Genomic DNA, 56809 nt, shown 5'->3' with positions numbered 1-56809 from the left:
CACCAACCACACCCTGTTGCCCGAGGCCCTGGAAACCTGGCCGGTGGGCTTGATGGAACGCATGCTGCCGCGGCACATGCAGATCATCTATCTGATCAACGCCCAGCACATCGACTCGTTGCGGGCCAAGGGCATGCACGATTTCGACGTGCTGCGGGCGGTGTCGCTGATCGAGGAAGACAACGGTCGCCGGGTGCGCATGGGCAACCTGGCGTTCCTCGGCTCCCACAGCGTCAATGGCGTGTCCGGCCTGCACACCCAGCTGATGCGCAGCACGGTGTTCTCCGAGCTGCACAAGCTGTACCCGGAGCGGATCAACAACAAGACCAACGGCATCACCTTCCGCCGCTGGCTGTATCAGGCCAACCCGCAACTGACCGAAATGCTGGTGGACGTCCTGGGCCCCGAGCTGCTGGACAATCCCGAGGCGCTGCTACTGGGGCTGGAACCCTTCGCCGAGAAAGCCGCCTTTCGCAAGCAGTTCGCCGAACAGCGGCTGCACAGCAAGCGTGCTTTGGCGGCGATCATCCATGAGCGCCTGGGCATCGCGGTCAACCCGGCAGCGCTGTTCGATGTGCAGGTCAAGCGTATTCACGAGTACAAGCGCCAGTTGCTCAACCTGCTGCATACCGTGGCGCTGTACCAGGCGATCCGCGCCGAGCCGGAAACCGATTGGGTGCCCCGGGTGAAGATCTTTGCCGGCAAGGCGGCCGCCAGTTATCACCAGGCCAAGCTGATCATCAAACTGACCAACGACATCGCCCGTACGGTGAACAGCGACCCGACTGTACGTGGCTTGCTCAAAGTGGTGTTCCTGCCCAACTACAACGTCAGCCTGGCGGAAAGCATTATTCCCGCCGCCGACCTGTCGGAGCAGATCTCCACCGCCGGCTTCGAGGCTTCGGGCACCAGCAACATGAAGTTCGGCCTCAACGGTGCCCTGACCATCGGCACCCTGGATGGTGCCAACGTCGAAATGTGCGAGCAGGTGGGCGCCGAACACATGTTCATCTTCGGTCTCAGCGCCCAGCAGGTGGAGGCGCGCAAGCGCAATGGCGAATTCAGCGCGGTGCCGGATATCGCCGCCTCCCATCGGCTCAGCGATGTGCTGCAGGCGATTCGTGGCGGGGTGTTCTCCCCGGATGATCCGTCGCGTTACACCGGGCTGATCGATTCGCTGATCGACTACGACCGGTTCCTGGTCTGCGCCGATTTCGATGCCTACTGGAGTGCCCAGGCTCGGGTCGAGGAGCGTTGGCACGACGCCAAGGAATGGTGGCGTTCGGCGGTGCTCAACACGGCGCGCATGGGCTGGTTTTCCTCGGACCGGACCATCCGTGAATACGCCACGCAGATCTGGAAGGCGCTGGAGTGAGGCGTTTGGGAGAATTCTCAAACTGTGCATAAGGCCCAACGTTTGTTGGGTCGGGTCGATATACTGAGCGCCGATTTTATCTCCCGGATGGTGTCTTTCGGGCCACGCTCGGCTTCCAATCGGGGACAGACCTTCGCTGGCAAGCCGGCGCCTACAATCTCCGTAGGGGCCGGCTTGCCGGCGAACGCGTCAACACAGCTGTACCTGTCCTTTAGTGGACCGCTTAGGGATATCGACACATGCAATGGATGTTCATGCTGTTGGGGTTGGTGCTGGGGTGGATCGTTGATGAGTCCATCAGTGATGCCCTGATCGGTGCCCTGCTGGGCCTGGCTGTCGGCCTGGCCATTCGCTTCGGCGCCCTGCATCGCCAGGTTGTCGACCAGCACCGCGAGCTGGAACAGGCGAAAAAGGCCCTGGCCACCCTGGGCCAGCGTCTTGCGCTGCTGGAAAGCAACGCTAGCCCCGCCGCCGAACCTGCGGCCGAACCCCTGGTCAATGCCCCGCTTGCCGAGGCTCGCGCAGGCACGAGCGCCGCGGCGGAACGCGAAGACCTGCCTGAATTCATTCTTGATGAAGTCCAGCCTGTGGAGCCGGCTGCTCCCGAGCTGGTCTGGGAACTGCCCGCTGCGGTGCGTCCTGCCGCGGCAATCCAAGCCAGCCAGCCGCTGCCGGAGTCGGTCTGGCAACCCGGGCCCCAGGTGTCGTCCCGGGAGCCACAGCCAGCTGCAGCCCCTGTGGACCTGCAACCGAACCTGATCGAGCGCGCCATCAGCGGTGCACGCAACTGGCTGTTTGGCGGCAACACCGTGCTGCGGGTCGGCGTGGTGCTGTTGTTCCTCGGCCTGGCCTTCCTCCTGCGCTATGCCACCGAAGGCATGGTGGTGCCCATTGAATTGCGTTATGCCGGAGTGGCGGCCAGCTCCCTGGGCCTCTTGGGGCTGGGTTGGTGGCTGCGGCGACGCAACAGCAACTACGCGCTGATGCTCCAGGGCACCGGCATCGCCGTGCTCTACCTGACGGTGTTCGCGGCCATGCGCCTGCATCCGTTGCTCGACCCTTCTGCGGCTTTGGGCCTGCTGGTGGCCGTGACCGTGTTTTCGGCGATCCTGGCCATTACCCAGGATGCCCTGGGTCTGGCTGCGGCCGCCGCCCTGGGCGGTTTTGCCGCGCCCATCCTGACGTCCACCGGCGCCGGCAGCCATGTGGCGCTGTTCAGCTACTTCGCCCTGCTCAACGCCGGCATCCTCGGCATTGCCTGGTTCAAGGCCTGGCGCCTGCTGAACCTGATCGGCTTTGTCGGCACCTTCGGCATCGGTTTCGCCTGGGGCCTGCGCTCCTATGCCCCGGAGCTGCTGTGGAGTACCGAGCCGTTCCTGATCCTGTTCTTCCTCATGTACCTGGCCATTGGCCTGCTGTTTACCCGGCGCAAGCTGCTGGAAATGACCGATGCTCCGGCGGACGCCGATCGTCAGGCGCTGCTGCACTGGTCCGCACGCAAGGGTGACTACGTCGATGGCAGCCTGCTCTTCGGCCCGCCGTTGGTGGCTTTCGGTTTGCAACTGGCGCTGGTCCGGCATCTGGAGTTCGCGGCGTCTTTCAGTGCCCTGACTCTGGGCTTGATCTACATGGTCCTGGCGCGGGTGCTGATGGGCGGTCGCGCCCTGTTGCTGGGGGAAACCTGCCTGGCCCTGGGGGTGATTTTCGCCAGCCTGGCCATTCCGTTGGGTCTGGATGCGCGCTGGACGTCCGCGGCCTGGGCCGTGGAGGGCGCGGGGATCTTCTGGCTCGGCCTGCGTCAGCAGCGGCCATTGGCCCGGGCCTTCGCCTTGCTGTTGCAGGTGGGCTCGGCCCTGGCTTTCCTCAGCGAATTGAGTCCCGGGAACACCAGCCTGCTGACCGGTGCGCCTTTGGGGGCATTGCTGCTCGGTGGCGCGTTGCTGTTCAGCTTCGACCAACTGCGACGGGCCGATAAGTCCTTGCCTTCGACCTGGGAGCAGGGCATTGCGCCGCTCTTGGGGGTGCTTGGGCTGGGTTTCCTGTATCTGCTGGCGCCGTTGTTCTTCTTCACCCAGGGCACGGCCATCAGTTGGGCCCTGGCCGGGCTGGCGACCTTGTGGGTCGGCCTGCGCCTGCAATCGCGGGCCTTCCTGTTCACGGCATTCGGCATCCAGTTGCTCGGGGGCGCCTTGTTCCTGATGCGCCTGCAAGGGGCGGACGGCGATGCCAGCGCGGTCTTCAGTGCCGGCTGGAGCGGCCTGATGAGCGCCTCGCTGATTGGGCTGGCGCTGATTGGCGGCATGCTCCTGGCCGCCCGCAATGACATGGTGCGCAACGACCCGCGCTTGTTGCGGGGGCTGTCGGTGGTGCTGCTGGCGGGCTTGATGATGATCAACCTGGCGGTGCTGTTTGTGCTGCCTTGGCGTACCGCCAGTGGGGTCTGGGCCGCCAGCGGGCTGTTGATCATCTGGCTCAGCCTGTACTTGCAGCAGCGGGCCAGTTTTGTCTTTGGCCTGGTGCTCCAGGTGATTGGTGGCAGCACCTTCCTGCTGGCCGGTTCGGACTGGTATTTCGTGGCGGTGGCGGACGCTGCGCGGCCCCTGGCCAATGGCGATTTCTGGACGCCGATGGTCCTGGCCCTGGCGGCGCTGGTAGGGGCCTGGCGCTTGCAGCGGGGCCATCATGGCTCGGCGTTCGATGCCTTGAGCCTGGGGCGCCTGTCTGACCTGTTGTTGGCCTGGGGTGCTTGCTGGTGGGCCTTTACCTGGCTCAAGGAGGTACTGCGCTTCGCCCCGGCCCATTGGCAGGCGAGCCTGTTGCTGCTGATCACCGCCGCCAGCGTGCTGCTCTGCGCGCTGCTGGCGGTGCGCCTGCAGTGGAAGTCCCTGGGGCTGGTGTGCAGCCTGCTGATACCGGTGGGCGCCCTGGTGCTGCTGGCGGCTTGGGCACCGCGTTATCACCCGGCGGCGGATCTGGGCTGGCTGGCCTGGACCCTGCTGTTCGCCGTGCACTTCTTCAGTCTGCGGCGCCTGGCGGCATGGCTGCCGACGCGGGTCCTGAGCATCGCCCATGTGCTGGGTTGCTGGCTGCTGCTGGGGGTGTTGGCGCTGGAACTGCGCTACGCCTTGCTGCTGTTGTCCGAGCAGTACAACGCTTGGCGCTGGCTGGGCTGGGCGATCCTGCCGAGCCTGTACCTGGTGGCCATGGCCACGCCGCGCCATTGGCCGTGGCCGGTTGCCGCGCATTCCAGGGAGTACCGCCTGTATGCCGCGCTGCCCCTGGCGGTGTTGATGCTGGGCTGGTTCTGGCTGGCCAATACCTTCAGCGACGGCCGAGCCGAGCCGTTGCCTTACTTGCCGCTGCTCAATCCCCTGGAGCTGGGGCTGCTGTTTGCCCTGTTCGGGGTCTATGTGTGGTCCCGCAGTGCGGTGCAGGTGCTGGCGCTTCGGAGCGATTACGCCGAGCGCGGCGCCCAGTTGGTGGCGGGGGTTTCCCTGTTCGCCTTCTTCACCGTGCTGGTCATGCGCGCGGCTCACCATTGGAGCGGTGTGCCGTTCCAGGCGGATGCGTTGCTTGAGTCGATGATGGTCCAGGCCGGGCTGTCCATCGTCTGGACCCTGATTGCCCTGGGCTTGATGATTGGCGGGCATGTGCGCCATCGCCGCGAAGTCTGGCTGATCGGCGCGGCGTTGATCGCGGTGGTGGTGGCCAAGCTGTTCCTGGTGGAGTTGAGCAACCGTGGCGGGCTGGCGCGGATCGTCTCTTTCATCGGGGTTGGTGTGTTGTTGCTGGTGGTGGGGTATTTCGCCCCCTTGCCGCCCAAGCGGGTCGAGGCCGAGCCTGAAGCCGGCAAGCCCTTGAATGAAGGAGTGTCGTCTTGAGTCAGAAGTTGAACCTGGGCTGGTGGGGGGCTGCGGGCCTGTGTGTGGCACTGTCCGCCGTGGCCCAGGACAAGCCCGGGGACTTCAAGTCCCAGGTGCCCTTGACCCTGAGCGGCGAAGGCCCCTGGTACCGCCTGGAGCTGCCGCTCGCCGTGCAGCTCCAGGCCAGCCAGACCGATCTGCGGGATGTTCGCGTGTTCAACGCCGCCGGCGAGCCCCAGGCCTATGCCGTGGCCCGTCAGCAGGCGCAGACTCGCGAGCAGCGCAGCCTTGCTGATGTGAAGTGGTTCCCGCTGTACAACTCGGCGCAAGCTGGCGACAGCATCCCCAGTGTGCGGGTGCAGTCCAACACCAATGGCACGCTGGTGGAAGTGCAGCCGGCCACTGAGTTGGAGGCGGGTGAAGAAGTCCTGCGAGGCTGGTTGCTGGATGCCAGCGCCATCAAGGCGCCGCTGCAACAACTGGTGCTGGACTGGACCAGTGAGCGCGACGGTTTCCAGCGTTTCAGCATCGAGGCCAGTGACGATCTGCAGCACTGGCAATCCTGGGGAGAAGGCCAGGTGGCACGGCTGTCGTTTGCCGACGAGCGGGTCGAGCAGCATGAGGTGGCTTTGCCCGGGCAGTCGGCACGTTACCTGCGCTTGCTGTGGAACACCCCGCAGGCGGCGCCGGTGCTCACTTCCGCGCAGTTGCAGAGCAGTACCACCAGCAGCCTGCCGTCGCCGCTGGTGTGGTCGCAACCGCTGGGCGGCACGGCCGCCAAGGCCGGTGAGTACAGTTGGCAGTTGCCCAAGGGGCTGAATGTCGAGCGCGTGCGGGTCGAGCTCAAACAGGCCAATAGCCTGGCGCCCGCAACATTGTACGGACGCCGTGAGAGCAGCCTGCCCTGGCAGCCCCTGAGCAATGGCCTGCTGTACCGCCTGACCCAGAATGGCCAGGACGTGCAGCAGAACGAACTGCAATTGCCGGGGCAGACCGTGCAGCAGCTCAAATTGACAGTGGATGAGCGTGGCGGCGGCCTGGGCGCCGAGGCGCCGACCCTGCAATTTGCCGTGCGCGGCACGCAACTGGTGTTCCTGGCTCGTGGCGCCGGGCCCTATACCCTGGCACTGGGCAACCCGACCGCAACAGCGGCCAACCTGCCGTTGGCCACCCTGATTCCTGACTACAGTCCGCAGCGTCTCAAGGAGCTGGGCCAGGCCAAGGTCGAAGGCGAGGCGCAATTGACGACGTCCACTGCGGCGTCGCCGGACGTCGCCGTGGCCAGCGGGCCGGACTGGAAAAAAATCGGCCTGTGGGCGGTGCTGCTCCTGGGGGTACTGGCATTGGCCGGCATGGCCCTCAGTCTGCTGCGCAAGCCGGCGGTCAAATCCTGAGCGGTTGCGGGGATGGCAGAGGGCGCTGTGGCCAGTCATGCCTGGGGTTTTGTGGCTACGCTGAAACCGGTGCCTGAACTCTATCTGCCGGTTCCCTGTCTGAGAGGAGGAAATGCGCCCCGACTCGCGTTAAACTGCGCGGGTTTTTAGTCCCCCATTCCTCCGGAGCCTTCCATGTCCCGCGTTACCCTGAGTCGCTATTTGATTGAGCAGACCCGCAGCAACAACACTCCTGCCGATCTGCGCTTCCTGATCGAAGTGGTGGCGCGTGCTTGCAAGGAGATCAGCCACGCTGTGTCCAAAGGCGCCCTGGGTGGTGTTCTGGGCAGCATGGGCACGGAAAACGTGCAGGGCGAAGTGCAGAAGAAGCTCGACGTGATCTCCAACGAGATCCTCCTGGAAGCCAACGAATGGGGCGGTCACCTGGCCGGCATGGCGTCCGAGGAAATGGACAATGCCTACCAGATCCCGGGCAAATACCCGAAAGGCGCCTACCTGCTGGTATTCGACCCGCTGGACGGTTCGTCGAACATCGATATCAACGCGCCTGTTGGCACCATCTTCTCGGTGCTGCGTTGCCCGAATGAGTACCTGAGCCAGAACGAAGCCTTGAACGAAAAGGCCTTCCTGCAGCCGGGCACCCAGCAGGTTGCTGCCGGTTACGCCATCTACGGCCCGCAGACCATGCTGATCCTGACCCTGGGTCATGGCGTCAAGGGCTTCACCCTGGACCGTGAAATGGGCAGCTTCGTGCTGACTCACGAAGACATCAAGATCCCGGAATCCACCCAGGAATTCGCCATCAACATGTCCAACGAGCGTCACTGGGAAGCTCCGGTCAAGCGCTACGTGAGTGAGCTGCTGGCCGGCGACACCGGTCCACTGAAAAAGAACTACAACATGCGCTGGGTCGCGGCCATGGTCGCCGACGTGCACCGTATCCTGACCCGTGGCGGCTTGTTCATGTACCCACGCGACAGCCGCGAGCCGGAGAAGCCGGGCAAACTGCGGCTGATGTACGAAGCCAATCCGATGTCCTTCCTCATCGAACAGGCTGGCGGTTCTTCTACCGACGGTCGCCAGCGCATCCTCGACATTCAGCCTGAAGGCCTGCACCAGCGTGTTGCCGTATTCCTTGGTTCCAAGGAAGAAGTGGCTCGTGTGACGGGCTACCACAAGGAATAAGACATGGCCCAGTCCTGGCAGCCTCTGCTTGATTGGTGGTTCGGTTCAGCCGAAAAGCCGGCAGAGGTGGTCGCTGCCAAGGGCAGGCTGTGGTTTGGCAAACGCGACAGCCAGGACCTCGAAGCGCGCCAGCGCTTTGGTGGTCTGGTGGAGCAGGCACTGGCTGGCGGATTGACCGAGTGGACGCAAAGTCCCCAAGGTTGGCTGGCCCTGGTGCTGTTGCTCGATCAGTTGCCGCGGATGATCTATCGCGATACGCCCAAGGCGTTCTCCGGCGATACCCGTGCCCAGGCACTGGTGGCGCAAGGCATTGCCGCGGACCTCGACCGGCGCTTGCCGGCCATGCAACGCAGCTTCATCTACCTGGTGTTCGAGCATTGCGAGCACCTGGCGGTGCAGAACGAAGGGGTTTCCCGCTTTGCTGCCCTGCACGACGAACAACCGGAGGAAGATCGCCCGGTGTTCGCCGATCAGCTGGACTACGCCGAACGGCACCAGAAAATCATTGCCCGCTTCGGGCGCTTTCCCCATCGCAACGCCATCCTCGGTCGTGAGTCCACTGCCGAGGAGCTGGCTTTCCTGCGCGAGCCTGGTTCGCGTTTCTGACGGCCGGCAAGCATTACTTGCCCGCTCGCAATAGGCGCTTCATCAGCAATGACGGCAGGTCTTTGCGTGTATCGGCAATGATGTGGATAAAGACGGTGTTCTCCCGCACTTCGTAGATCACCCGGTTCATACCGCAAAGTACCTGACGATAGTGGCGCAGATTGAGCTGCTGAATTTCGTAAGGTACCACGCCAGCGTAGGGCGAGGTCGCCAGTTGAGCCACGGTGGATTTCAAGTGCTGGAAGGTGCTGTGCCAGGCTTGGGGAGAGAATCGACTGATCAGGTATTGTCTGAGCTCTTTCAGCTCGCGTTCTGCCGAATGCAGAATGACCACCTTGAATCTCATTGCAGGTCGTCCCGCTCCAGGTCGGCAAACACCTGCTCTGCATCACGGAACTGACCGGCTTCAATCTCCCGGTTGCCCAAGGTCAGAAGTTTCAACATGGCCAGGGTCGCTTCCTGTTCCTCAAAGCTCTGTACATCCATAACCACCAGCTTGGCTTCGCCATTCTGGGTAATAACCAGAGGCTCGCGGCTTTCCGTCAGTTGCTTGACGATCTCGGCGGTGTGGCTTTTCAGGTAACTGATGGGCTTGATCTGGGATGAAAGCTTCATGGGGCGGGCTCGACTGTAAAGGCAGGCCTGAGTTTAGTCTTAATCCAGTTCTGTTGGGGGCGTGCAGACCAGCGACTGTATTGCCGAATGTCCGCAATCGAATGATTTCACCGGCAAGCCGGTTCCTACGAATACTGGTAGGAGCCGGCTTGCCGGCGAAGCTGCTCCTCAGATACGGAAGCTGCCCACCAGGTGCTGCAGGCGCTTGGCCTGTTGTTCCAGGTCGGCGCAGGCGCGCAGGGTGGCTTGCAGGTTTTCCACCCCTTCCTGATTCAGGGTGTTGATTTCGGTGATGTCGACGTTGATCGACTCCACCACCGCGGTCTGCTCCTCGGTGGCGGTGGCCACCGACTGGTTCATGCCGTCGATTTCGCCGATGCGCTGGGTCACGCTGCCCAGGCGTTCGCCGGCCTGGTTGGCGATGCCGACGCTGCTTTCGCTCTCACGCTGACTCTCGGTCATGGTGCCCACCGCTTCACGGGCGCCCACTTGCAGCTCCTCGATCATTTTCTGCACTTGCTGCGCCGAATCCTGGGTGCGGTGGGCGAGGTTACGCACCTCGTCCGCTACCACCGCGAAACCGCGTCCGGCCTCACCGGCGCGAGCCGCTTCGATGGCGGCGTTGAGGGCCAGCAGGTTGGTCTGCTGAGAAATGCTGGTGATGACTTCGAGGATCTGCCCGATGTTCACCGTGTTGCTGTTGAGGGTCTCGATGTTGTCGCAGGAGCTGCTGATCTTTGCCGACAGCTGATGCATGGCGGCGATGGTCTGATCCACCACTTGCTGGCCGTCTTGCGCCAGGCTGCGGGCCTCGCTGGAGTGCTGCGAGGCGAGGGCGGCGTTCTGGGCGATTTCCTGGGCGGCGGCGCCCAGTTGGTTGATGGCCGCGGCCACGCTGCTGGTGCGCGAAGCCTGTTGGTCGGAGTTGAACATCGACGAGTTGGAGGCGGCGACTACGCGCAGGGCCACTTCGTTGACCTGGCCGGTGGCCGAGGACACTTCGCGGATCGAACTGTGGATGCGTTCGACGAAACGGTTGAACGACACCCCCAGGGTGCCGAATTCGTCGTGGCCATGGATCACCAGGCGTTTGGTCAGGTCGCCTTCGCCTTCGGCGATGTCGTGCATGGCCCGGCCCATCATGTGCAGCGGTTGCATCAGGATGCGGATCAGCATGCCCAGCAGGCTGATGATGATCACCACCGCGATCAGCATGGCGATGATCGCCGAGGTGCGAAACTCACTGAGCACGGCGAAGGCGGTGTCCTTGTCCAGGACCAGGGCCACGTACCAGTCGGCCGAGGGCACGCCGTTGACGTGGGTGAAGGAGATGAACTGGGTCTTGCCGTTCAGCTGCACTTCTTTCAGGCCGGGGCTGATGCTCGGGGCACCCGCGGGATAGGCTTCGGCGAGGCTCTTGAGCACCAGTTTGCTGTCGGGGTGGATGAGGATCTTGCCGTCGGCGCTGACGATGAAGGCCTGGCCATGACCGCCGAAGTTCAGCGAGTTGATGATAGCGCTGATGCTCGACAGGTCGATATCGGCGCCGGCCACGCCGATCATCTGGTTCTGATGCTGCACCGGGGTGGCCACGGTGATCACCAGTTTGCCGGATGAAGCGGCAATGTAGGGTTCGGTGACGATGGTCCGTTGCGCGCCGGTGGCCGCCTTGTACCAGCCGCGGGCACGGGGGTCGTAGTCGGCGGCGCGATTGCCGGCCGGGACCGAAAACATCACGCCGTCCTGGCCGCCGAAGTAGCTGAGCTGGAAGTTGCTGGTATAGGCGGGCAGGCCGACGCTGCGTTTCAGGCTCTCGGCGCCGTTGCCGTCCACGGCGATCTGCTGGGCCAGAGACTGCAGGAGCTGGATGCGGCTTTCCAGCCAGGTCTGGATATTGCTGGTGGTCAGGCTGCCCAGTTCCTGCATGGTGGACTCGGTGCTGCTGCGCAGGGCCTCACGCTGTCGGTAGTCATTGAACAGAATAAAACAGGCGAACGCGACGGCCACCACAAGGGCGGCGGCAAGCAGGATCTTGTGGCTGAATTTCATATTGCTGGTCATTAAGTGAACTACCGCGATGGGCTGGTCAACGAGGGGCGTCAATTTGCCACAGTGGAGGGCTTTGCGCTGCAGTTATGTCGACTGGCTATTACTGAAGATGAGGCCTCGTGGAGAAAAACCGACGAACAGCAGGGCAAGGCGAAAAGGTGTTTGATTTACCGGGAAAATGCCCGGAGCACCGGGCAAGAAATACCCGGCCGAGCGGGGAACCAGAAGGGGGTTTTCTCTTCTAAGCTTCTGGTTGGCTGACAGGCCTTCCCCCTTTCGTCCAGGAGTTCACCATGTCCCTGCGTTCTCTCGCTCTGTTGTCGTTCTGCGTGCTGCTGGCTGCGTGCAGCAAGGTCAATCAGGAAAACTATTCCAAGCTCTCGGCGGGCATGCCCAAGGCCGAGGTTGAACAACTCCTGGGCAAGCCGACTGACTGTTCGGGCGCGCTGGGCATGTCCAGCTGCACCTGGGGCGACAAGAACAGCTTTATCAGCGTGCAGTATGCCGGTGACAAGGTTCTGATGTTTTCCGGGCAAGGCCTGAAGTAAAAAACCGGGGCTTCGGGCCCACGGGAGAAAAATAATGATGCGTTTTGTTTTCACTCTTCTGGTCGGCCTGCTCTTGGCCGGCTGCGCCACGTCCCGGGACGATTCGCTGGCGCCCAAGACCGTCAACCACGTCGATCTCAAGCGTTACCAGGGGACCTGGTACGAGCTGGCGCGGTTGCCGATGTATTTCCAGCGTAACTGTGCGCAATCCGAGGCCCGCTACACCCTGTTGCCGGAGGGCAACGTGGCGGTGCTCAACCGCTGCCTGACCCCGGAGTGGAAGTGGGAGGAGGCTCGTGGCACGGCAACGCCTCAGGTGCCGGGCAAGACCGACAAGCTGTGGGTCGAGTTCGATAACTGGTTCTCGCGGCTGCTGCCGGGGGCGACCAAGGGCGACTACTGGGTGCTGTATGTCAGCGATGACTACAAGACCGCGATTGTCGGCAATCCCAACCGCCGTTACCTGTGGTTGCTGTCGCGGACCAAGGAGGTCAATGAGACGGTGCGTGAAGAGTTGCTGAGCAAGGCGCGTCAGCAGGGCTACGACACCACGCGACTGATCTGGCGGGTGTCGGACTCGGCCATGGCCAAGACCTCGAAATAGATTCACTCCCTGTAGCAGCCGGCTGGCCGGCGAAGGCGTTCGTGAGAATGCTTTCGCCAGCACGTCGGCTCCTACGAACTTGGGGTCAGTTGAGCAGCTCGCGCAGGACTTGGGTGAAGGCCCGGCTACTGTCTTCTTCGGCGGCGTGACGTCCGTTACGCACCATCCACTGACCACCCACCATCACATCCCGTACCTGGCGGTCGCCGCCGGCAAACAACCAACGGTTGAGAATCCCGTCGCCATCCGCGGTGGCCAGGTAAGGGTCGTTGCCATCCAGCACCAGCCAGTCGGCGCGCTTGCCCACGGCCAATGTACCTATGGGTTGCCCCAGCGCCTGAGCGCCGCCAGCGAGCGCGGCATCGTACAAAGTGCGGCCGACCATGGGCTGGTCCGCGCGGTACAGGCGGTTGCGACGCTGGTCCCGCAGGCGTTGGCCGTACTCCAGCCAGCGCAGTTCTTCCACCACGCTCAAAGACACGTGGCTGTCGGAGCCGATGCCCAGGCGTCCGCCCTGGGCGAGGAAGTCCACCGCCGGGAAGATACCGTCGCCCAGGTTGGCCTCGGTGGTCAGGCACAGGCCGGCAATGGCCCGGCTTTCGGCCATGAGGCTGACTTCTTCCGGATTGGCGTGAGTGGCGTGGACCAGGCACCATCGTTGATCCACCGCGACGTTCTCATGCAACCATTGCAGCGGGCGGCGTCCGCTCCAGGCCAGGCAGTCGTCGACTTCCTTCTGCTGTTCGGCGATGTGGATGTGTACGGGACATTGGCGGTCGCTGGCGGCCAGGACTTCGCTGATCTGCTGTGGCGTGACCGCGCGCAACGAGTGAAAGCACAGGCCCAGCTGCTGGTTGGCCTGTTGCGCCAGCAGGGGCTGCAAGTGCTGTTGCAGTTGGAGGTAGTTTTCCGTGCTGTTGATAAAGCGGCGTTGGCCGTCATTGGGGGCCTGGCCGCCGAATCCCGAATGGCTGTACAGCACGGGCAGCAAGGTCAGGCCGATGCCGCTGCTGGCGGCCGCCTGGCTGATGCGTCGGGACAGCTCGGCGGGGTCGGCGTAGGGCTGGCCGTCGGTGTCGTGATGCACATAGTGGAATTCCGCCACTGAGGTGTAGCCGGCCTTGAGCATCTCGATGTACAGCTGGCGGGCGATGATCTCCAACTGTTCAGGACTGATCTTGCCCACCAGGCGGTACATCAGGTCGCGCCAGGTCCAGAAGCTGTCGTTGGGGTTGCCGGCCACTTCCGCCAGCCCGGCCATGGCTCGCTGGAACGCGTGGGAGTGCAGGTTGGGCATGCCGGGTAGCAGCGGGCCCTTGAGCTGTTCTGCACCTTCTGCACTGGCGTTGGCCTGGATGTGAGTCAGCAGGCCGTCGGCACTGACTTCAAGACGTACATGGTTGGCCCATCCATCAGGCAGCAGCGCGCGTTCGGCGAAGAAGGCGGACATGGTTCAAGCACCCCATCGTGTGTTATTTGTATATACATATACAGACGTTTGCCTGCTCGGTAAACTCCGGCAAGCTAGTCACCTTTTTTGCTCAACAAGGATTTCCCGTGCCGACTCCGCCTGCCAAATCGCCGCTGGCTGCCCATCTGGGCGATAGTCCGGCGCCCTTGTATGCCCGCGTCAAACAGATGATCACCCAGCAGATCGAGAGCGGAAACTGGCCGCCGCATTACCGCGTTCCCTCGGAAAGCGAGCTGGTCAATCAGCTGGGCTTCAGCCGCATGACCATCAACCGCGCACTGCGGGAAATGACCGCTGAGGGCATGCTGGTGCGCATGCAGGGCGTGGGGACCTTCGTCGCCGAACCCAAGAGCCAATCGGCCTTGTTCGAAGTGCACAACATTGCCGACGAGATCGCCTCCCGCGGTCATCGCCACACCTGCCGGGTCGTCACCCTGGGCGAAGAGGCTGCCGGTTCCGAGCGCGCCCTGGCCCTGGACATGCGCGAAGGGCAGCGAGTCTTCCACTCGCTGATCGTGCATTTCGAGAACGACATCCCGGTGCAGATCGAGGATCGCTTCGTCAACGCCCTGGTGGCGCCGGAGTACCTCAAGCAGGACTTCACCCTGCAAACCCCTTACGCCTATCTGTCCCAGGTCGCCCCCCTGACCGAGGGCGAGCATGTGGTGGAGGCGATTCTCGCCGAGCCCGAAGAGTGCGAGCTGCTGCAGATCGAGCGTGGCGAGCCGTGCCTGTTGATTCGGCGTCGCACCTGGTCCGGGCGCCAGCCGGTGACCGCCGCCCGCTTGATCCACCCCGGTTCCCGTCATCGTCTGGAAGGGCGCTTTCATAAATGATCCAGTCCACTCTGTTACGCGCCGCCGACTACCCGCGCATGCCATGGAAAAACGGCGGCGGCAGCACCGAAGAAATCACTCGTGACGCCGGCACTGGCCTGGAAGGTTTTGGCTGGCGCCTGTCGATTGCCGATATCGGCGAATCCGGCGGCTTTTCCAGCTTTGCCGGTTATCAGCGAATCATCACCGTGCTGCAGGGTGCGGGCATGCAACTGACGGTCGATGGCGAAGAGGTACGGCCCTTGCTGCCCCTGGACCCCTTTGCCTTCAGCGGTGCCAGCCAGGTGAATTGCACCCTGCTGGAGGGCGCGATCCGCGATTTCAACCTGATCTATTGCCCTGAGCGTTACGTCGCCCGCTTGCAGTGGTTCGATGGTCAGCAACGCTTCTTCACCCAGGCGCACACCGTGCTGGTGTTCAGTGTCGCCGAGCAGACCTGGGTGGACACGGGCAGCATCCCGGTGCAGGCATTGGGGCGTTATGACTGCCTGCGCCTGGATGACAATGCCGGGGTTATGGAAATCGCCACCGATGGACGCTGCTGCGTCATCGAACTCACCGCCATCTGATCATTGTGGCTGGGTGCAGGCCGGGATACGGCCTGCTACCGGCTTCTATTCGTTCCCTCGCTGCGCCGGAACCCCAGCCCGCACCTAGCGTGCAGAACGGGCGCACATCTCCCTGCAATTGCTGTTTCTCTCGCGCACCAGTTTGTTACCGAACGCCCCAGCACAGCGCAAAACCGGGTTTTGGTAACAGCTTCGCTGCGGCCAAAAAACTCTTCTGGAAAATTCTCGCCCTGTTGAAAGCCTTGTCCAGCAAGGCTTGCGGTTTGCTCTCAAGGTTTTTCAGGTACGTCTCAAGCGAGTTGGCCGCTTGATTGCATATGCTTGTATGTACAAGTAAATATGTGTGCGTAAGAGTCGATGGAATCCTCTTCGCACCTTGGACTCATCGCCGAGGAGTTTTTCCGTGACTGACAGCAAACCCACCCAATTCCGCAACGTCGAAATCCGCGCTGCACGTGGCAACAAGCTGACCGCCAAGAGCTGGCTGACCGAAGCGCCGCTGCGCATGCTGATGAACAACCTCGACCCGGAAGTTGCAGAGAATCCCAAGGAACTGGTGGTCTACGGTGGCATTGGCCGCGCCGCGCGCAACTGGGAGTGTTACGACAAGATCGTCGAAGCCCTGACCCATCTGAATGACGACGAGACCCTGCTGGTGCAGTCCGGCAAACCGGTGGGCGTGTTCAAGACCCACAGCAACGCGCCGCGGGTGCTGATCGCCAACTCCAACCTGGTGCCGCACTGGGCCAGTTGGGAGCACTTCAATGAACTGGACGCCAAGGGCCTGGCCATGTACGGCCAGATGACCGCCGGCAGCTGGATCTACATCGGTAGCCAGGGCATCGTCCAAGGCACTTATGAAACCTTCGTTGAAGCCGGTCGCCAGCATTACGACTCCAACCTCAAGGGCCGCTGGGTCCTGACCGCCGGTCTGGGTGGCATGGGCGGCGCGCAACCGCTGGCCGCGACCCTGGCCGGGGCGTGCTCGCTGAACATCGAGTGTCAGCAGACCAGCATCGACTTCCGCCTCAAGACCCGCTACGTCGACGAGCAGGCCACCGACCTGGACGACGCCCTGGCACGCATCAAGAAGTACACCGCCGAAGGCCGCGCGATCTCCATCGCCCTGTGTGGCAACGCTGCAGAAATCCTGCCGGAACTGGTACGCCGTGGTGTGCGTCCGGACATGGTCACCGACCAGACCAGCGCCCACGACCCGCTCAACGGCTACCTGCCCAAAGGCTGGACCTGGGAGCAGTACCGCGACCGCGCCAAGACCGAGCCGGCTGCCGTGATCAAGGCCGCCAAGCAGTCCATGGCCGAGCACGTCAAAGCCATGCTGGCCTTCCAGAAAATGGGGGTTCCGACCTTCGACTACGGCAACAACATCCGCCAGATGGCCCAGGAAGAGGGCGTGGAAAATGCGTTCGACTTCCCAGGTTTCGTCCCGGCCTACATCCGTCCGCTGTTCTGCCGTGGTGTCGGTCCATTCCGTTGGGCGGCGCTGTCCGGTGATCCGCAGGACATCTACAAGACCGACGCCAAGGTCAAGGAACTGATCCCTGACGATGCCCACCTGCACAACTGGCTGGACATGGCGCGCGAGCGCATCAGCTTCCAGGGCCTGCCGGCGCGGATCTGCTGGGTCGGCCTGGGCCAGCGCGCCAAGCTCGGCCTGGCGTTCAACGAGATGGTGCGCAGCGGCGAGCTGTCGGCGCCGATCGTCATCGGCCGCGACCACCTGGATTCCGGCTCGGTGGCCAGCCCGAACCGTGAAACCGAATCCATGCAGGACGGCTCCGACGCCGTGTCCGACTGGCCGCTGCTCAACGCCCTGTTGAACACTGCCAGTGGTGCGACCTGGGTTTCCCTGCACCACGGTGGCGGTGTCGGCATGGGCTTCTCCCAGCATTCGGGGATGGTCATCGTCTGCGACGGCACCGATGAAGCGGCCGAGCGGATTGCCCGGGTGCTGCACAACGATCCGGCCACCGGGGTCATGCGTCACGCCGACGCCGGCTACCAGATCGCCATCGACTGCGCCAAGGAACAGGGCCTGAACCTGCCGATGATCACCGGTAAGTAACCGCAGCATCGGTTCACCCCACTCTCCCTGTAGGAGCCAGCTTGCTGGCGAAGCAAGCACCACGGTGCATCATCTGCACCGCCTCGCGAGCAAGCTCGCTCCTACAGTGGAAATCGTCTGCAGTGCCCATAGAGGTTTGACGTCCATGGCCTTAGCGAATGATCGTGCAAGCAGCAAGCCGTTGATCGAAAGGCGTTCGATCGACTACATCCCGGAAGCGGAAAGACACGGTCGTCTCTTGAGCCAGTTCACCCTGTGGCTGGGTGCCAACCTGCAGATCACGGCCATCGTCACCGGCGCTCTGGCGGTGGTGTTGGGCGGTGATGTGTTCTGGTCGTTGATCGGGCTGTTGATCGGGCAACTGCTGGGCGGCGCAGTGATGGCGCTGCATGCGGCGCAAGGACCGAAGCTCGGTCTGCCGCAGATGATTTCCAGCCGGGTGCAGTTCGGGGTCTATGGCGCGGCCATCCCGATGGTGCTGGTGTGCCTGATGTACCTGGGTTTCACCGCAACCGGCACGGTGCTTTCCGGGCAGGCGCTGGGCCAGATGTTCGGTGTCAGTGACAGCATCGGCATCCTGATTTTCGCCAGCGTCATTGTGCTGGTCACGGTGCTTGGCTATCGGGTGATTCACTACATCGGCCGGGTTGCCAGCGTGATCGGCGTGATCGCCTTTTTCTACCTGTTCAGCCGGCTGCTGAGCCAGACCGACGTCAGCGCCTTGCTGGCGATTCGGCACTTCAGCTGGAGCAGCTTCCTCCTGGCGGTGTCGTTGGCCGCATCCTGGCAGATCGCTTTCGGGCCTTATGTCGCCGACTATTCGCGCTACCTGCCGAGCAAGACGTCGCCATTGAAGACCTTCCTCGCCGCGGGCGCAGGTTCGGTGATCGGTGCCCAGGTGGCGATGGTACTCGGGGTGTTCGCCGCGGCCCTGTCCAAGGGCCAGTTCGCCGGTCGTGAGGTGGCCTACATTGTCGGCCTGGGCGGCACTGGCGCCATAGCGGCGTTGCTCTATTTCAGCATTGCCTTCGGCAAGGTGACCATCTCGACGCTGAACTCCTACGGCAGCTTCATGTGCATCGCCACCATCATCAGCGGCTTTCGCGGCGAGCTGAAAGTGACGCGCTTGCAGCGGCTGATCTTCGTGTTGCTGATCGTCGGTGCCGCGACCCTGATCGCGCTGCTGGGCCAGCACTCGTTCCTCGGCGCATTCAAGTCTTTCATCCTGTTCCTGCTGGCGTTCTTCACGCCCTGGAGCGCGATCAACCTGGTGGATTTCTACTGCATCACCAAAGAGCGCTATGACATCCCGGCGCTGTCCAATCCGGACGGCCGCTACGGGCGCTGGAATGCCATGGGCATCACTATTTATGTGTTCGGCGTGCTGATCCAGATGCCGTTCATTTCCACCCACTTCTATACCGGCCCCCTGGTGGCGAGTCTGGGCGATACCGATATCTCCTGGATCATCGGCCTGGTGGTGCCCGCGGCGTTGTACTACGTCTGCGCGAAGAAGTGGCATGGCGCGGTGCCCGAGCACCTGATCCTGCCGGTAGAGCAGGACGCGCCCAACGAACAAAAGCTGAGTCAGGCCCGTCGCGCTGCTGCGGTGTGAGTCTTGACGGGACGTGGACAGGGCTGGATGCCTCTTAACTGCCGTAAGCCAACTCATGATTAGGAGCGTCACACAATGAAAATGCATAAGACCCTGCTGACCACGTTGCTGTCCATGGGCTTGCTGGCCGCTTCCGGCGCCCAGGCGGCCGGCTGGTGCGAGTCGGGCAAACCGGTGAAGTTCGCCGGCCTGAATTGGGAAAGCGGCATGTTGCTGACCGACGTCCTGCAGTTCGTCCTGGAGAAGGGCTACGACTGCAAGACCGATAGCCTGCCGGGCAACTCCATCACCATGGAGAACGCCCTGGGCAGCAATGACATCCAGGTCTTCGCCGAAGAGTGGGTGGGCCGCAGCGAGGTGTGGAACAAGGCCGAGAAGGCCGGCAAGGTGGTGGGCGTCGGCGCGCCGGTGGTGGGAGCCGTCGAAGGTTGGTACGTGCCGCGCTATGTGATCGAGGGCGACGCCAAGCGCAAGCTCGAAGCCAAGGCGCCAAACCTGAAAAACATCGCCGACCTGGGCCAGTACGCCAGCGTGTTCAAAGACCCGGAAGAACCGAGCAAGGGCCGCTTCTACAACTGCCCGGCCGGTTGGACCTGTGAGCTGGACAACAGCGAGATGCTCAAGAGCTACGGCCTGGAAAGCAGCTACACCAACTTCCGTCCGGGTACCGGCCCGGCCCTGGATGCGGCGGTGTTGTCGAGCTACAAGCGTGGCGAACCGATTCTCTTCTACTACTGGTCGCCGACCCCGCTCATGGGCCAGGTGGATCTGGTCAAGCTGGAGGAGAAACCCGGCGTCGACAAGAGCGTGAGCATCAAGGTCGGCCTGTCCAAGACCTTCCATGACGAAGCTCCTGAACTGGTGGCGGTACTGGCCAAGGCCAACCTGCCCATCGATCTGCTTAACCAGAATCTGGCGCGCATTACTCGCGAACGCATCGAGTCGCCGAAACTGGCGAAACTCTTCCTCAAGGAACATCCTGAAGTCTGGCACCCATGGGTCAGCGACGACGCTGCCAGGAAAATCGACGCGGCCTTGTAGGTCGGGCTTTTCCGACGGTTCACAAGAGCCGTCGGAGGCTGGACCACAACCTCCTTTGATCGAGAGTTTCTTATGTTTCCAGAAAGCTTCACCTTTTCCATCGCCGACTGGGTCAACGGCTGGGTCGACTCCCTGGTGACCAATTACGGTGATGTGTTCCGGCACATTTCCGACACCTTGTTGTGGGCCATCGTCAACCTTGAAGGCCTGCTGCGCATGGCGCCCTGGTGGCTGATGCTGGCGATTGTCGGCGGCATTGCCTGGCACTCCACCCGCAAGCTGCTGACCACGGCGGTGATTGTCGGCCTGCTGTTCCTGGTGGGCGCCGTCGGCCTGTGGGACAAGCTGATGCAGACCCTGGCGCTGATGCTGGTGGCGACCGTGATCTCGGTGCTGATCGGCATTCCCCTGGGGATTCTCTCGGCTCGCAGCAACCGCTTGCGTTCGGTATTGATGCCGCTGCTGGACATCATGCAGACCATGCCCAGCTTCGTGTACCTGATCCCGGTGCTGATGCTGTTCGGCCTGGGCAAGGTGCCGGCGATTTTCGCCACGGTGATCTATGCCGCACCGCCGCTGATTCGTCTCACCGACCTGGGCATCCGCCAGGTGGACGGTGAAGTGATGGAGGCGATCAACGCCTTCGGCGCCAACCGCTGGCAACAGCTGTTCGGCGTGCAACTGCCTCTGGCCCTGCCAAGCATCATGGCGGGGATCAACCAGACCACCATGATGGCCCTGTCGATGGTGGTGATCGCCTCGATGATCGGGGCCCGCGGCCTGGGCGAGGATGTGCTGGTGGGAATCCAGACCCTCAACGTCGGGCGCGGCCTGGAAGCGGGGTTGGCGATCGTGATTCTGGCGGTGGTGATCGACCGCATTACCCAGGCCTACGGTCGTCCACGTCATGAGGTGAGCAAATGAGCAGTGCTGCCGTGAGCAAGATCGAAGTCAGGAACGTCTTCAAGATATTCGGCAACCGCCCCTCTGATGCCCTGGCGATGATCCGCCAGGGCCAGAGCAAGGATCAGGTACTGGCCCAGACCGGCTGCGTGGTGGGGGTCAATGATCTGTCCCTGAGCATCGGCACCGGTGAGATCTTCGTCATCATGGGCCTGTCCGGTTCCGGCAAGTCGACCCTGGTGCGCCACTTCAACCGTCTGATCGATCCCACCAGCGGGGCGATCCTGGTGGATGGCGAAGACATCCTGCAATACGACATGGAAGCCCTGCGCCAATTTCGCCGGCACAAGATCAGCATGGTGTTCCAGAGCTTCGGCCTGCTGCCCCACCGCAATGTTCAGGACAACGTCGCCTACGGCCTCAAGGTGCGTGGCGAGAGCAAGTCGCTGTGCGCCGAGCGGGCCCTGCACTGGATCAACACCGTGGGCCTCAAGGGTTACGAGAAGAAGTACCCGCACCAGCTGTCCGGCGGCATGCGCCAACGGGTCGGCCTGGCCCGGGCCCTGGCCGCGGACACCGACATCATCCTCATGGATGAAGCCTTCAGCGCCCTGGACCCGTTGATCCGCGCCGAGATGCAGGACCAGCTGCTGGAGCTGCAGAAGACCCTGCACAAGACCATCGTCTTTATCACCCATGACCTGGACGAGGCGGTACGCATCGGCAACCGCATCGCGATCCTCAAGGACGGCCGCCTGATCCAGGTGGGTACGCCGAAGGAGATCCTGCATTCGCCGGCGGATGAGTACGTCGATCGTTTCGTCCAGCGCCGCGCCGCCACCGTGTAGGAGCCGGCTTGCCGGCCAAAGGTCCGGCAAAGCGGCAGACAACCCAAGGTTTGCAAGAAGAGGTCCCCCGATGTCCCAGGCTGAAAAAATCGTTATCGCCGACGCCCCTCTGGGTTGGCAGGATGTTGTCGCTGTCGCCCGTCATGGCGCGCAGCTGGCGCTTTCGGCCCAGGCCTGGGCGCGTATCGACAATGCCCAGGCCATCGTCCGCCAGGTGGTGGACAGTGGCGAACGGGCCTATGGCATCAGCACGGGCCTTGGCGCCTTGTGCAACGTGGTGCTGGCCGGTGAGCAACTCAGCCAGCTGTCGCGCAACACCTTGCTCAGCCATGCCTGCGGTGTCGGGCCGGCGCTGGCCGATGAGCAGACCCGGGCGATCCTCTGTGCCGCCATCATCAACTACAGCCACGGCAAATCCGGCATCCACCGGCAAGTGGTCGAGGCGCTGCTGACCCTGCTCAATCGCGGTATCACTCCACAGGTGCCGTCCCAGGGGTCGGTGGGTTATCTGACCCATATGGCCCACATTGGCATCGCCTTGCTTGGCGTCGGTCAGGTCAGCTATCGCGGTCGTGTTGTCAGCGCCGAACAGGCCCTGGCCGAAGAGGGGCTGCAGCCGGTGCAACTGGGGGCCAAGGATGGCCTGTGCCTGGTCAACGGCACGCCGTGCATGACGGGCTTGAGTTGCCTGGCCCTGGCCGATGCCAGTCGCCTGTTGCAGTGGGCCGACGTGATCGGCGCCATGAGCTTCGAAGCCCAGCGCGGCCAGATCGACGCCTTCGATGCCCAGATCATTGCCCTCAAGGCGCACCCCGGCATGCAGGTGGTGGGCAGCAACCTGCGGGCCTTGCTCGATGGCAGTGAAGTCATCGCCGCTAGCCGCGGCATCCGCACCCAGGACGCCTTGAGTATCCGCTCCATTCCCCAGGTACATGGTGCAGCCCGGGATCAGTTGGCCCATGCGGTCAAACAGGTGGAAACCGAGCTCAATGGCGCGACCGACAACCCGTTGCTGCTGGGCACCCCGGATCACTATCGGGTGGTGTCCCAGGCCAACCCCCACGGGCAATCGGTGGCGCTGGCGGCGGATCTGCTGGCCATCGCCATGGCCGAGATCGGCTCCATTGCCGAACGTCGCCTGGACCGCTTGATCAACCCCCATGTCAGCGGCTTGCCGGCGTTCCTGGTGAGCGAGCCCGGGGTCAACTCCGGAATGATGATCGTGCAATACGTAGCGGCTTCGCTGTGTGCCCAGAACCGTCAATTGGCCCAGCCGGCGGTGCTGGACAACTACGTGACTTCGGGCCTGCAGGAGGACCACCTGAGCCTGGGCACCAATGCCGCCCTGAAGCTGCATCAGGTGCTGGAGAACTGTACCCAGATCCTGGCCATCGAGTACCTGCTGGCGGCCCAGGCCTTCGAGTTTCTCAAGGAGCAGCGTTTCGGCACTGGCACCGGTATCGCCTGGTGCCTGCTGCGCGAGCGGGTCCCGGCCTATGACCAGGACCGCTGGCTAGCGCCGGACATTGCCAGCGCTGCGGCCCTGCTCAAGGACCCGGAGCTGCTGCACAAACGCTTTTCCAAGGTGCAATGAACCGTTTTTTCCATCACCAGCGTGCCAAGGCGTCACTCGTGCAAAACCGCGAATGACGACGGATAACGGAAGCTTCCGGAGCGACTGGTAGTTATTACAAAACTCTCAAAAGGAGCATGAATGTGACTGCGCTAAACCTGATTCCCGGCCAACTGACCCTGGCCCAACTGCGGGCCATCTATCAGCAGCCGCTGACCCTGACCCTGGATGACAGCGCCTCGGCGCAGATCGACGCCAGCGTCGCTTGTGTCGAGCAGATTCTCGCCGAGAACCGCACCGCCTACGGGATCAACACCGGTTTTGGCCTGCTGGCTTCGACCCGCATCGCCAGCGCCGATCTGGAAAACCTCCAGCGCTCCCTGGTGCTGTCCCATGCCGCTGGCGTGGGCGAGCCCATCAGCGACGATCTGGTGCGCCTGATCATGGTGCTCAAGGTCAACAGCCTGAGCCGCGGTTTCTCCGGCATCCGCCGTCAGGTGATCGATGCCCTGATCGCCCTGATCAACGCCGAGGTCTATCCGCATATCCCGCTCAAGGGCTCGGTGGGCGCTTCCGGCGACCTGGCGCCTTTGGCCCACATGTCCCTGGTGCTGCTGGGTGAGGGCAAGGCGCGCTACAAGGGCCAGTGGCTGGAAGCGACCGCGGCCCTGGAAGTCGCCGGCCTCAAGCCGCTGACCCTGGCCGCCAAGGAAGGCCTGGCGCTGCTTAATGGCACCCAAGTGTCCACCGCGTTCGCCCTGCGCGGGCTGTTCGAAGGTGAAGACCTGTTTGCCGGTGCTCTGGTGTGCGGCGGCCTGACGGTGGAAGCGGTGCTGGGTTCGCGCTCGCCGTTCGACCCACGGATTCACGCCGCTCGCGGTCAGCGCGGGCAGATCGACACCGCTGCGGCTTATCGCGCCTTGCTGGGGGACAGCACCGAGGTGTCCGCCTCGCACCAGAACTGCGACAAGGTCCAGGACCCGTACTCCCTGCGTTGCCAGCCGCAAGTGATGGGCGCCTGCTTGACTCAGTTCCGCCAGGCCGCCGAAGTGCTGGTGGTCGAAGCCAACGCGGTGTCCGATAACCCACTGGTGTTCGCTGCCGAAGGCGATGTGATTTCCGGTGGCAACTTCCACGCCGAACCCGTGGCCATGGCGGCCGACAACATGGCCCTGGCCATCGCCGAGATCGCGTCCCTGAGCGAGCGCCGTATCTCGCTGATGATGGACAAGCACATGTCCCAGCTGCCGCCGTTCCTGGTGGCCAATGGCGGGGTCAACTCCGGCTTCATGATTGCCCAGGTGACCGCTGCGGCCCTGGCCAGTGAGAACAAGGCCCTGGCCCACCCGCACTCGGTGGACAGCATTCCCACTTCCGCCAACCAGGAAGACCACGTTTCCATGGCGCCGGCCGCCGGCAAGCGCCTGTGGGAAATGGCCGAGAACACCCGCGGTGTGCTGGCCGTGGAATGGCTGGCGGCCTGTCAGGGCCTGGACCTGCGCGAAGGCCTGAAAACCTCGCCGACCCTGGAAAAAGCCCGCGCCACCCTGCGCGAGAAAGTGGCGTATTACGAGAAGGACCGTTTCTTTGCACCGGATATCAACGCGGCCAGCGAGTTGTTGGCTTCGCGGTGCCTGAATGGGCTGCTGCCAGCCCAGTTGTTGCCGAGCCTGTAATGCACGCCGGGCCGCCAGATCACTCCGCGCTCGGCCGAGAGCGGTGGCCCGATTGGGTTCGCTTCACCTGCAAGACGGGCGCGGAGCGTCCGCTTCTGCCGCCTCGCGCTCCGGCGCGGGGCGCACTTGTCCGATAACAATAAAAGGGACGATGACATGCAATCGCAAGAAACAGGATTACGTCGGGGGCTGACGGCCCGCCACATTCGCTTCATGGCCCTGGGGTCGGCCATTGGCACCGGATTGTTCTACGGCTCGGCCTCCGCCATCCAGATGGCCGGCCCGGCGGTGCTGCTGGCCTACCTGATTGGTGGTGCAGCGGTGTTCATGGTGATGCGCGCCCTGGGGGAGATGGCCGTGCACAACCCGGTGTCCGGCTCCTTCGGGCAGTACGCCAGCCAGTACCTGGGGCCCTTGCCGGGCTTTATCCTGGGCTGGACTTACGCGTTCGAGATGCTGATCGTCTGTCTGGCGGACGTCACCGCCTTTGGCATCTATATGGGCTTCTGGTTTCCCGAGGTGGCGCGCTGGATCTGGGTGCTGGGCATCGTCCTGCTCATCGGCGGGTTGAACCTGTGCAGCGTCAAGGTTTTCGGCGAGATGGAGTTCTGGCTGTCGCTGCTCAAGGTCGGGGCGATTATCGCCATGATCCTCGGTGGTTTCGGCATCATGCTGTTCGGTATCGGCAGCGCGGCCACCGAGCAGGCCACCGGCGCCAGCAACCTCTGGGCCCATGGCGGTTTCATGCCCAATGGCATCAGCGGGGTGATCGCTTCCTTTGCGGTGGTGATGTTCGCCTTTGGCGGCATCGAGATCATCGGTGTCACCGCCGGCGAGGCCAAGGACCCGCAGCGGGTCATCCCCAAGGCGATCAACGCGGTGCCGCTGCGCATCCTGCTGTTCTATGTGCTGACCCTGTTCGTGCTGATGTCGATTTTCCCCTGGCCGCAGATTGGCACCCAGGGCAGCCCCTTCGTGCAGATCTTTGACAGCCTGGGCATCAGCTCGGCGGCCACCATCCTTAATATCGTGGTGATTTCGGCGGCGGTGTCGGCGATCAACAGCGATATCTTTGGTGCCGGGCGCATGATGTACGGCTTGGCCCAGCAAGGGCAGGCGCCCAAGGGCTTTGCCCAGATTTCCAAGGCCGGCGTGCCGTGGATGACCGTGGTGGTGATGGCCGTGACGCTGTTGGGTGGGGTGGTGCTGAACTACCTGATCCCGGAAAACATCTTCCTGCTGATCGCTTCCCTGGCCACCTTCGCCACGGTCTGGGTGTGGCTGATGATTCTGCTGACCCATGTGGCCATGCGCCGCTCCATGACCGCCGAGCAAGTGGCCCGGTTGCAGTTCAAGGTGCCGTTCTGGCCTTGGGCGCCGGCAGCGGCGATTGCCTTCATGCTGTTCATCTTCGGCGTGCTGGGCTATTTCCCGAAAACTCAAGCGGCGCTGATGGTGGGCGTGGTGTGGATCATTCTGCTGGTGGTGGCCTATATGCTGTGGGTCAAGCCGGCGGCGGGGCAGGCTCAGCAGATCCGCGTCGATTCTTCTTTACCTACTGATCATTAACGGAGGCCTTGGATGAGAACTCTTTGGCAACACTGCAACGTCGCCAGCATGGCCCAGGGCACTTACTCGATCATCGAGGACGCGGCCATCGTGACGTCAGGGGCGCACATCGAGTGGATCGGCCGGCGCCAGCAGGCGCCGGTCGCCGATGACCACCAGGTCCAGGACCTGGCGGGCGCCTGGGTGACCCCGGGCCTGATCGATTGCCACACCCATACGGTGTTCGGAGGCAACCGCAGTGGCGAGTTCGAGCAGCGCCTGCAGGGCGTGAGCTATGCCGAGATCGCCGCCGCCGGTGGCGGTATCGCCAGCACCGTGCGGGCGACCCGCGCGGCCACTGAAGAGGAGCTGTTCGTCAGCGCCCGCAAGCGTCTGCTGAACCTGTTGCGCGACGGTGTCACCAGCGTCGAAATCAAGTCCGGCTACGGCCTGGACCTGGCCAGCGAGCGCAAGATGCTGCGGGTGATCCGCCGTCTTGGCGAGGAGTTGCCGGTCAGTGTGCGCAGCACCTGCCTGGCGGCTCACGCTCTGCCGCCGGAATATGCCGAGCGCAGCGACGACTACATCGAGCATATCTGCAGCGAGATGCTCCCGGCCCTGGCGGCCGAAGGGCTGGTGGATGCGGTGGATGCCTTCTGTGAGTACCTGGCGTTCTCCCCGGCGCAGGTGGAGCGGGTATTCATTGCCGCGCAACAGCTCGGCCTGCCGGTGAAACTGCACGCCGAGCAGTTGTCGTCCCTGCACGGGTCAAGCCTGGCGGCGCGCTACCGGGCGCTGTCTGCCGATCACCTGGAGTTCATGACCGAGGACGATGCCATGGCCATGGCGGCTTCGGGAACCGTGGCAGTGCTGTTGCCGGGGGCTTTCTATTTCCTCCGGGAAACCCAGTTGCCGCCGATGGAAGCCCTGCGCAAGCACGGGGTGAAGATTGCCGTGGCCAGCGACCTCAATCCCGGGACTTCGCCGGCGTTGTCGCTGCGCCTGATGCTGAACATGGCCTGCACCTGTTTGCGGTTGACGCCGGAAGAGGCGTTGGCCGGGGTCACCCTGCACGCGGCCCAGGCCCTGGGCATGGAGCAGACCCATGGTTCACTGGAGGTGGGTAAGGTGGCGGACTTTGTCGCCTGGCAGATCGATCGTCCCGCCGACCTGGCTTACTGGCTGGGCGGCGACCTGGAAAAACGCGTCGTGCGACACGGCGTTGAAGTGACTGTTTAGGAGACAGGTTGTGGATAAGGTTCTGACATTCAAACAAGGCCGGGTGCCCCTGCTGATCAGCATGCCCCACGCCGGTACGCGCTTGACCCCGGCAGTGATGGCCGGGCTGGTTCCACAGGCGCAAAGCCTGCCGGACACCGACTGGCATATTCCGCGGCTGTATCAGTTCGCCGAGGAGCTGGGAGCCAGCACCTTGGCGGCCGAATACTCGCGTTTCGTCATCGACCTGAACCGGCCGTCCGATGACAAGCCGCTGTACGTCGGTGCTACCACCGGCTTGTACCCGGCGACGCTGTTCGATGGCGAGCCGTTGTTCGTTGAAGGGCAGGCGCCGTCCAAAGAAGAGCGGCAACAGTACCTGGAGCAGGTCTGGGGGCCCTATCACCGCACCCTGCAGGAGGAGCTGGCGCGGCTCAAGGCCGAGTTCGGCTATGCCTTGCTGTTCGATGCCCACTCCATTCGTTCGCTGATCCCTCATCTGTTCGAGGGCAAGCTGCCGGACTTCAACCTCGGCACCTTCAACGGCGCCAGCTGCGATCCGCAACTGGCCGGCCGCCTGGAGAGCATCTGCGCCGCCCACGGCGATTACACCCATGTGCTCAATGGTCGTTTCAAGGGCGGTCATATCACCCGGCATTACGGCAACCCGGCCGAGCACATTCATGCGGTGCAACTGGAACTGGCGCAGAGCACCTATATGGAGGAGTTCGAGCCATTCCGCTATCGCGAGGACCTGGCGGCCCCGACCCAGGTGGTGCTCAAGGCATTGCTGCAGGGGCTGCTGGCCTGGGGGCAGGAGCGTTACCGCTGACATTGCTTGCGCCTGCAAGCTGGCTCCTATCGCGGATGCACGCCTTTATGTAGGGGCGAGCTTGCTCGCCAAGCGCCCTGAGCAACTCGTTGCAATCCCTTGAACAACCCTGTTTTCTTCAAGGACATGCTGATTGCGTAATTCGGGTTTATGATGCCAAACGGCAGCATAAATGAAGTCCCCAGCAGGGATGAACCCGACCTCCACGGAGCGCGTAATGCAGACTTTGTACCCGCAGATCAAACCCTATGCCCGGCACGATCTGGCCGTCGACAAGCCCCATGTGCTGTATGTCGACGAAAGTGGTTCACCGGAAGGTTTGCCGGTGGTGTTCATTCACGGTGGCCCGGGGGCGGGCTGTGATGGGGCGAGTCGCTGCTATTTCGACCCGAACCTGTACCGCATCGTCACCTTCGACCAGCGCGGTTGCGGGCGTTCCACCCCCCACGCGAGCCTGGAGAACAACACCACCTGGGACCTGGTGGCGGACCTGGAGCGGATTCGCCAGCACCTGGGCATCGACAAATGGGTGCTGTTCGGCGGCTCCTGGGGTTCGACCCTGGCCCTGGCCTATGCCCAGGCCCACCCGGATCGGGTGCTGGGCCTGATCGTGCGGGGCGTCTTCCTGGCCCGTCCCCAGGAAATCCAGTGGTACTACCAGTGCGGCGCCAGCCGCCTGTTTCCGGATTACTGGCAGGACTACGTGGCACCGATTCCCCTGGAGGAGCGTCATGACCTGGTCAGCGCCTTCCACAAGCGCCTGACCGGCAATGACCAGATCGCCCAGATGCATGCCGCCAAGGCCTGGTCGGGTTGGGAAGGGCGCACCGCGACCCTGCGTCCGAACCCGCTGGTGGTGGATCGCTTCTCCGAGCCACAGCGGGCGCTGTCGATTGCCCGGATCGAATGCCATTACTTCATCAACAACGCGTTCCTCGAACCGGACCAGTTGATCCGCGACATGGGCAAGATTGCCCATCTGCCCGGAGTCATCATCCACGGTCGCTACGACGTGATCTGCCCCCTGGACAACGCCTGGGAGCTGCATCAGGCCTGGCCCAACAGCGAGCTGCAGGTGATACGCGACGCCGGTCACGCCGCCTCGGAACCGGGCATTACCGACGCTCTGGTACGCGCCACTGATCAGATGGCGCGCCGCCTGCTTGACCTGCCGCCCGAAGAAGCATGAAGGGCCTGTTGCAGCGCGTGCGCGGCGCGCGGGTGGAAGTGGCCGGGGAAATAGTCGGTGCGGTGGACCAGGGCTTGCTGGTGCTGGTGGCGGTAGAGCCCGAGGACACTCGGGCCAGCGCCGACAAACTCCTGCACAAGCTGCTTAACTATCGGGTGTTCAGCGATGCTGAGGGCAAGATGAACCTGTCCCTGGCGGATGTGCAGGGCGGGCTGCTGCTGGTGTCGCAGTTCACCTTGGCGGCAGACACCAAGAGCGGGTTGCGCCCAAGCTTTTCCACGGCTGCACCACCGGCCCTTGGCGAAGAGCTTTTTGATTACCTGATAGCGAAGGCGCAACAGTTGCATGGCAAAGTGGCATCAGGGCGTTTTGGCGCGGACATGCAGGTGCATCTGGTCAACGATGGCCCGGTTACCTTCCTGTTACAGACCTGAAAACGCCTGAAACAGCTTTTTCCGCCGATTTGAGCCGGAAACTGCTGTTTTTCACGATAAATACTTTGTTACCCCTGATGCGTTGTAACGCGGGCTACTAGATAATCGCGCGCTACGGGGATCAGCGTTCGTTGGTCCATTTTGACTTTAGTAGAGACTTGTCCACGGCCGTTTGGGGAATCATTTAGCCCCATCGGAGTCGGAACAATGCTCGCCAACCTGGCATATAGATAGCTGGCCGTTGGTTCTTTGATCTGTTTTCGGCGAGGGTTGCTCGTGATTGTTAGTCCCTGTAATGCACCAAACTTGTTTGCCAAACGGTTACGAAACGCACTGGTGACGGGCTCTGCGCTGGTCTGCCTGTTCGGCGCCGGTCAACTCATGGCATTCAACCTGGATGATGTGTCGGCCAAGGCCAAAGACTTGGCCGGGCAGAAGTATGAGGCCCCGCGCAGTAACCTGCCGAACGAGTTCCGTGAGATGAAGTTCGCGGACTACCAGAAAATCCGCTTCCTCAGCGAAAAAGCCGAATGGGCCAATCAGAAGACCCCGTTCAAGCTGTCGTTCTATCACCAGGGCATGCACTTCGACACGCCGGTGAAGATCAACGAGATCAGCGCCAACACTGTTTCCGAGATCAAGTACGACCCGAGTCGCTTCGATTTCGGCGACGTCAAGTTTGATCCCAAGGCCACCGAAAAGCTCGGCTATGCCGGTTTCCGTGTGCTGTACCCGATCAACAAGGCTGACAAGCAAGACGAAATCATGACCATGCTGGGCGCGAGCTACTTCCGCGTCATTGGCAAAGGCCACACTTATGGCCTGTCCGCTCGTGGTCTGGCGATCGACACCGCCCTGCCGTCCGGCGAAGAGTTTCCGCGTTTCAGCGAGTTCTGGATCCAGCAGCCCAAGCCAACCGACAAGCACCTGGTGATCTACGCCCTGCTGGACTCGCCACGGGCCACTGGCGCCTACCGCCTGACCCTGCGTCCGGGCGCCGACACCGTCGTCGACGTCAAGGCTCGGGTGTTCCTGCGTGACAAGGTGGGCAAGCTGGGCCTGGCCCCGCTGACCAGCATGTACCTGTTCGGCGCCAACCAGCCGTCGAAAGTCCTCAACTACCGCCGCGAGCTGCACGATTCCAGCGGCCTGTCGATCCATGCCGGCAACGGCGAGTGGATCTGGCGTCCTCTGAACAACCCGAAACACTTGGCCGTGAGCAACTTCTCGGTAGAGAACCCGCGTGGTTTCGGCCTGCTGCAGCGTGGCCGTGACTTCAGCCACTACGAAGACCTCGACGACCGCTACGACAAGCGCCCAAGCGCCTGGATCGAGCCCAAGGGCGACTGGGGCAAAGGCACCGTCGACCTGGTAGAGATCCCGACTGCGGACGAAACCAACGACAACATCGTGGCCTTCTGGAGCCCGGAAAAGCAGCCTGAACCGGGCCAGCCGCTGGACTTCGCCTACCGTATGCACTGGACCATCGACGAAGCCGCCCTGCATTCGCCTGACAGCGCCTGGGTGCAGCAGACCCTGCGCTCCACCGGTGACGTCAAGCAATCCAACCTGATTCGTCAACCCGATGGCAGCGTTGCCTACCTGGTGGACTTCCAGGGCCCATCCCTGGCGGCATTGCCGGAAAACGCCGAAGTGCGCAGCCAGGTCAGTGTTGGCGACAACGCCGAGCTGGTGGAAAACAGCGTTCGCTACAACCCGGAAACCAAAGGCTGGCGCCTGACTCTGCGGATGAAGATCAAGGATGCGAGCAAGGCCACCGAGATGCGGGCCGCGCTGGTGCGCAACATCCCGGTAGCCGAGCCGGCCAAGGCCTCGACGCCAAACTCCAACTCCTCCGTTGCCAAGGCCGACAAGATCGCCGCCAAGCAACAGGAGAAGAAGGAGAAGGAAGCCGCTGCGGCAGCGGCCAAGCAGGCTGACGCCAAGCCGGCCAAAGACGCCAAGAATGCCAAGGACCACAAAGACGCCAAGCAGCCTGCTGCCGAGGCGGCCCCAGCCACACCGGAACCGGTTAAAACTGAACAAGTCCTGACCGAGACCTGGAGCTATCAGTTGCCTGCCGATGAGTAACTCTCAACTACAGCCAGAGACTCTTGCCGAGTACCTGGCGCACTTGCCGATGTCGGATGCGCAGCGCGCGGAGCTCGCGGGCTGCCAGTCCTTCAGCGAACTGCACCAACGTCTGTCGTCAACGACCTTCGACGCTCCAACCGATGCCGCCCAGGTATCGGTGGGCCAGCGTCTGTCCCTGAGCACCGCCGCGGAACTCGAAGAAGCGGAGATGCTTGCGGTCGACGCCGAAGGTCGGGTCTGCCTCAAGGCCACGCCGCCGATCCGCCGCACCAAGGTGGTACCGGAGCCGTGGCGCACCAATATCCTGGTGCGCGGCTGGCGGCGCCTGACCGGGCGCACCAACCCGCCGGCGCCGAAGAAGGATGAGCGTGTGCTGCCGGCTGCCCGCTGGCGCACCGTGGGTTCGATCCGCCGCTACATCCTGCTGGTGCTGATGCTCGGCCAGACCATCGTCGCCGGCTGGTACATGAAAGGCATCATGCCGTATCAGGGCTGGTCCTTCGTCGACCTGGAAGAGGTGATGCACCAGCCGCTGATGCAGACCGCGCAGCAAGTGCTGCCCTATGCTCTGCAGACCAGCATCCTGATCCTCTTCGGCATCCTGTTCTGCTGGGTGTCGGCGGGTTTCTGGACTGCGTTGATGGGCTTCCTGGAGCTGTTGACCGGTCACGACAAGTACCGCATTTCCGGGGCCAGCGCCGGCAACGAGCCGATTCCCAAGGACGCGCGTACCGCACTGGTGATGCCGATCTGCAACGAAGACGTGCCGCGGGTGTTTGCCGGCCTGCGCGCCACCTTCGAGTCGGTGGCGGCTACTGGCGATCTGGATCGCTTCGACTTCTTCGTCTTGAGCGACAGCAACGACAGTGATATCTGCGTCGCCGAGCAGCAGGCCTGGCTGGATGTCTGCCGGGAAGCCAAGGGCTTCGGCAAGATCTTCTATCGCCGCCGCCGTCGTCGCGTGAAGCGCAAGAGCGGCAACCTCGACGACTTCTGCCGTCGCTGGGGCGGCGACTACAAGTACATGGTGGTGCTCGACGCCGACAGCGTGATGAGCGGCGAATGCCTGACCAGCCTGGTGCGCCTGATGGAAGCCACGCCGGACGCGGGGATCATCCAGACCGCGCCACGGGCCTCGGGCATGGACACGCTGTATGCGCGCATGCAGCAGTTCGCCACCCGGGTCTACGGCCCGCTGTTCACTGCCGGCCTGCACTTCTGGCAGTTGGGCGAGTCGCACTACTGGGGCCACAACGCGATCATCCGCATGAAGCCGTTCATCGAGCACTGCGCCCTGGCACCATTGCCCGGTAAAGGTGCCTTCGCCGGTGCGATCCTGTCCCACGATTTCGTTGAAGCCGCGCTGATGCGCCGTGCCGGCTGGGGCGTGTGGATTGCCTACGATCTGCCTGGCAGTTACGAAGAGCTGCCGCCGAACTTGCTGGACGAACTCAAGCGTGACCGGCGCTGGTGCCACGGCAACCTGATGAACTTCCGCCTGTTCCTGGTCAAGGGCATGCACCCGGTGCACCGCGCGGTGTTCCTCACCGGGGTGATGTCCTACCTGTCGGCGCCGTTGTGGTTCTTCTTCCTGGTGCTGTCCACGGCTCTGCTGGCGGTCAATACCCTGATGGAGCCGCAGTACTTCCTTGAACCGCGGCAGCTGTATCCGCTGTGGCCGCAGTGGCACCCGGACAAAGCCATCGCGCTGTTCTCCACGACTATCGTGCTGCTGTTCTTGCCCAAGCTGTTGAGCATCATCCTGATCTGGGCCAAGGGTGCGAAAGAGTTCGGCGGCAAGTTCAAGGTGACCCTGTCGATGCTTCTGGAGATGCTGTTCTCCATGCTGCTGGCGCCGGTGCGGATGATTTTCCACACCCGTTTCGTCCTGGCCGCGTTCCTCGGTTGGGCCGCGACCTGGAACTCGCCACAACGTGACGACGACTCCACGCCATGGAGCGAAGCCGTGCGCCGCCACGGTCCGCAGACCCTGCTGGGCTTCTGCTGGGCCTTGCTGGTGATCTGGCTGAACCCCAGCTTCCTCTGGTGGCTGGTGCCGATTGTCGGTTCGCTGATGCTGTCGATCCCGGTGTCGGTGATCTCCAGTCGTGTCGGTCTGGGCCTGAAGTCCCGTGACGAGAGTCTGTTCCTGATTCCCGAGGAATACGCTCCGCCCCAGGCGCTGCTGGCCACCGATCAGTACACCCACGAGAACCGCTGGCATGCGCTCAACGACGGCTTTATCCGCGCCGTTGTCGACCCGCAGCAGAACGCTCTGGCCTGTGCCCTGGCCACCTCCCGTCACACCCAGGCCGAGCCGATCGAGTGGCTGCGCCAGGAGCGGGTGCGCCATGCCCTGAAAGTCGGCCCGGCGGCCTTGAACAACAGCGAGCGCCTGGCGCTGTTGAGCGATCCGGTGGCCCTGGGACGCTTGCACCAGCAAGTCTGGAGCGAGGGCCACAGCGATTGGCTGGATGCCTGGCGCCAGTCGGTGGATGCTGATCCCCATGCGCCGCTGCTGCCGTTGCAGCCGCTGATGGCGGCGCCGCAACCGGCCTGAAGCCAACGCCCTTGAGCCTCCACTCAAGGGCGTTTTGCTTTGCGTGGCCAATAGCCCCGTATCCCCCCTTTGTAACAACAAAAATCCTTGTGCAAACGGCCGAGTGCGTTAGCATCGCTCCCGCAAATTTCTGTGCGTGATCGACAATGGCTTGATATCCGAAGATTTTCATTCCAGGCCCGCCGCGTGCAGACACCACAATAAAATGGCTTCAGGGGACTTGAGATGAAGAAGTATCTTTCGCTGCTGCTGGCAGGCGCCGCCGCCATGCTGGCGGTCACTACCGCCCAGGCTGGCGCCATCGATGACGCGGTCAAGCGCGGTACGCTGAAGGTCGGCATGGACCCGACCTACATGCCGTTCGAGATGACCAACAAGCGTGGCGAAATCATCGGCTTCGAAGTCGACCTGCTCAAGGCCATGGCCAAGTCCATGGGAGTCAAGCTGGAGTTGGTTTCCACTGGCTACGACGGCATTATCCCGGCCCTGCTCACCGACAAGTTCGACATGATCGGCAGCGGCATGACCCTGACCCAGGAACGCAACCTGCGCCTGAACTTCAGCGAGCCCTTCATCGTGGTCGGCCAGACCCTGCTGATCCGCAAAGACCTGGAAGGCACCATCAAGTCCTACAAGGACCTGAACAGCGCCGACTACCGCATCACCTCCAAGCTGGGCACCACTGGGGAAATGGTCGCCAAGAAGCTGATCGCCAAGGCCAAGTACCACGGCTACGACAACGAGCAGGAAGCGGTGCTGGACGTGGTCAACGGCAAGGCCGACGCCTTTATCTACGACGCCCCGTACAACGTGGTGGCGGTGAACAAGGTGGGCAACGGCAAGCTGACGTTCCTCGACAAGCCGTTCACCTACGAGCCTCTGGCCTTTGGCCTGAAGAAGGGTGACTACGACAGCATCAACTTCATCAACAACTTCCTGCACCAGATCCGCGAAGACGGCACCTACGATCGCATCCATGACAAGTGGTTCAAGAGCACCGAGTGGCTCAAGGACATGGAGTAACGCTGCTTGGGCGGTGCGGGTCGTTTCAGTGACCGCGCACCGTTCTCCTTCGCCGGCCAGCCGGCTCCTACGGGGGCATGTGTAGGCGCCGGCTGGCCGGCGAAAGCGTCTGATTTCGCAATACCCACTCCGGAACCTGCACAGCAATGAAACAGAAAAAAGCCCAATGGCCCTGGCACGTATTGACCGTGCTGGTGCTGATCGGCCTGGCCGGCGCCCTCTACTACGCCACCTCGCTGATGTCCTACGAATGGCGCTGGAATCGTGTCCCCCAATACTTCGTTTACCAGGCCGAAGAATCCCAGCGGGCGGCGGAGATCTCCACCGTCGCTGAGGTTGTGCGCCAGGGCGGCAAGGCTCAAGTCACCCTGCGCGGTGACTCGGGTGCCGAGCAGCATCTGAGTGTCGACGAAGGCAGCCTGCAGGTGGCTAGCGGCGATGACGTGGCCGAAGGCGACGTGATTGGCGTGACCCGGCATTGGGCGGCGGGCCCCCTGTTGTGGGGCTTGTGGACCACCTTGTGGCTGTCGGTGGTGTCTGGCGTATTGGGCCTGCTCATCGGCCTTGGCACCGGCCTGTGCCGGCTGTCCAGCAACCCGACCCTGCGCGACCTGTCGACGATTTATGTCGAGCTGGTGCGGGGGACGCCGCTGCTGGTGCAGATCTTCATTTTCTATTTCTTCATCGGCACGGTGCTCAACCTGTCCCGGGAGTTCGCCGGGATCGCCGCGCTGTCGCTGTTTACCGGGGCTTATGTGGCGGAAATCGTCCGTGCCGGGGTGCAGTCCATCACCCGCGGGCAGAACGAAGCGGCCCGCTCCCTGGGGCTCAGCGCCGGCCAGTCGATGCGTCACGTGGTACTGCCTCAGGCGTTCAAGCGAGTGCTGCCGCCCCTGGCCGGGCAGTTCATCAGCCTGGTCAAGGACACTTCGCTGGTGTCGGTGATCGCCATTACCGAGTTGCTCAAGAGCGGCCGGGAAGTCATTACCACCTCGTTCTCGCCGTTCGAGATCCTGTTCTGTGTGGCGGGCCTGTATTTGTTGATCAACCTGCCGCTGTCGAAGATGGCCAGTCGGCTTGAGCGGAGGCTCGCGCAAAGTGATTGAAGTCCGCGATCTGGTAAAAGTCTTCGACACCCGCGGCCAGGTGGTGCGTGCGGTGGATAACGTCACCACCCAGGTGGCCAAGGGCGAAGTGCTGGTGGTGATCGGTCCGTCGGGCTCCGGCAAGTCGACCTTCCTGCGTTGCCTCAATGGCCTGGAAGAGTTCGACTCGGGTTCGGTGAGCATCGACGGCTTGCAACTGGCCGATCCCAAGACCGATGTGAACGCCTATCGCCGGGAAGTCGGCATGGTGTTCCAGCATTTCAACCTGTTCCCCCACATGACCGTGCTGGAAAACCTCTGCCTGGCGCAGAAGGTGGTGCGCAAGCGGGGCAAGCAGGAGCGCGAGGCCAAGGCCCTGGCGTTGCTGGAGAAAGTCGGTATCGCACAGAAGGCCCACGAGTTTCCTTCGCGGCTTTCCGGCGGCCAGCAGCAGCGGGTGGCGATTGCCCGGGCCCTGGCAATGGAGCCCAAGGTCATGCTGTTCGATGAGCCGACCTCGGCCCTGGACCCGGAAATGGTCGGCGAGGTGCTGGATGTGATGAAGACCCTGGCCCTGGAAGGCATGACCATGGTTTGCGTCACTCACGAGATGGGTTTTGCCCGGGAAGTGGCGGATCGGGTGCTGTTTTTCGATCACGGCAAGCTGCTGGAAGATGCGGCGCCGGAGGTGTTCTTCGCTGCGCCGAAAGACCCTCGGGCCCAGGCTTTCCTGCGTCAGGTGTTGTGAGGCTTTCGCCGGCAAACCGGTTCCTACATCCCCTGTAGGAGCCGGCTTGCCGGCGAAGCGGTTCAGACCCTGAAACGCCCCACCAGGCTTTGCAGGTGAATTCCCAACCGCGCCAGCTCGGCGCTGGAGGCCGCGGTTTCTTCGCTGGCCGATGAAGTCTGTTCAGACACATCACGCACATTCAACACGCTGCGGTTGATCTCTTCCGCTACCGCGCTCTGCTGCTCGGCTGCCGCGGCGATCTGCTGGTTCATCGCCTGGATGGCCGACACGGTGCGGGTGATGTTCTCCAGCGACCCCCCGGCCCGGCGGGTCAGTTCAACGCTGCTGTCGGTGAGACTGCGGCTGGTGTCCAGGGTGCTGGCCACTTGCTGGGTGCCGCTTTGCAGGCCGACGATCAGCTCGGCAATCTCTTCGGTGGATTGCTGGGTGCGCTGGGCAAGACTGCGCACTTCGTCGGCAACCACGGCGAAACCACGTCCGGCTTCACCGGCCCGGGCCGCTTCGATGGCGGCGTTGAGGGCCAGCAGGTTGGTCTGCTGGGCCACCGACTTGATGACATCCAGTACGCTGCCGATCTTGTCACTTTCCTGCTTGAGGTGGCCCATGGCTTCGGTGGAGTGGCCTACCTCGCTGGCCAGGCGCTCGATCTGGGCAATGGCCTCGTTCACCACGCGATCACCCTCGCGGGCCTGCTGATCGGCGGCTACAGCGGCCTCTGAGGCCTCTTCGGCATTGCGCGCGACTTCCTGCACCGTGGCGGCCATTTCGTTCATGGCCGTGGCCACCTGATCGGTTTCCACCTTCTGGCTGTTGACCCCGGCGCTGGTCTGCTCGGTGACGGCCGATAACTGTTCGGCGGCGCTGGCGATCTGGGTCACGCCGTCGCTGATGCCACCGATCAGTTCCCGCAAGCCGAGGGTCATGCGTTGCATGGCTTTCTGCAGTTGGCCAAGTTCATCGTGGCGATCCACTGCCAGGTTCTGGCTGAGATCGCCGGCCGCCACACGTTCGGCGGCCTTGAGGGTCTGTTGCAGCGGCTGGATGATCTGTCGAGTGATGGCCCACGAGGCAATCAGGCCAAACACCAACGCCAGTACCGTGGCAATCAGCAGGGTGCTCTTGGCCTGGCTGGCATCGCTGTCACGCTTGGCGGTCTGTACGCTGGTCAATTGGTTGCTCAGTGTCATCAGCCGGTCGCCCTGGGCAGCCATGCGCAGGAGGGCCGCGGCACTGGCCTCTTCGGCGTCGCTGAAGTTGCTGACGGCCGCTCGGTAGGCTTTAAGCGAGTCACTGGCCTGCTGCAGGTTGGCGATGTGCTGCTCCGGCAGGCGGGTCGGCAGGCTGGAGAGGTTGTTCAGCGCGTTATCGATGGCATCCAGAGCCGGCTGTTTGGCTGCCGGCTTGGCGCTATAGGTGTAGCCACGCACCTGGAAGCGTGCCTGCTGGATCAGTTTGGAGAGGTCGATGACGCTGTTGAACTGAGCCACGCTGTCGCCTTGCAGCAGCGACTTCTCGACCTCGGTCACACGGGCCACGGCATTGTCGGCACTGGCGCCGAGCTGGGCCCGGGCGGCCTCGCGGCTGGTAGTGGCGCGGGTCATGTCGGCAAAGGCTTTCTGGTACTCGGCCACGGCGCTCAGTTGCTGGTCCAGCATGGCAATGCTTTCAGGTTGCTGCAGTTGCTCACGGGCAGCCCGCAGACCTTCGTCGAGTTGTTTGAGTATGTCGTTGACGGCGGCCGGGCCTTGGTCGCCATGGTGCATCTCGTAGTTGAGACGGGCGATGCGCAGGTCTTTGGTCATGCCATAGAGCGTGGAGATGTTGCCCAGTTTGTCGCCACGGTCGATCACTCGGCCCAGGCCAGTCCAGCCAGTGGCGGTGATCAACAGGGTCAGAAGCAGTACCAGGCCGAAGCCGATACCGAGTTTGCGGCTGACGCTTACATTTCCCAGGTTCCTGGCTAGCCAACGGTACATGCTGCGAACTCCCTTTTAGCAAGATGGGCTTAACCATAGGCTATCGGCGGGAGCGGTGGATTCTGTAGGTAGATGGCTAATTGATATTGCGGGTGAAAGCTCCGGCTGGCACGGAGCCTTTGCTCAAAACAGGCGTGAGAGGAGTGCTGTGACGGCGGTTTCGACCCGCAGGATGCGTTCACCCAGTTGCACCGGTTGCAGGCCGGCCTTGGCCAACAGATCGATCTCGTAGGGGATCCAGCCACCTTCGGGGCCGATGGCCAGGGTGACCGGTTCATCCAGGCCGCGGGGGCAGGGCGGGTACTGGCCGGGGTGTCCCACCAGGCCCAGGGTGCCTGCGCTGAGGGTCGGCAGGCGATCCTCGACGAAAGGCTTGAAGCGTTTTTCGATGACCACTTCAGGTAGCACGCTGTCGCGAGCCTGCTCCAGGCCGAGAATCAGCTGTTCACGAATGGCACCGGGTTCCAGGAACGGGGTTTGCCAGAAGCTCTTTTCCACCCGGTAGCTGTTGACCAGCACCAGCCGTGGCACGCCCATGGCGGCGACGGTCTGCAGCACTCGACGAAGCATCTTCGGGCGTGGCAGGGCCAGCACCATGGTCAGCGGCAGCTTGGCCGGGGGTGGCTGGTCCAGGGTGATTTGCAGCTCGGCTTCGGTGGCTTCCAGGCGCAGCACCTGGGCTGAACCCATCAGCCCGCCGATACGCCCGACCCGCAGGCTGTCGCCTACCGCTACCCGATGCACTTCCTGCATATGGGTCAGGCGCCGGTCGCGCAGCACCACCAGGTCGGCCGCGATGAAGTCGGCCTCTTCCAGAAGCAGCAGATTCACGCTTGGGTCGCTGGCGGCTGGTCGTTGTGATCGTCAGCCGGGGCATCGTCCGGGTGGTCGCCGCGCTTGCTGATCAGCCCGCCAAACAGCACGCCAACTTCGAACAGCAGCCACATGGGCACGGCCAGCAGGGTCTGGGAGAAGATATCCGGCGGGGTGAGAATCATGCCCACCACAAAGCAGCCAATGATCACGTAAGGCCGGATCTTCCTCAGGTAGGCCACGTTGACCACGCCGATCCACACCAGCAGCACCACCGCTACCGGGATTTCGAAAGCCACGCCGAAGGCGAAGAACAGGGTCATGACGAAATCGAGGTAGCTGGTGATGTCGGTCATCATCTCCACGCCGGCCGGAGTGGCGGCAGCGAAGAACTTGAAGATCAGCGGAAACACCAGGAAGTAGGCGAAGGCCATGCCGATGTAGAACAGCAGGATGCTCGACACCAACAGCGGTACGGCGATGCGCTTCTCATGCTTGTACAGCCCGGGGGCGATAAAGCCCCAGATCTGATGCAGGATCACCGGGATCGCCAGGAACAGCGAGACCATCATGGTCAGTTTCAGCGGGGTGAGAAACGGCGAGGCGACGTCGGTGGCGATCATCGTCGCACCCACCGGCAGGTACTGGCGCAGTGGCGTGGAGACGATGGTGTAGATCTGCTGGGTGAAGGCGAACAACCCGGCGAAGATGATGAAGATTGCCGCTACGCAGCGCAGCAGGCGGGTACGCAGCTCGGTGAGGTGCGACACCAGCGGCATGTGTTGGTCGTTCTCTGGGATATCGCTCATGGGGCTCGCGGCGGCAAAGTGGGGTCGTGGGGGGCCGTGGTGGCGGGTGTCGCCACCGGGGCCGCAGGCTCGGCAATCGGAGTCGTTGGCAGCGGCGCTTCGGTCACAGGGGCCGTTCCAGCTACCGGCGCAGAGCTTGGCGAGTGAATCGTCTGCTCGGCAATCGGTTCGACCGGAGTCGGTTGCTGCTGGGTCGGGGCGAGGATCTTCCGCGCTTCCTGCTCCAGGGACAGAATGTGCTCGTTGTGCAGTTGCCGGCGGATTTCGTCGGCCCCGATTTCACGTTCAACTTCCTGTTTTATCGCGTTGAAGCTGCGCTTCAGGCGCCCGACCCACAGGCCGGCGGTACGCGCCGCGCCAGGCAGGCGCTCGGGGCCGAGCACCAGCAGGGCCACCAGGCCCACCAGCAGCAGTTCAGAGAAGCTGATACCAAACATTAGTCAGTGCTCACGAGTCTTTGCGGGTCGGCTCTTCGACTTTTTGTGCCTGCACATCGATGGTGTGCGGCTGGTTCAGCGGAGCGCTTTGTTGTGGTTGAACCGGTGGCACGGGCTGTGCCGCTGGCGGTACTACGGGCTCGGCGGGCTTTTCGTCGTCGTTCATGGCCTTGCGAAAGCCCTTGATCGATTCGCCGACGTCGGTGCCCAGGTTCTTGAGCTTCTTGGTGCCAAATACCAGTACCACGACCACCAGGATGACGACCCAGTGTTTCCAGTCAAAAATGCCCATGCTGCGTTTCCTCTTAGAAAGTTGTTCAGGCGGACGGACGCGAGGCTTTCTCGGCGTGTCCAGACAGACCGAAGCGGCGATCCAGTTCATCGAGCACGGCCTGGGGGTGCTGACCCAACTGCGCCAGCATGACCAGGGTATGGAACCACAGGTCTGCGGTTTCATAGATCACATCGCTGCAGTCACCGCTGATGGCGGCGTCCTTGGCGGCGATGATGGTTTCCACCGATTCTTCACCGACTTTTTCCAGAATCTTGTTCAGCCCCTTGTGATACAGGCTGGCCACATAGGAGCTGTCGGCTGCTGCGTCTTTACGCTCTTCCAGCACTTGGGCCAGACGGGTGAGGGTATCGCTCATGTCAGTGTCCTGCAGAATAAATCGCGTGCGGGTCCTTGAGGACCGGTTCGACGGTTTTCCACTCGCCGTCTTCGTAGACGCGGTAGAAACAGCTGTGGCGGCCGGTGTGACAGGCAATGTCGCCGATCTGCTCGACCATCAGGATGATCACGTCAGCGTCGCAGTCCAGGCGCATTTCATGCAGCTTCTGCACGTGCCCGGACTCTTCGCCCTTGCGCCATAGCTTGCCACGGGAACGTGACCAATAGATGGCGCGGTTCTCGGCAGCGGTCAGGCTCAGGGCCTCGCGGTTCATCCAGGCCATCATCAGCACGCGCCCGGTCTTGTGATCCTGGGCGATGGCCGGCACCAGGCCGTCCGCATCCCACTTGATCTGGTCCAGCCAATCTTTCATTTTCGACTCCGACAACCGGGCTCAACCCGCTGGTGACGCCTCGGCGATTTCGACAGTTTGCCAGCAGGTCGCGCCACTGGCTATCGGCGAACGATCAGATACAAACCCACCGCAATCATGATGCCGGCAGGCCAGTGGCCCAGCTCATGCAGCGGACCGCCGGCGGCCAGAACGGCGCCGCCACCCAGATGGGCGGTGCCCAGCAGGCGCAGGAACCAGTCGTCCTTGCGCTTGTGCCAGGGCGCCGGAGGGTTGGCGGCGTGGGGCTGCGACATGCGTTCCAGCAGGTCGCGGGTCATGTTGGCCAGGTGGGGGAGCTGTTCGATCTGGTTGTGGATATTGCCGAACACGGCTTTCGGGCTGACCCGTTCGCGCATCCAGCGCTCGAGGAAAGGTTGCGCGGTGTTCCACAGGTCCAGGTCCGGGTACAGCTGGCGGCCCAGGCCTTCAATGTTGAGCAGGGTCTTCTGCAGCAGCACCAGCTGCGGCTGCACTTCCATGTTGAAGCGCCGGGCGGTCTGGAACAGGCGCATCAGTACCTGGCCAAAGGAAATGTCCTTCAACGGCTTTTCGAAGATCGGCTCGCACACGGTGCGAATCGCCGCCTCGAATTCGTTGAGCTTGGTTTCCGCCGGGACCCAGCCGGAATCAATGTGCAACTGGGCCACGCGGCGGTAGTCACGCTTGAAGAAGGCGAACAGGTTGCGCGCCAGGTAGTCCTGGTCTTCCGGGGTCAGGCTGCCGACGATGCCGCAGTCGATGGCGATGTACTGCGGGCTCCAGGGCTGCACGGTGCTGACGAAGATGTTGCCCGGGTGCATGTCGGCGTGGAAGAAACTGTCGCGGAACACCTGGGTGAAGAAGATCTCCACACCGCGCTCGGCGAGCATCTTCATGTCGGTGCGCTGGTCGGCCAGGGTTGCCAGATCGGTCACCTGAATGCCGTAGATGCGCTCCATCACCAGCACTTTCGGCCGGCACCAGTCCCAGTAGACCTGGGGCACATACAGCAGCGGCGAGCCTTCGAAGTTGCGCTTGAGCTGGCTGGCGTTGGCCGCCTCGCGCAGCAGGTCGAGCTCATCGTAGATGGTTTTCTCGTAGTCGCTGACCACGTCCACCGGGTGCAGCAGGCGCGCGTCGGCCGAAAGCTTTTCCGCGGCGCGGGCGAGAATGAATAGCCACGCCAGGTCCTGGGCGATGATTGGCTTGAGCCCGGGGCGGATCACCTTGACCACCACTTCTTCACCGGTCTTGAGCTTGGCGGCGTGGACCTGGGCCACCGAGGCCGAGGCCAGCGGCTCGATATCGAAGCGGCTGAACACGTCGCTGATCTTTTTGCCCAGTTGCTCTTCGATCAGGGCCACGGATTTCTGCGAATCGAACGGTGGCACCCGGTCCTGCAGCAGCATCAGTTCGTCGGCGATGTCTTCCGGCAGCAGGTCGCGGCGGGTGGAGAGGATCTGCCCGAACTTGATGAAGATCGGCCCCAGGTCCTGCAGCGCCAGGCGCAGCCGGGCACCGCGGCTCAGTTCCAGCGGCTTGCGCGGGAACCAGCGCCAGGGCAGGGCGAAGCGCAGGGCCAGGAGAAACCAGGGCAATGGCAGGGCAAACAGCAGGTCATCGAGGCGGTAACGGATCACGACGCGCTGGATGCGCAACAGACGGCGGACGGCAAGCAGCTTCATGCGTTATCGCTTGGGTCAAGGGAGCGGGAAAGGCGCTCGAAGCGCGCCTCGAGACGTTCCAGGTCGAGTTTGGCCTGATCCAGCTCACGAAAGCGCGCTTCGGCTTCGCGCTGACCCACCAGGGTGCGCGATTCTTCGGCGAGGAATTCGGCGAGGTTCTGATTCAGGCTGGCAAATCCTTGCTGATACCAGCGGGCGCGGCTGCGCACATGGCCACTGAACAGTTGGGTGGCCACGGGGCCCAGCCACCGGGACAGTTCGTATTCCCAGTCCAGCTCCAGGTCCTGGAGGATGGCCGCCAGGTCCAGCAGCACGCCGCTGTCGCCTTCCAGCTCTACTTCGGGGCTGTGCAGGATCGCGGTCTTGTCCTTGCTCAGTGCCAGGCGCATCAGGCTTGAAGCCGGTGCGCGGAGGGTGCAGTCAGGGTCCGCAGCCCACTGGGAGGCCAGCATCAGGCCTTCGTCGCTAGGCAGGATGAACAGCTGCAATGCCGGGTTGCGGCAATCCACTGCGATCACCTTGCCATTGAGGTGCTGCAGGCGCGGCAGGGCCGTACTGTCCAGACGCAACACCCGATTGATGCCGGTCTCGACGCTGGCGAGCAGGCCGCTGAGCAACATCAGGGCTTGATGCCGCGGTGCAGGGCGACGATGCCTGCGGTCATGTTGTGATAGGTCACGCGGTCGAAACCGGCCTCGACCATCATCGACTTCAGGGTTTCCTGGTTGGGGTGCATGCGGATCGATTCGGCCAGGTAGCGATAGCTCTCCGAGTCGTTGGTGATCAGCTTGCCGGCCAGGGGCATGAAGGCGAACGAATAGGCGTCGTAGACCTTGGACATCAGCGCGTTGGTCGGCTTGGAGAACTCCAGCACCAACAGCCGGCCGCCGGGCTTGAGCACTCGCAGCATGGAGCGCAGGGCATCTTCTTTATGGGTGACGTTGCGCAGGCCGAAGGCGATGGTCACGCAGTCGAAATGGTTGTCCGGGAAGGGCAGTTTTTCCGCATCGGCCTGGACGAATTCGACGTTGCCGGCCACACCCAGGTCCAGCAGGCGGTCGCGACCGACCTTGAGCATGGACTCGTTGATGTCGGCCAATACCACTTGGCCAGTAGGGCCTACCAGGTGGGAGAAGCGCTTGGTCAGGTCGCCAGTGCCGCCCGCGATGTCCAGTACGCGATTGCCGGCGCGTACGCCCGACAGCTCGATGGTGAAGCGTTTCCACAAACGGTGCATGCCGCCGGACAGTACGTCATTCATCAGGTCGTACTTGGCCGCTACCGAGTGGAACACTTCTGCGACTTTTTCCGCCTTCTGGCTTTCAGGAACGTTCTTGAAGCCGAAGTGCGTGGTGGGTTCGGCATCGCTGCCTTTGCGCTGATCAGTCATATCGCTGTCACCAAAAGAGAATGCGCGACATTCTAATGCCGGTGGCGGTCTTTGTCTTGGCAAGGCTGAATGTAAGATAGCGATCCGCCGGGACGTTTTGACGCACTCAGGGTCAAGATGCTTCAGGCAAGTCCCGAAACAGCAGGAGTCCTTCAATGGCCCGTATTAGTGTTGAACGTGCCCATGGCCTGGGTAAGCAGGTGGCCCGTGAAAAGGCCGACAAACTGGCGCAGAAACTCGCCGATCAGTATGGCCTGGAGCCGCAATGGGCAGGGGATACCCTGAATCTCAAGCGCTCAGGCGTCAAAGGCGCGGTGCATGTGGGCGAAGAATCGATCCGTATCGATGTGGAACTGGGGCTGTTGATGTCCGCCATGAGCGGCACCATCAAGTCGGAAATCGAAAAGGCCCTGGACAAGGCCCTGACCTGAGTCCACCCGCAGGAGCCGGCTTGTCGGCGCATCGCAGGCACGGCAACGGTGCCAGGCAAAGCGCCTCGCCGGCCAGCAGGCTCCTACATGATTTGATGACATTCGTTAGGGTGCCGATTCTAATTTTTCTCTTTAGGTTGTGCCTCAGGTCCTCTTTCCGAGGGCAGTTCCTCAAACCTTCTGCGCGTGAGGTGCACCATGGCCAAAGTAATTCTGAAGAAAAAAGTTGATGTTCAATCAACTGCTCTGAGCGAAGTCAAATCCTATGCCCGCAAGATCTGGCTGGCAGGCCTGGGTGCCTACGCCAAAGTTGGCCAGGAAGGCAGCGACTACTTCCAGGAGTTGATCAAGGCTGGTCAATCCGTTGAAAAGAAAGGCAAAAAAGTTGTCACTGAACAACTTGAAGCTGCCAACAGTCAGATTGATAGCGTTAAAGGGGATGTCAGCACTCTTAAAGGCAAAGTCGAAGTGCAACTGGATAAAGTCGAGAAGGCTTTTGACACGCGCGTCGCCAGTGCCTTGAATCGTATCGGCATTCCGTCTAAACATGACGTTGAGACACTCTCTGCTAAGCTCGATGAGCTGACGGCGTTGCTCGAACGTGTCGCGCGTAAACATTAAGGAGAACGGGATGGCTGGTAAAAAGAATACTGAAAAAGAAGGCAGCTCGTGGATCGGGAAAGTCGAAGAGTACTCCCGTAAAATTTGGCTTGCTGGTTTAGGCGTGTACTCGAAAATCGACTCTGACGGCAGCAAGCTTTTCGAGACACTGGTCAAGGACGGTGAGAAAGCCGAGAAACTGACCAAGAGCGTAGTTGGCAAGAAAGTGGATGCTGCCAAAGACTCCGCAAGTTCCGCCAAGTCGCGCATCAGCGACGTCAAGGACCGCGCCCTGGGCAAGTGGGATGAACTGGAAGGCGCTTTCGACAAGCGTTTGAACAGTGCCATCTCGCGTCTGGGCGTACCGAGCCGCAATGAGGTCAAGGCGCTGCACGACAAGGTCGATACCCTGACCAAGCAGATCGAGAAACTCACAGGTGCCAAGGTCGCGCCGGTTGCGGCCAAAACCGCTGCCGCCAAACCGGCGGCAAAACCTGCTGCCAAACCACTGGTCAAGCCTGCCGCCAAACCGGCAGTCAAGGCCGCCGCAAAACCTGCTGCCAAACCAGCAGCGAAAACAGCGGCCGCCAAACCGGCAACCAAACCCGCCGCCAAGCCCGTTGCCGCCAAGCCAGCGGCCAAACCCGCTGCCAAGCCAGCGGTGAAAGCCGCCGCCAAACCCGCTGCGAAGCCGGCCGTGGCGAAAAAGCCTGTAGCCAAGAAGCCTGTAGCAGCCAAGCCCGCTGCAGCAGCCAAGCCTGCAACTGCGGCACCAGTGGCCTCGGCCAACTCGGCGAATTCCGCCGCAGCACCTGGCCCGGCTGTAACTCCGACTGCAGCGCCAACTCCAGTGACGCCAAGCAGCCAGTCCTGATTACATCAGGCACACAAAAAACGCCCGGCCTGCGAAGGTCGGGCGTTTTTTATTGGGGAGCCATCGGCTACCCCTGTTCATCCAGGTAACGCAGGGCCATCTGTTCCGTGGCCAGTTTTGCCGGTGGCAGCAGGTGCGGCGCCACCAGCATCATGATCTGGTAGACCACCAGGCGTACTTCGCCTTCGCGATCGAGAATCCGTTGGTAATCCAGTGAGAACAGCAAGGTCATGGTGATCTGTTCCACCAGCTGGCCCAGGGCTTGGGTGCCGCTGACCAGTTGGCCTAGGGCCTTGAGCCGAGCCAGCAGGGAAGCCAGGGTGCGCTTGAGGGCGTTGAGCAGATTGCGAATGCCTTTGGCCAGTTTCGGCAGGCGTCCCGCAAGGTTGGAGAGGTCCTGGAACAGAAAGCGGTAGTGGGCCAGGCGCTCGACAATCAAGTGTAGGAACAACCAATAGTCTTCCGGCGCCAGTTGGGCATCGGACGGAGGGTCCAGCAGCGGTGTCAGCTCGTTCTGGAAACGCTCGAACAAGCCGAGCACCAGAGGTTCCTTGCCATGGAAGTGGTAGTAGAGGTTGCCGGGGCTGATCCCCATTTCATTGGCCACCTCCATGGTGGAGACATTGGGCTCGCCCTTCTGGTTGAACAGTTGCAGGGCACATTCGAGTATCCGGTCGCGGGTCTTCATCCTGACTTCTTGTCGGTCCATTGAGGGGTACGACTCCAACGGCGGAGTCGTGGTGCAAAGTGTCTTCAGCGCACGCGCACGTAGGTGCCTGGAGCAGCCTCCATCGGTGGGTAGTTCTGGTTGCCCAGGGTGGTCAGGGTTTCCCGCTGCGCTCCGGAGTGTTCCTGAACCCAGGTCAGCCATTGGCTCCACCAACTACCGTCGACGTGTTTGGCGTCGTAGTACCAGGCTCGAGGGTCGCTGCTGAGCTTGTGGTTCTCCACGTAGTTGGCCTTGGGGTTGCTTGGTGGGTTGAGGATGCTCTGCACGTGCCCGCTGTTGGACAGTACAAAACGTTTCTCGCCTCCCAGCAGCAGGGTCGAGCGGTACACCGCGTCCCAGGGCGTGATGTGGTCGTTGATCCCGGCCACGCTGAAGCTGTCCACCGTGACCTTCTGCAAGTCGATCGGTGTGCCGCAGACTTCCAGTCCACCCTCGTGGCTCAGCGGGTTGTGCTTGAAGAAGTCCAGCAGATCGCCGTGCAAGGCGGCGGGCAAGCGGGTGCTGTCGTTGTTCCAGTACAGGATGTCGAAGACCGGCGGCTCCTTGCCCAGCAGGTAGTTGTTGACCCAGTAGTTCCAGATCAGGTCGTTGGGGCGCATCCAGGCAAACACCTTGGCCATGTCGCGGCCGTCCAGCACCCCTTGCTGGTAGGAGCGACGCTTGGCTGCCTCCAGGGTTTTCTCATCGGCAAACAAGGTGGCCGGGCTGTCCAGCTGGCTGTCCAGCAGACTCACCAGGTAGGTGGCGCTGGCGACCCGGCGCAGTTGCCGCTTGGCCTGCAGGTGGCCTTGCAGGGCGGCGATGGTCAGGCCGCCGGCGCAGGCGCCCACCAGATTGACTTCCCGACTGCCGGTAATGGCGCGAGCGACATTCAGTGCCTCTTCGGCCGCTTCCACATAGCTCGACAGGCCCCATTCGCGATGGCGCACGTCCGGGTTGCGCCAGCTGATCATGAACACCTGCAGGCCGTTCTTCAGCGCGTACTGAACGAAGCTGTTGGCCGGGCTGAGGTCGAAAATGTAGTACTTGTTGATCTGTGGCGGCACGATCAGCACTGGCTTGGCGTACTGTTTTTCGCTCATGGGGCTGTACTGGATCAGTTCCAGCAATTCATTGCGAAACACCACCGAACCCGGGGTTACGGCCAGGTTCCGGCCGACTTCGAAGGCGTGTTTGGTCACCTGGCTGGGCAATCCGTTGTTGTGCAGCAGGTCATCCACCAGGTTGCTGATGCCGCGCACTACGCTGTTGCCACCGGTGTTGAAAATCTCCTTGAGGGCCAACGGGTTGAGCAGGGTGTTGGAGGGCGCCACGGCATCATTGAGCAGGGAAAAGGCAAAGTGTGCCCGGGCCCGGTCGTCCTCGCTCATTGTGCTCTCGTCGATCCAGTTCCGGACTTGCTTCTGCCAGCTCAGGTAAGCCTGCAGACCCCGTTTGTAAAAAGGGTTGAGGGTCCAGGCCGGGTCGGCGAAACGGTTGTCCTTGGGGTTGGGTTTGTGCAGGGTTTCCCCCAGCAGCACGCGTCCCAGCTGGCCGCCCAGCGCTAAGGTATGACGGGCGCTGTGCAACGGATTACGTAGACTGTGGGCCGCGAGGCTGCGCAACGTGGAAAGCAGATCCCGGCCGCGCAGACCGGTGATCGCACTCTGTGCGTTGATATAGGCTGCGGGGGAGGGCAGCGAGCCCTGCGCAGGTTTGTCTTGCATGAGTCAACACTCCTTCGTCAAACCACTAACAAGCAGACCAATCCAAGACAGACAACATAGTCGGTCCTGGCCCTTCTTGCGCGCGACGATCCTGTCGACAGGTATCTTTTACTTCACGGGACGCAAAGGTTGGGGATGCGGATGCATCACTGCCCTTTGTCGTTCCTCCTGGAGGAACTTCATGATGATGGGGGCAACGGCCTCGGCCCGGGTGATCAGGAACAGGTGGCCGTCATCGATGATGTGCAGCTGGGCGTTGGGAATTCGCCAGGCCAGCATACGCATGTTGACCAAGGGGATCAGCGGATCGTCATCACCGGCCAGCACCAGGGTCGGCTGGCGGATCTTGTGCAGCCAGTGAATGCTGGTCCAGCCCAGGCCGGCGAACAGCTGCCAGTAATAGCCCAGCTTGCCGGCCGAGCGCACCTTGGCCGCGTGTTCAGCGGCCAGGTTCGGGTCGCGGCGGAAGGAGCCACCGTAGATCAGCGGGGCGATGCGCATTACGTGGGAGGGCTGCACGTAGCGCCGCGGGCTGGCCATCATCCACAGCACTTTGGGCTTGCCGGGGACCATGAAAGCGCCGGCGGCGGTGGCTGCCAGCACCAGCTTCTTGCAGCGCTCCGGGTAGTCGTAGGCGAATTGCTGGGCCAGGGCCCCGCCCCATGAAACGCCCACCGCGTTGACCTGGCCATAGTCCAGGTAATCGAGCATGCGTGCGGTCAGCTTGGCCAGGCCCGGGAAACGATAAGGCCGGCTTGGGGTCGAGGAGCCGCCAACCCCCGGGACGTCGAAGGCAATGACCTCCAGGTCCGGGTCCAGGGCTTGGACGAAGGGGAACACCAGCTCCAGGTTGGCGCCGATACCGTTGAAGATCAGCAGCGGCGTCAAGTGAGGCTTGCCGGGGCGTACCGCAGTGCGGATGGTCTGGCCGTCCAGATCAACGGTACGGAAGATGAAAGAGTGTGGCATGCCGTAGCCCTGTGAATTGAACCATTGGAGGCGCCTTCCCGGGCGTCCTCCGGATTTCCTGAGGCCAGGCCTCGTACCAAGAATAGGGCTTGGCGGCACCTCCTGGCGCCGCGTCGTTTACTACCTGGGCTCAACGTTCGTGGACGTAGGTCCCCGGTGCAGCCTCGGCGGCTGGGTATTTCTTGTTGCCCAGAACACTGGGTGCCGCTTTCAGTTCGCCTGAGCGCTCGGCTTGCCAGGCTTGCCAGTGCAACCACCAGGAGTCGGTGTGCTTGACCGAGTTTTCCTGCCACTGATCGGGACAGGCAGGGATATCGCTGCTGGTCATGTAACGCGCTTTCGGGTTGCCTGGCGGATTGAGGATGCTCTGGATATGACCGCTGCTGGACAGCACGAACTCCACATTGCCGCCGAACAGTTGTGCCGACTTGTAGCAGGACTTCCACGGAGTGATGTGATCGTTGGTGCCGGCCAGGGAAAAAATGTCGGCCGTGACCTGCTTCAGGTCGATCGGCGTCCCGCACACTTCCAGTGCATTGGGGCGGATCAGCGGATTGTTCTTGAACATCTCGATCAGGTCGCCGTGGAACGCGGCAGGCAGGCGGGTGGTGTCGTTATTCCAGAACAGGATGTCGAACACCGGCGGCTCATTGCCCAGCAGGTAGTTGTTGACCCAGTAGTTCCAGATCAGATCGTTGGGGCGCATCCAGGCGAACACTTTGGCCATGTCCCGGCCTTCGAGGACACCGGCCTGATAGGAGTGGCGCTTGGCCGCTTCCAGAGTCTGCTCGTCGACGAACAGGGCTACCTGGGTATCCAGGGTGGTGTCGAGCACGCTGACCAGCAGGGTCAGGGCATTGACCTTCTTCTCCCCCAGCGCTGCATAGTGGCCCAGCAAGGCCGTGCAGGTGATGCCGCCGGAGCAGGCACCGAGCATGTTCACGTCTTTGCTGCCGGTGATCGCGGTCACCACGTCGACGGCCTCTTTCAGGGCCTCGATATAGGTGGACAGGCCCCATTCCCGCTGTGCCTTGGTGGGGTTGCGCCAGCTGACGATGAAGGTCTGCACATTGTTGCGCAGGCAGAACCGCGCCAGGCTCTTGTCCGGGCTGAGGTCGAAGACATAGAACTTGTTGATCTGCGGCGGCACCACCAGCAGTGGGCGTTCATGCACCTGCTCGGTGATCGGCCGGTACTGGATCAGTTCCAGGACATCGTTGCGAAACACCACAGCCCCTTCGCTGGTGCCCAGGTTCTTGCCGACTTCGAAGGCGTCCATATTCACCTGGCTGGGCATGCCGCCGTTGTGCACCAGGTCTTTGGCCAGGTGGGACAGGCCGTCGAGCAGGCTCTTGCCGCCGGTTTCGAAGAAGCGTTTGACTGCGGCAGGGTTGGCCGCGCTGTTGGTCGGGGCCATGGCCTCGGTCATCAGGTTGATCACGAAGTGGCCGCGGCTGATGTCCTGCTCCGACAGGCTGCTGTCGCCGATCCAGTCGTGGAGCTCTTTACGCCATGCCAGATAGGTTTGCAGGTAGCGTTTGTACAGCGGGTTCTGGCTCCAGGCCGGATCGTTGAAGCGACGGTCGTCGCTCTCCGGTTGCAGCGCCGACTTGCCGAACATCACGTTCTTCAGTTCGAGGCCGAAATGCGCAACGTGCTTGACGCTGTGGATGGGTTGTTTGATGGCCTGGGCAAGCACCATTCGAGCAGAGGTAAGCAGATCCTTTCTACGCAAGCCGATAACCGGATTGAGCCCCAGGGTGTTTTCCGAGGCTTGGCGTTTCAGGTCATCGTTATTCTTGTTACTCATCTACGACGCTCCATTGTCCTGAGACGAGTACCGGACCTGCTGTGCAGTCACACAGCACGATGCCAGGTACTACTGCTCGGGTGACCGTTAATTGCGCACCGCTGCCTTACAGGCTCGCAAAACTCTGCAGGGAACTTGCCAGCTCCATTGGTTACCCGAGTTTAATTTTTTTCGCAAGCAGGCCATTCATTGGCCATACAGCCCAGCATTCAAACAGATGGAATTAGAAAATGCCCTCTAAACAGTCGGAGGCTTGAGTTAGAGCATCAGCTTGATGACGGACTGATTCGGATCGCGGGTCTTTCCGGCGGCTTTGAGCTCCGCCAGATAATCGTTCCACAGATCGTCCTGGCGCAGCGCCAACTGATACAGGTATTCCCAGGTGAACAATCCGCTGTCATGGCCATCATCGAAGGTCAATTTCAGTGCGTACTGGCCAGCCGGTTCAACCTTGCTCAGGCCCACGCCTAGCTTGCCGAACTGGAGGATGGGTTTGCCGTGGCCCTGGACCTCGGCGGAGGGGGAGTGCACCCGCAGGAATTCTGCGGGCAGCTGATAGACCTCGTCTGGCCCATAGGTCAGGGTCAGGGTTTTCGAGGCTTTATGCAGGTTGATGCCGGTGGGGAGTTTGCTCATGACCTGTAGTCCTTCCGGTAGCAGCCGGCCTGTCGGCGATCGGGTTTGGCCCTATCGCCGACAGGCCGGCTGCTACGTGGGTAGTGAAGGCTTACAGGATATAACGGGACAGGTCTTCGTTCTGCGCCAATTCGCCCAGGTGGCTGTTGACGTAGGCAGCATCGATGCGGATCGGCTCTTCGTTATGGGCACTGGCCAGGTCACCGGCGCTGAACGATACCTCTTCCAGCAGGCGCTCGAGCAGGGTGTGCAGGCGACGGGCACCGATGTTCTCGGTCTTCTCGTTGACCTGCCAGGCAATCTCCGCCAGGCGCTTGATGCCGTCGGGCAGGAACTCGATATTCAGGCCCTCGGTCTTCAGCAGCTCTCGGTACTGCTCGGTCAGCGAAGCATGGGGCTCGCTGAGGATGCGCTCGAAGTCTTCCGGCGACAGTGCCTTGAGCTCCACACGGATCGGCAGGCGGCCTTGCAGCTCTGGCACCAGATCGCTGGGCTTGCTCAGGTGGAAGGCGCCGGAGGCAATGAACAGGATGTGGTCGGTCTTGACCATGCCCAGCTTGGTGTTGACGGTGCAGCCCTCGATCAGCGGCAGCAGGTCGCGCTGTACGCCTTCGCGGGACACGTCGACGCCGCCGGAATTGCCGCGCTTGGCCACCTTGTCGATCTCGTCGATGAACACGATGCCATGTTGCTCGACGGCCTCCAGGGCCTTGGCTTTGAGTTCCTCATCGTTGACCAGGCGGCTGGCTTCTTCGTCGCGCACCAGCTTCAGCGCTTCCTTGACCTTGAGCTTGCGGCTCTTGCGCTTGCCCTTGCCCATGTTGGCGAACAGGCTTTGCAGCTGGTTGGTCATTTCTTCCATGCCCGGTGGCGCAGAGATGTCGACACCACTGATTTCCGCCACTTCGATCTCGATTTCCTTGTCGTCCAGTTGGCCTTCGCGCAGGCGCTTGCGGAACAGCTGGCGGGTGTTGGAGTCCTGGGCTGGCGCTTCATCGCCGCCAAAACCCGTGCGTGCCGGTGGCAGCAGGGCATCGAGGATGCGTTCTTCGGCGGCGTCTTCGGCGCGGTGGCGAACCCGGATCATCTCCTGTTCGCGGAACATCTTGATCGCCGCGTCGGCCAGGTCACGAATGATCGATTCAACGTCGCGGCCGACATAGCCGACCTCGGTGAATTTAGTGGCTTCGACCTTGATAAAGGGGGCATTGGCCAGTTTGGCCAGGCGCCGGGCGATTTCGGTCTTGCCGACACCGGTCGGGCCGATCATCAGGATGTTCTTGGGGGTTACTTCAACGCGCAGCTCGGCCGGAAGCTGCATGCGGCGCCAGCGGTTACGCAGAGCGATAGCGACGGCGCGCTTGGCATCGTCCTGGCCGATGATATGGCGGTTGAGTTCGTGGACGATTTCGCGGGGTGTCATGGACATAGTAATTGGCGGTCCTCAAGCAAGAATGAATGCCGTGGCGCGAGCGCCGTAACAGGCTTATTCCGCGAGATCCTGCTCCTCGATGGTTTGAGTATGGTTGGTGAATACACAGATGTCGCCGGCGATACCCAGGGCGGTCTCGACGATTTCACGGGCCGACAGGTCGGTCTTCTTCAGCAAGGCGCTGGCTGCGGCCTGGGCGTAGGCGCCACCGGAACCCATGGCGATCAGGCCGTCTTCGGGCTCAACCACGTCGCCGTTGCCGGTGATGATCAAGGAAGCGTCCTTGTTGGCGACAGCCAGCATGGCTTCCAGGCGGCTGAGGGAGCGGTCGGTGCGCCATTCCTTGGCCAGTTCAACAGCGGCTCGCACCAAGTGACCCTGATGTTTCTCCAGCTGGCCTTCGAAGCGTTCGAACAGGGTGAAGGCGTCAGCGGTGGCCCCGGCAAAACCGGCGATCACCTGGCCGTGGTACAGGCGACGGACTTTTTTCGCGTTGCCTTTCATCACGGTGTTGCCGAGAGATACCTGGCCGTCGCCGCCCATGACGACTTTGCCGTGGCGGCGGACTGAAACGATGGTGGTCAAGGGGAAGTCTCCACACAGCGGGGCGAAAGTGCCCTGATGGAAACTCATATGGGGGTGGCTGAGCGTTTTTCAACTGGAGGCTGTAGCGGGGGACCGGCGGTCTTTGTTGCAAGCTGCAAGCGCTTCGCGGGCAAGCCCGTTCCTACGGCGCGTTGTGCAGGAGTGGGCTTGTTCGCGATCAATCGTGTAGCCGTCGGCTTAGCGGCTCTGGCGCTGTTGTAACAGCAGGTTGCTGAAGCCGGCACCGGCCAGTTGTTTCTGGGCCACGGTCAGTTGTTCACGGTTGCTGAACGGCCCCACCAATACCCGGTACCAGGTTTCGTCCTTCACCGTGCCGGATTCCACCGCCACCGACTGGCCCAGCAGGATGATCTGCGCCCGTACCTTGTCGGCATCGGCCTGCTTGCGGAACGAGCCGGCCTGGAGGAAGAACTTGGTCACCGGCGCCGCCTTGGCCACCGGTGGCGCTGGCGGTGGGGTGATGCCGGCCAGTGCCGCCTGGGCCCGGGCGGTGTCGATCTTCGCCGCTTCCGCCGGGGTCACCGGGGTGGTGGGCACCGGTGGCACTTGCGGCGTCGGCAGGGTTTTCTCCGGCACGGCCTCGGGCGGCACTATCACTTCCGATTCCGGCAGCAGGGTATAGAAGTCGTACTTGGGCTTCACCGGTTGCTGCGGGCTCGGCGGGGTCTTGTTGGCCTCGGCGATCTTGCTGGCTTTCTGCTGTTCGATCTTCTCGCGCTTGACGCTGTCGCCGCCCTTGCCTGGTTCGAGCTTCATCAGGAATACGATGAAGGCGCCAATGGTCAGGCCGATGGCCAGCCACAACCAGCCCGGAATCGGCTTCTTGGCCGGGGCCTGGTAACGGCTGGCGCCACGCTTGGGTGCAGGTTTTTTCTTGGCAGCCAACTTACATTTGCTCCAGGACTTTGAGGCCCAGCAGTTCCAGACCTTGCTTGAGGGTGCGACGGGTCAGTTCGGTGAGGCGCAGGCGGCTGTGCATCTGCGTCGGCGTCTCGGCCGCCAGGATCGGGCAGTTCTCGTAGAAGCTGGAGAACAGCCCGGCCACGTCGTACAGGTAGGTGCAGAGGATGTGCGGCGTGCCCTTGTCGGCGACGTTGTTGAGGATCTCGCCGAACTGCGCCAGCTTGGCCGCCAGCTCCAGTTCCTGGGCCGCGTGCAGTTCGATCTGGCCACCGACTTCGCTGAAGTCCTTGCCCAGCTTGCGGAACACACCGGCGGCGCGGGTGTAGGCGTACAACAGGTAAGGGGCGGTGTTGCCTTCGAAGTTGAG

53 protein-coding genes and 2 pseudogenes (2 of these 55 running past the window's edge) are annotated in these 56809 nt (G+C 62.5%); 30 read left to right on the top strand and 25 right to left on the bottom strand.

The genetic code is table 11. From position 1 onward, the window contains the following. The 5 genes from PQT43_RS15645 to PQT43_RS15625 form a co-directional block, all read left to right on the top strand. Positions 1–1375: the 3' portion of a glycogen/starch/alpha-glucan phosphorylase gene (locus PQT43_RS15645; RefSeq protein ID WP_102882117.1), read on the top strand. 1076 nt of this gene lie to the left of the window's left edge; only the last 1375 of its 2451 coding nucleotides appear in the window; its start codon lies beyond the left edge, outside the window; it ends in the stop codon at positions 1373–1375. A gap of 239 nt (positions 1376–1614) precedes the next feature. Continuing rightward, the gene (locus PQT43_RS15640) at positions 1615–5256 is read left to right on the top strand and encodes a DUF2339 domain-containing protein (protein WP_272754252.1); all 3642 of its coding nucleotides are present in this window, start codon (positions 1615–1617) and stop codon (positions 5254–5256) included. Next, positions 5253–6632 carry a DUF3999 domain-containing protein gene (locus tag PQT43_RS15635; protein ID WP_272754251.1) on the top strand — a complete coding sequence of 460 codons (1380 nt, stop codon included), beginning with the start codon at positions 5253–5255 and terminating at the stop codon, positions 6630–6632. Before PQT43_RS15640 ends, PQT43_RS15635 begins: the two co-directional genes overlap by 4 nt. Positions 6633–6806: 174 nt before the next feature. After that, complete coding sequence (locus PQT43_RS15630) at positions 6807–7817, top strand: class 1 fructose-bisphosphatase (RefSeq protein ID WP_102862754.1); 1011 nt, start codon at positions 6807–6809, stop codon at positions 7815–7817. A 3-nt stretch (positions 7818–7820) separates the two neighbouring features. Continuing rightward, positions 7821–8423 carry a DUF924 family protein gene (locus PQT43_RS15625; protein ID WP_102882114.1) on the top strand — a complete coding sequence of 201 codons (603 nt, stop codon included), beginning with the start codon at positions 7821–7823 and terminating at the stop codon, positions 8421–8423. Between the two features lie 13 nt (positions 8424–8436). Here the strand turns inward: PQT43_RS15625 and PQT43_RS15620 are convergent, their stop codons facing one another. From PQT43_RS15620 to PQT43_RS31460, 4 genes and pseudogenes are all read right to left on the bottom strand, one after another. Continuing rightward, the gene (locus PQT43_RS15620; RefSeq protein ID WP_272754250.1) at positions 8437–8769 is read right to left on the bottom strand and encodes a type II toxin-antitoxin system RelE/ParE family toxin; all 333 of its coding nucleotides are present in this window, start codon (positions 8767–8769) and stop codon (positions 8437–8439) included. Next, a complete protein-coding gene (locus PQT43_RS15615; RefSeq protein ID WP_272754249.1) occupies positions 8766–9038 on the bottom strand; it encodes a type II toxin-antitoxin system Phd/YefM family antitoxin in 273 nt (90 codons plus the stop codon). Before PQT43_RS15615 ends, PQT43_RS15620 begins: the two co-directional genes overlap by 4 nt. 168 nt (positions 9039–9206) lie before the next feature. Next, positions 9207–9971: a methyl-accepting chemotaxis protein gene (locus PQT43_RS31465; RefSeq protein ID WP_371826192.1), complete on the bottom strand. Its 765-nt coding sequence runs from the start codon at positions 9969–9971 to the stop codon at positions 9207–9209. Positions 9972–10064: 93 nt separating this feature from the next. Then, positions 10065–10964, bottom strand: a pseudogene (locus tag PQT43_RS31460) (HAMP domain-containing protein); the annotation flags it as partial. Between the two features lie 138 nt (positions 10965–11102). Between PQT43_RS31460 and PQT43_RS15605 the strand changes: the two are divergent. Genes PQT43_RS15605 through PQT43_RS15595 form a run of 3 tightly spaced genes read left to right on the top strand, consistent with a single transcriptional unit; the run spans position 11103 to position 12239 of the window. Continuing rightward, positions 11103–11348, top strand: coding sequence for a hypothetical protein (locus PQT43_RS15605; RefSeq protein WP_102882110.1), 246 nt, complete (start codon positions 11103–11105; stop codon positions 11346–11348). Positions 11349–11380: 32 nt separating this feature from the next. After that, on the top strand, positions 11381–11635 hold the full coding sequence (locus tag PQT43_RS15600; protein ID WP_011058771.1) for a hypothetical protein: 255 nt from the start codon (positions 11381–11383) through the stop codon (positions 11633–11635). A 34-nt stretch (positions 11636–11669) separates the two neighbouring features. Further along, positions 11670–12239, top strand: coding sequence for a lipocalin family protein (locus tag PQT43_RS15595; protein ID WP_102862758.1), 570 nt, complete (start codon positions 11670–11672; stop codon positions 12237–12239). An 85-nt stretch (positions 12240–12324) separates the two neighbouring features. On the opposite strand, the gene PQT43_RS15590 is transcribed toward PQT43_RS15595, so the two are convergent. Then, entirely contained in the window at positions 12325–13689 is a 1365-nt protein-coding gene (locus tag PQT43_RS15590) for a formimidoylglutamate deiminase (protein ID WP_272754247.1), read from the bottom strand. Between the two features lie 107 nt (positions 13690–13796). Here PQT43_RS15590 and hutC point away from each other — a divergent pair, with 107 nt between their 5' ends. From hutC to PQT43_RS15495, 19 genes are all read left to right on the top strand, one after another. After that, complete coding sequence (gene hutC / locus PQT43_RS15585; RefSeq protein ID WP_102862760.1) at positions 13797–14546, top strand: histidine utilization repressor; 750 nt, start codon at positions 13797–13799, stop codon at positions 14544–14546. Then, a complete protein-coding gene (locus PQT43_RS15580) occupies positions 14543–15115 on the top strand; it encodes a HutD/Ves family protein (protein WP_102862761.1) in 573 nt (190 codons plus the stop codon). The genes hutC and PQT43_RS15580 overlap by 4 nt, the downstream gene beginning before the upstream one ends. 403 nt (positions 15116–15518) lie before the next feature. Next, on the top strand, positions 15519–17201 hold the full coding sequence (gene hutU, locus PQT43_RS15575; protein WP_102882108.1) for a urocanate hydratase: 1683 nt from the start codon (positions 15519–15521) through the stop codon (positions 17199–17201). 145 nt (positions 17202–17346) lie between these two features. Beyond that, a complete protein-coding gene (locus PQT43_RS15570; protein ID WP_102882107.1) occupies positions 17347–18816 on the top strand; it encodes a purine-cytosine permease family protein in 1470 nt (489 codons plus the stop codon). Between the two features lie 75 nt (positions 18817–18891). Then, the gene (locus PQT43_RS15565) at positions 18892–19857 is read left to right on the top strand and encodes an ABC transporter substrate-binding protein (RefSeq protein ID WP_272754246.1); all 966 of its coding nucleotides are present in this window, start codon (positions 18892–18894) and stop codon (positions 19855–19857) included. Positions 19858–19929: 72 nt separating this feature from the next. Then, positions 19930–20781 (top strand): ABC transporter permease, encoded by an 852-nt coding sequence (locus tag PQT43_RS15560; protein WP_102862765.1) that lies wholly within the window; start codon positions 19930–19932, stop codon positions 20779–20781. Further along, positions 20778–21608, top strand: a complete 831-nt coding sequence (locus tag PQT43_RS15555; RefSeq protein WP_110595378.1) for a quaternary amine ABC transporter ATP-binding protein — start codon at positions 20778–20780, stop codon at positions 21606–21608. Before PQT43_RS15560 ends, PQT43_RS15555 begins: the two co-directional genes overlap by 4 nt. 70 nt (positions 21609–21678) lie before the next feature. After that, a complete protein-coding gene (locus tag PQT43_RS15550) occupies positions 21679–23202 on the top strand; it encodes an HAL/PAL/TAL family ammonia-lyase (RefSeq protein WP_272754245.1) in 1524 nt (507 codons plus the stop codon). A gap of 116 nt (positions 23203–23318) precedes the next feature. Continuing rightward, positions 23319–24857: a histidine ammonia-lyase gene (gene hutH, locus PQT43_RS15545; protein ID WP_102862768.1), complete on the top strand. Its 1539-nt coding sequence runs from the start codon at positions 23319–23321 to the stop codon at positions 24855–24857. Positions 24858–25013: 156 nt separating this feature from the next. Beyond that, a complete protein-coding gene (locus PQT43_RS15540) occupies positions 25014–26426 on the top strand; it encodes an amino acid permease (RefSeq protein ID WP_102882103.1) in 1413 nt (470 codons plus the stop codon). Between the two features lie 12 nt (positions 26427–26438). Next, entirely contained in the window at positions 26439–27644 is a 1206-nt protein-coding gene (hutI, locus tag PQT43_RS15535) for an imidazolonepropionase (RefSeq protein WP_272754244.1), read from the top strand. A gap of 10 nt (positions 27645–27654) precedes the next feature. Then, complete coding sequence (hutG, locus tag PQT43_RS15530) at positions 27655–28455, top strand: N-formylglutamate deformylase (protein ID WP_110651041.1); 801 nt, start codon at positions 27655–27657, stop codon at positions 28453–28455. 217 nt (positions 28456–28672) lie between these two features. Further along, complete coding sequence (gene pip, locus PQT43_RS15525) at positions 28673–29644, top strand: prolyl aminopeptidase (RefSeq protein WP_102862772.1); 972 nt, start codon at positions 28673–28675, stop codon at positions 29642–29644. After that, positions 29641–30078 (top strand): D-aminoacyl-tRNA deacylase, encoded by a 438-nt coding sequence (dtd, locus tag PQT43_RS15520; RefSeq protein WP_102862773.1) that lies wholly within the window; start codon positions 29641–29643, stop codon positions 30076–30078. The genes pip and dtd overlap by 4 nt, the downstream gene beginning before the upstream one ends. A 276-nt stretch (positions 30079–30354) precedes the next feature. After that, complete coding sequence (locus tag PQT43_RS15515) at positions 30355–32169, top strand: glucan biosynthesis protein G (protein ID WP_102882204.1); 1815 nt, start codon at positions 30355–30357, stop codon at positions 32167–32169. Next, complete coding sequence (gene mdoH, locus PQT43_RS15510) at positions 32162–34732, top strand: glucans biosynthesis glucosyltransferase MdoH (protein ID WP_102882100.1); 2571 nt, start codon at positions 32162–32164, stop codon at positions 34730–34732. The genes PQT43_RS15515 and mdoH overlap by 8 nt, the downstream gene beginning before the upstream one ends. A gap of 225 nt (positions 34733–34957) precedes the next feature. After that, positions 34958–35755, top strand: coding sequence for a transporter substrate-binding domain-containing protein (locus PQT43_RS15505; protein WP_102862775.1), 798 nt, complete (start codon positions 34958–34960; stop codon positions 35753–35755). Positions 35756–35901: 146 nt separating this feature from the next. Further along, positions 35902–36861, top strand: coding sequence for an amino acid ABC transporter permease (locus tag PQT43_RS15500; RefSeq protein ID WP_102862776.1), 960 nt, complete (start codon positions 35902–35904; stop codon positions 36859–36861). Next, a complete protein-coding gene (locus PQT43_RS15495) occupies positions 36854–37588 on the top strand; it encodes an amino acid ABC transporter ATP-binding protein (RefSeq protein ID WP_102862777.1) in 735 nt (244 codons plus the stop codon). The genes PQT43_RS15500 and PQT43_RS15495 overlap by 8 nt, the downstream gene beginning before the upstream one ends. Positions 37589–37650: 62 nt before the next feature. Here the strand turns inward: PQT43_RS15495 and PQT43_RS31455 are convergent, their stop codons facing one another. From PQT43_RS31455 to ubiE, 11 genes and pseudogenes are all read right to left on the bottom strand, one after another. Further along, a complete protein-coding gene (locus PQT43_RS31455; protein WP_370511284.1) occupies positions 37651–38364 on the bottom strand; it encodes a methyl-accepting chemotaxis protein in 714 nt (237 codons plus the stop codon). 144 nt (positions 38365–38508) lie between these two features. Continuing rightward, positions 38509–39567: pseudogene (locus tag PQT43_RS31450) on the bottom strand (methyl-accepting chemotaxis protein); the annotation flags it as partial. A 123-nt stretch (positions 39568–39690) separates the two neighbouring features. Beyond that, positions 39691–40398 (bottom strand): 16S rRNA (uracil(1498)-N(3))-methyltransferase, encoded by a 708-nt coding sequence (locus PQT43_RS15485; RefSeq protein WP_253084285.1) that lies wholly within the window; start codon positions 40396–40398, stop codon positions 39691–39693. Continuing rightward, positions 40395–41189, bottom strand: coding sequence for a twin-arginine translocase subunit TatC (gene tatC / locus PQT43_RS15480; protein ID WP_102862780.1), 795 nt, complete (start codon positions 41187–41189; stop codon positions 40395–40397). The genes PQT43_RS15485 and tatC overlap by 4 nt, the downstream gene beginning before the upstream one ends. Continuing rightward, positions 41186–41626, bottom strand: a complete 441-nt coding sequence (gene tatB, locus PQT43_RS15475) for a Sec-independent protein translocase protein TatB (protein ID WP_102882095.1) — start codon at positions 41624–41626, stop codon at positions 41186–41188. The genes tatC and tatB overlap by 4 nt, the downstream gene beginning before the upstream one ends. A gap of 10 nt (positions 41627–41636) precedes the next feature. Further along, positions 41637–41918 (bottom strand): twin-arginine translocase TatA/TatE family subunit, encoded by a 282-nt coding sequence (locus tag PQT43_RS15470; RefSeq protein ID WP_102862782.1) that lies wholly within the window; start codon positions 41916–41918, stop codon positions 41637–41639. A 25-nt stretch (positions 41919–41943) separates the two neighbouring features. Then, on the bottom strand, positions 41944–42276 hold the full coding sequence (locus PQT43_RS15465) for a phosphoribosyl-ATP diphosphatase (RefSeq protein WP_011058798.1): 333 nt from the start codon (positions 42274–42276) through the stop codon (positions 41944–41946). Position 42277: 1 nt separating this feature from the next. Beyond that, positions 42278–42670, bottom strand: coding sequence for a phosphoribosyl-AMP cyclohydrolase (gene hisI, locus PQT43_RS15460; RefSeq protein ID WP_011058799.1), 393 nt, complete (start codon positions 42668–42670; stop codon positions 42278–42280). 80 nt (positions 42671–42750) lie between these two features. After that, positions 42751–44355 (bottom strand): ubiquinone biosynthesis regulatory protein kinase UbiB, encoded by a 1605-nt coding sequence (ubiB, locus tag PQT43_RS15455; RefSeq protein WP_102862784.1) that lies wholly within the window; start codon positions 44353–44355, stop codon positions 42751–42753. After that, positions 44352–44975 carry a ubiquinone biosynthesis accessory factor UbiJ gene (locus tag PQT43_RS15450; protein WP_102882093.1) on the bottom strand — a complete coding sequence of 208 codons (624 nt, stop codon included), beginning with the start codon at positions 44973–44975 and terminating at the stop codon, positions 44352–44354. The genes ubiB and PQT43_RS15450 overlap by 4 nt, the downstream gene beginning before the upstream one ends. Continuing rightward, positions 44975–45745 carry a bifunctional demethylmenaquinone methyltransferase/2-methoxy-6-polyprenyl-1,4-benzoquinol methylase UbiE gene (gene ubiE, locus PQT43_RS15445; protein ID WP_011058802.1) on the bottom strand — a complete coding sequence of 257 codons (771 nt, stop codon included), beginning with the start codon at positions 45743–45745 and terminating at the stop codon, positions 44975–44977. Before ubiE ends, PQT43_RS15450 begins: the two co-directional genes overlap by 1 nt. Before the next feature lie 155 nt (positions 45746–45900). On the opposite strand from ubiE, the gene PQT43_RS15440 reads away from it, so the two are divergent. The 3 genes from PQT43_RS15440 to PQT43_RS15430 all read left to right on the top strand — a co-directional run bounded on the left by PQT43_RS15440 (position 45901) and on the right by PQT43_RS15430 (position 47650). Then, a complete protein-coding gene (locus PQT43_RS15440) occupies positions 45901–46176 on the top strand; it encodes a polyhydroxyalkanoic acid system family protein (protein ID WP_102862786.1) in 276 nt (91 codons plus the stop codon). Positions 46177–46374: 198 nt separating this feature from the next. Continuing rightward, a complete protein-coding gene (locus PQT43_RS15435) occupies positions 46375–46797 on the top strand; it encodes a phasin family protein (RefSeq protein WP_102862787.1) in 423 nt (140 codons plus the stop codon). 10 nt (positions 46798–46807) lie between these two features. Continuing rightward, entirely contained in the window at positions 46808–47650 is an 843-nt protein-coding gene (locus PQT43_RS15430; RefSeq protein WP_267269258.1) for a phasin family protein, read from the top strand. A 67-nt stretch (positions 47651–47717) separates the two neighbouring features. Here PQT43_RS15430 and PQT43_RS15425 read toward each other — a convergent pair whose 3' ends face one another. The 9 genes from PQT43_RS15425 to argS all read right to left on the bottom strand — a co-directional run. After that, on the bottom strand, positions 47718–48338 hold the full coding sequence (locus PQT43_RS15425) for a TetR/AcrR family transcriptional regulator (protein WP_102862789.1): 621 nt from the start codon (positions 48336–48338) through the stop codon (positions 47718–47720). Positions 48339–48403: 65 nt separating this feature from the next. Next, on the bottom strand, positions 48404–50086 hold the full coding sequence (gene phaC / locus PQT43_RS15420) for a class II poly(R)-hydroxyalkanoic acid synthase (protein ID WP_102882091.1): 1683 nt from the start codon (positions 50084–50086) through the stop codon (positions 48404–48406). Positions 50087–50194: 108 nt separating this feature from the next. Further along, positions 50195–51055, bottom strand: coding sequence for a poly(3-hydroxyalkanoate) depolymerase (phaZ, locus tag PQT43_RS15415; protein ID WP_102862791.1), 861 nt, complete (start codon positions 51053–51055; stop codon positions 50195–50197). Between the two features lie 130 nt (positions 51056–51185). Beyond that, positions 51186–52865 carry a class II poly(R)-hydroxyalkanoic acid synthase gene (gene phaC, locus PQT43_RS15410; RefSeq protein WP_272754241.1) on the bottom strand — a complete coding sequence of 560 codons (1680 nt, stop codon included), beginning with the start codon at positions 52863–52865 and terminating at the stop codon, positions 51186–51188. 258 nt (positions 52866–53123) lie between these two features. Next, on the bottom strand, positions 53124–53501 hold the full coding sequence (locus PQT43_RS15405; protein WP_102862793.1) for a gamma-butyrobetaine hydroxylase-like domain-containing protein: 378 nt from the start codon (positions 53499–53501) through the stop codon (positions 53124–53126). A gap of 91 nt (positions 53502–53592) precedes the next feature. Further along, on the bottom strand, positions 53593–54930 hold the full coding sequence (gene hslU, locus PQT43_RS15400) for an ATP-dependent protease ATPase subunit HslU (protein ID WP_110595389.1): 1338 nt from the start codon (positions 54928–54930) through the stop codon (positions 53593–53595). A 57-nt stretch (positions 54931–54987) separates the two neighbouring features. After that, on the bottom strand, positions 54988–55518 hold the full coding sequence (hslV, locus tag PQT43_RS15395) for an ATP-dependent protease subunit HslV (protein WP_003186641.1): 531 nt from the start codon (positions 55516–55518) through the stop codon (positions 54988–54990). A 198-nt stretch (positions 55519–55716) separates the two neighbouring features. Next, positions 55717–56424: an SPOR domain-containing protein gene (locus PQT43_RS15390; RefSeq protein WP_016962745.1), complete on the bottom strand. Its 708-nt coding sequence runs from the start codon at positions 56422–56424 to the stop codon at positions 55717–55719. A gap of 1 nt (position 56425) precedes the next feature. Continuing rightward, positions 56426–56809 carry the 3' end of an arginine--tRNA ligase gene (gene argS, locus PQT43_RS15385; protein ID WP_272754240.1) on the bottom strand. Its footprint extends 1353 nt past the window's final position, so only the last 384 of its 1737 coding nucleotides appear in the window; the start codon falls outside the window, past its right edge — the gene reads right to left on this strand; it ends in the stop codon at positions 56426–56428.

The organism is Pseudomonas sp. BLCC-B112, assembly GCF_028550695.1.
GTDB lineage: Bacteria > Pseudomonadota > Gammaproteobacteria > Pseudomonadales > Pseudomonadaceae > Aquipseudomonas > Aquipseudomonas danubii.
This window is presented reverse-complemented; position numbering and strand designations above follow the sequence as displayed.

What these genes read in the sequence shown, in the direction of transcription:
- PQT43_RS15640 (WP_272754252.1), top strand. Translation starts at nt 1,615, where the DNA reads ATGCAATGGATGTTCATGCTGTTGGGGTTGGTGCTGGGGTGGATCGTT.
- PQT43_RS15630 (WP_102862754.1), top strand. Translation starts at nt 6,807, where the DNA reads ATGTCCCGCGTTACCCTGAGTCGCTATTTGATTGAGCAGACCCGCAGC.
- PQT43_RS15625 (WP_102882114.1), top strand. Translation starts at nt 7,821, where the DNA reads ATGGCCCAGTCCTGGCAGCCTCTGCTTGATTGGTGGTTCGGTTCAGCC.
- PQT43_RS15620 (WP_272754250.1), bottom strand. Translation starts at nt 8,769, where the DNA reads ATGAGATTCAAGGTGGTCATTCTGCATTCGGCAGAACGCGAGCTGAAA.
- PQT43_RS15615 (WP_272754249.1), bottom strand. Translation starts at nt 9,038, where the DNA reads ATGAAGCTTTCATCCCAGATCAAGCCCATCAGTTACCTGAAAAGCCAC.
- PQT43_RS31465 (WP_371826192.1), bottom strand. Translation starts at nt 9,971, where the DNA reads ATGTTCAACTCCGACCAACAGGCTTCGCGCACCAGCAGCGTGGCCGCG.
- PQT43_RS15600 (WP_011058771.1), top strand. Translation starts at nt 11,381, where the DNA reads ATGTCCCTGCGTTCTCTCGCTCTGTTGTCGTTCTGCGTGCTGCTGGCT.
- PQT43_RS15595 (WP_102862758.1), top strand. Translation starts at nt 11,670, where the DNA reads ATGATGCGTTTTGTTTTCACTCTTCTGGTCGGCCTGCTCTTGGCCGGC.
- PQT43_RS15590 (WP_272754247.1), bottom strand. Translation starts at nt 13,689, where the DNA reads ATGTCCGCCTTCTTCGCCGAACGCGCGCTGCTGCCTGATGGATGGGCC.
- PQT43_RS15580 (WP_102862761.1), top strand. Translation starts at nt 14,543, where the DNA reads ATGATCCAGTCCACTCTGTTACGCGCCGCCGACTACCCGCGCATGCCA.
- PQT43_RS15570 (WP_102882107.1), top strand. Translation starts at nt 17,347, where the DNA reads ATGGCCTTAGCGAATGATCGTGCAAGCAGCAAGCCGTTGATCGAAAGG.
- PQT43_RS15565 (WP_272754246.1), top strand. Translation starts at nt 18,892, where the DNA reads ATGAAAATGCATAAGACCCTGCTGACCACGTTGCTGTCCATGGGCTTG.
- PQT43_RS15560 (WP_102862765.1), top strand. Translation starts at nt 19,930, where the DNA reads ATGTTTCCAGAAAGCTTCACCTTTTCCATCGCCGACTGGGTCAACGGC.
- PQT43_RS15555 (WP_110595378.1), top strand. Translation starts at nt 20,778, where the DNA reads ATGAGCAGTGCTGCCGTGAGCAAGATCGAAGTCAGGAACGTCTTCAAG.
- PQT43_RS15550 (WP_272754245.1), top strand. Translation starts at nt 21,679, where the DNA reads ATGTCCCAGGCTGAAAAAATCGTTATCGCCGACGCCCCTCTGGGTTGG.
- hutH (WP_102862768.1), top strand. Translation starts at nt 23,319, where the DNA reads ATGAATGTGACTGCGCTAAACCTGATTCCCGGCCAACTGACCCTGGCC.
- PQT43_RS15540 (WP_102882103.1), top strand. Translation starts at nt 25,014, where the DNA reads ATGCAATCGCAAGAAACAGGATTACGTCGGGGGCTGACGGCCCGCCAC.
- hutI (WP_272754244.1), top strand. Translation starts at nt 26,439, where the DNA reads ATGAGAACTCTTTGGCAACACTGCAACGTCGCCAGCATGGCCCAGGGC.
- pip (WP_102862772.1), top strand. Translation starts at nt 28,673, where the DNA reads ATGCAGACTTTGTACCCGCAGATCAAACCCTATGCCCGGCACGATCTG.
- dtd (WP_102862773.1), top strand. Translation starts at nt 29,641, where the DNA reads ATGAAGGGCCTGTTGCAGCGCGTGCGCGGCGCGCGGGTGGAAGTGGCC.
- mdoH (WP_102882100.1), top strand. Translation starts at nt 32,162, where the DNA reads ATGAGTAACTCTCAACTACAGCCAGAGACTCTTGCCGAGTACCTGGCG.
- PQT43_RS15505 (WP_102862775.1), top strand. Translation starts at nt 34,958, where the DNA reads ATGAAGAAGTATCTTTCGCTGCTGCTGGCAGGCGCCGCCGCCATGCTG.
- PQT43_RS15500 (WP_102862776.1), top strand. Translation starts at nt 35,902, where the DNA reads ATGAAACAGAAAAAAGCCCAATGGCCCTGGCACGTATTGACCGTGCTG.
- PQT43_RS31455 (WP_370511284.1), bottom strand. Translation starts at nt 38,364, where the DNA reads ATGAACGAAATGGCCGCCACGGTGCAGGAAGTCGCGCGCAATGCCGAA.
- tatC (WP_102862780.1), bottom strand. Translation starts at nt 41,189, where the DNA reads ATGAGCGATATCCCAGAGAACGACCAACACATGCCGCTGGTGTCGCAC.
- tatB (WP_102882095.1), bottom strand. Translation starts at nt 41,626, where the DNA reads ATGTTTGGTATCAGCTTCTCTGAACTGCTGCTGGTGGGCCTGGTGGCC.
- PQT43_RS15470 (WP_102862782.1), bottom strand. Translation starts at nt 41,918, where the DNA reads ATGGGCATTTTTGACTGGAAACACTGGGTCGTCATCCTGGTGGTCGTG.
- PQT43_RS15465 (WP_011058798.1), bottom strand. Translation starts at nt 42,276, where the DNA reads ATGAGCGATACCCTCACCCGTCTGGCCCAAGTGCTGGAAGAGCGTAAA.
- hisI (WP_011058799.1), bottom strand. Translation starts at nt 42,670, where the DNA reads ATGAAAGATTGGCTGGACCAGATCAAGTGGGATGCGGACGGCCTGGTG.
- ubiB (WP_102862784.1), bottom strand. Translation starts at nt 44,355, where the DNA reads ATGAAGCTGCTTGCCGTCCGCCGTCTGTTGCGCATCCAGCGCGTCGTG.
- PQT43_RS15450 (WP_102882093.1), bottom strand. Translation starts at nt 44,975, where the DNA reads ATGTTGCTCAGCGGCCTGCTCGCCAGCGTCGAGACCGGCATCAATCGG.
- ubiE (WP_011058802.1), bottom strand. Translation starts at nt 45,745, where the DNA reads ATGACTGATCAGCGCAAAGGCAGCGATGCCGAACCCACCACGCACTTC.
- PQT43_RS15440 (WP_102862786.1), top strand. Translation starts at nt 45,901, where the DNA reads ATGGCCCGTATTAGTGTTGAACGTGCCCATGGCCTGGGTAAGCAGGTG.
- PQT43_RS15435 (WP_102862787.1), top strand. Translation starts at nt 46,375, where the DNA reads ATGGCCAAAGTAATTCTGAAGAAAAAAGTTGATGTTCAATCAACTGCT.
- PQT43_RS15430 (WP_267269258.1), top strand. Translation starts at nt 46,808, where the DNA reads ATGGCTGGTAAAAAGAATACTGAAAAAGAAGGCAGCTCGTGGATCGGG.
- PQT43_RS15425 (WP_102862789.1), bottom strand. Translation starts at nt 48,338, where the DNA reads ATGAAGACCCGCGACCGGATACTCGAATGTGCCCTGCAACTGTTCAAC.
- phaC (WP_102882091.1), bottom strand. Translation starts at nt 50,086, where the DNA reads ATGCAAGACAAACCTGCGCAGGGCTCGCTGCCCTCCCCCGCAGCCTAT.
- phaZ (WP_102862791.1), bottom strand. Translation starts at nt 51,055, where the DNA reads ATGCCACACTCTTTCATCTTCCGTACCGTTGATCTGGACGGCCAGACC.
- phaC (WP_272754241.1), bottom strand. Translation starts at nt 52,865, where the DNA reads ATGAGTAACAAGAATAACGATGACCTGAAACGCCAAGCCTCGGAAAAC.
- PQT43_RS15405 (WP_102862793.1), bottom strand. Translation starts at nt 53,501, where the DNA reads ATGAGCAAACTCCCCACCGGCATCAACCTGCATAAAGCCTCGAAAACC.
- hslU (WP_110595389.1), bottom strand. Translation starts at nt 54,930, where the DNA reads ATGTCCATGACACCCCGCGAAATCGTCCACGAACTCAACCGCCATATC.